At 62.5% G+C, this 54,571-nt stretch carries 52 protein-coding genes, 1 pseudogene and 1 riboswitch (1 of these 54 running past the window's edge); of the genes and pseudogenes, 23 read left to right on the top strand and 30 right to left on the bottom strand.

The features are described 5' to 3' along the window. The 6 genes and pseudogenes from BKX98_RS16910 to BKX98_RS15585 form a co-directional block, all read right to left on the bottom strand. Positions 1-146: pseudogene (locus tag BKX98_RS16910) on the bottom strand (serine hydroxymethyltransferase); the annotation flags it as partial. Further along, on the bottom strand, positions 146-526 hold the full coding sequence (gene gcvH, locus BKX98_RS15605) for a glycine cleavage system protein GcvH (protein WP_038993761.1): 381 nt from the start codon (positions 524-526) through the stop codon (positions 146-148). The pseudogene BKX98_RS16910 and the gene gcvH, both read right to left, overlap by 1 nt. Positions 527-586: 60 nt before the next feature. Continuing rightward, positions 587-1,714, bottom strand: coding sequence for a glycine cleavage system aminomethyltransferase GcvT (gene gcvT, locus BKX98_RS15600; RefSeq protein ID WP_073707939.1), 1,128 nt, complete (start codon positions 1,712-1,714; stop codon positions 587-589). 13 nt (positions 1,715-1,727) lie between these two features. After that, positions 1,728-4,574, bottom strand: coding sequence for an aminomethyl-transferring glycine dehydrogenase (gcvP, locus tag BKX98_RS15595; protein WP_073707938.1), 2,847 nt, complete (start codon positions 4,572-4,574; stop codon positions 1,728-1,730). A 164-nt stretch (positions 4,575-4,738) separates the two neighbouring features. Next, a riboswitch (glycine riboswitch) is annotated at positions 4,739-4,836 on the bottom strand. A gap of 102 nt (positions 4,837-4,938) precedes the next feature. Further along, positions 4,939-5,727: an SGNH/GDSL hydrolase family protein gene (locus tag BKX98_RS15590; protein ID WP_223308767.1), complete on the bottom strand. Its 789-nt coding sequence runs from the start codon at positions 5,725-5,727 to the stop codon at positions 4,939-4,941. Between the two features lie 35 nt (positions 5,728-5,762). Then, positions 5,763-6,935, bottom strand: a complete 1,173-nt coding sequence (locus BKX98_RS15585; protein WP_052254106.1) for a serine hydrolase domain-containing protein — start codon at positions 6,933-6,935, stop codon at positions 5,763-5,765. 263 nt (positions 6,936-7,198) lie between these two features. Between BKX98_RS15585 and BKX98_RS15580 the strand changes: the two genes are divergently transcribed. Beyond that, positions 7,199-8,647: an APC family permease gene (locus BKX98_RS15580; RefSeq protein ID WP_073707937.1), complete on the top strand. Its 1,449-nt coding sequence runs from the start codon at positions 7,199-7,201 to the stop codon at positions 8,645-8,647. A gap of 70 nt (positions 8,648-8,717) precedes the next feature. Here BKX98_RS15580 and BKX98_RS15575 read toward each other — a convergent pair whose 3' ends face one another. Next, complete coding sequence (locus BKX98_RS15575) at positions 8,718-9,626, bottom strand: RNase H family protein (RefSeq protein ID WP_038993753.1); 909 nt, start codon at positions 9,624-9,626, stop codon at positions 8,718-8,720. Positions 9,627-9,743: 117 nt separating this feature from the next. Between BKX98_RS15575 and BKX98_RS15570 the strand changes: the two genes are divergently transcribed. Continuing rightward, positions 9,744-10,052: a hypothetical protein gene (locus BKX98_RS15570; RefSeq protein ID WP_143181158.1), complete on the top strand. Its 309-nt coding sequence runs from the start codon at positions 9,744-9,746 to the stop codon at positions 10,050-10,052. A gap of 71 nt (positions 10,053-10,123) precedes the next feature. Here BKX98_RS15570 and BKX98_RS15565 read toward each other — a convergent pair whose 3' ends face one another. Together BKX98_RS15565 and BKX98_RS15560 are read right to left on the bottom strand one after the other, a co-directional pair. Further along, on the bottom strand, positions 10,124-11,233 hold the full coding sequence (locus BKX98_RS15565; RefSeq protein WP_083586981.1) for a glutathione S-transferase C-terminal domain-containing protein: 1,110 nt from the start codon (positions 11,231-11,233) through the stop codon (positions 10,124-10,126). Positions 11,234-11,357: 124 nt separating this feature from the next. After that, a complete protein-coding gene (locus tag BKX98_RS15560; RefSeq protein WP_073707934.1) occupies positions 11,358-11,933 on the bottom strand; it encodes an NADPH-dependent FMN reductase in 576 nt (191 codons plus the stop codon). A 141-nt stretch (positions 11,934-12,074) separates the two neighbouring features. Here BKX98_RS15560 and BKX98_RS15555 point away from each other — a divergent pair, with 141 nt between their 5' ends. Next, positions 12,075-12,560: a MarR family winged helix-turn-helix transcriptional regulator gene (locus tag BKX98_RS15555; RefSeq protein WP_038993747.1), complete on the top strand. Its 486-nt coding sequence runs from the start codon at positions 12,075-12,077 to the stop codon at positions 12,558-12,560. Here the strand turns inward: BKX98_RS15555 and BKX98_RS15550 are convergent. Then, a complete protein-coding gene (locus BKX98_RS15550; protein WP_073707933.1) occupies positions 12,557-14,401 on the bottom strand; it encodes an ABC transporter ATP-binding protein in 1,845 nt (614 codons plus the stop codon). The genes BKX98_RS15555 and BKX98_RS15550 overlap by 4 nt on opposite strands. A 106-nt stretch (positions 14,402-14,507) precedes the next feature. Between BKX98_RS15550 and BKX98_RS15545 the strand changes: the two genes are divergently transcribed. After that, entirely contained in the window at positions 14,508-14,984 is a 477-nt protein-coding gene (locus BKX98_RS15545; RefSeq protein ID WP_073707932.1) for a MarR family winged helix-turn-helix transcriptional regulator, read from the top strand. A 72-nt stretch (positions 14,985-15,056) separates the two neighbouring features. Here BKX98_RS15545 and BKX98_RS15540 read toward each other — a convergent pair whose 3' ends face one another. From BKX98_RS15540 to BKX98_RS15530, 3 genes are read right to left on the bottom strand one after another with little or no spacing between them, the layout of a single operon-like run. Next, a complete protein-coding gene (locus tag BKX98_RS15540) occupies positions 15,057-16,964 on the bottom strand; it encodes an SIP domain-containing protein (protein ID WP_073707931.1) in 1,908 nt (635 codons plus the stop codon). Between the two features lie 3 nt (positions 16,965-16,967). After that, on the bottom strand, positions 16,968-18,077 hold the full coding sequence (locus BKX98_RS15535) for an iron chelate uptake ABC transporter family permease subunit (RefSeq protein WP_223308768.1): 1,110 nt from the start codon (positions 18,075-18,077) through the stop codon (positions 16,968-16,970). Beyond that, positions 18,074-19,123, bottom strand: coding sequence for an iron ABC transporter permease (locus BKX98_RS15530; protein WP_073707930.1), 1,050 nt, complete (start codon positions 19,121-19,123; stop codon positions 18,074-18,076). The genes BKX98_RS15535 and BKX98_RS15530 overlap by 4 nt, the downstream gene beginning before the upstream one ends. A gap of 92 nt (positions 19,124-19,215) precedes the next feature. Between BKX98_RS15530 and BKX98_RS15525 the strand changes: the two genes are divergently transcribed. Continuing rightward, positions 19,216-19,944, top strand: a complete 729-nt coding sequence (locus tag BKX98_RS15525) for an MBL fold metallo-hydrolase (RefSeq protein WP_233125402.1) — start codon at positions 19,216-19,218, stop codon at positions 19,942-19,944. A 7-nt stretch (positions 19,945-19,951) separates the two neighbouring features. On the opposite strand, the gene BKX98_RS15520 is transcribed toward BKX98_RS15525, so the two are convergent. The 3 genes from BKX98_RS15520 to BKX98_RS15510 all read right to left on the bottom strand — a co-directional run bounded on the left by BKX98_RS15520 (position 19,952) and on the right by BKX98_RS15510 (position 23,266). Beyond that, positions 19,952-21,010, bottom strand: a complete 1,059-nt coding sequence (locus BKX98_RS15520; RefSeq protein ID WP_073707928.1) for an ABC transporter substrate-binding protein — start codon at positions 21,008-21,010, stop codon at positions 19,952-19,954. Between the two features lie 190 nt (positions 21,011-21,200). Then, positions 21,201-22,526 carry an FtsX-like permease family protein gene (locus BKX98_RS15515; RefSeq protein ID WP_083586979.1) on the bottom strand — a complete coding sequence of 442 codons (1,326 nt, stop codon included), beginning with the start codon at positions 22,524-22,526 and terminating at the stop codon, positions 21,201-21,203. After that, entirely contained in the window at positions 22,523-23,266 is a 744-nt protein-coding gene (locus BKX98_RS15510) for an ABC transporter ATP-binding protein (protein ID WP_073707927.1), read from the bottom strand. The genes BKX98_RS15515 and BKX98_RS15510 overlap by 4 nt, the downstream gene beginning before the upstream one ends. A gap of 132 nt (positions 23,267-23,398) precedes the next feature. On the opposite strand from BKX98_RS15510, the gene BKX98_RS15505 reads away from it, so the two are divergent. Both BKX98_RS15505 and BKX98_RS15500 read left to right on the top strand, forming a co-directional pair. After that, a complete protein-coding gene (locus tag BKX98_RS15505) occupies positions 23,399-23,659 on the top strand; it encodes a thioredoxin family protein (RefSeq protein WP_052254101.1) in 261 nt (86 codons plus the stop codon). 64 nt (positions 23,660-23,723) lie between these two features. After that, on the top strand, positions 23,724-24,368 hold the full coding sequence (locus BKX98_RS15500; RefSeq protein WP_233125401.1) for a YqaJ viral recombinase family protein: 645 nt from the start codon (positions 23,724-23,726) through the stop codon (positions 24,366-24,368). A gap of 71 nt (positions 24,369-24,439) precedes the next feature. On the opposite strand, the gene BKX98_RS15495 is transcribed toward BKX98_RS15500, so the two are convergent. Continuing rightward, positions 24,440-25,534 carry a mechanosensitive ion channel family protein gene (locus BKX98_RS15495; RefSeq protein ID WP_052254100.1) on the bottom strand — a complete coding sequence of 365 codons (1,095 nt, stop codon included), beginning with the start codon at positions 25,532-25,534 and terminating at the stop codon, positions 24,440-24,442. Positions 25,535-25,745: 211 nt separating this feature from the next. Between BKX98_RS15495 and BKX98_RS15490 the strand changes: the two genes are divergently transcribed. The 3 genes from BKX98_RS15490 (at position 25,746) to BKX98_RS15480 (ending at position 28,897) form a co-directional block, all read left to right on the top strand. Beyond that, entirely contained in the window at positions 25,746-26,291 is a 546-nt protein-coding gene (locus BKX98_RS15490; RefSeq protein ID WP_038993738.1) for a hypothetical protein, read from the top strand. Between the two features lie 95 nt (positions 26,292-26,386). Then, positions 26,387-27,385: a PhzF family phenazine biosynthesis protein gene (locus BKX98_RS15485; RefSeq protein ID WP_233125400.1), complete on the top strand. Its 999-nt coding sequence runs from the start codon at positions 26,387-26,389 to the stop codon at positions 27,383-27,385. Between the two features lie 60 nt (positions 27,386-27,445). Continuing rightward, the gene (locus tag BKX98_RS15480) at positions 27,446-28,897 is read left to right on the top strand and encodes a DHA2 family efflux MFS transporter permease subunit (protein WP_073707926.1); all 1,452 of its coding nucleotides are present in this window, start codon (positions 27,446-27,448) and stop codon (positions 28,895-28,897) included. 71 nt (positions 28,898-28,968) lie between these two features. Here BKX98_RS15480 and BKX98_RS15475 read toward each other — a convergent pair whose 3' ends face one another. Continuing rightward, positions 28,969-29,151: a hypothetical protein gene (locus tag BKX98_RS15475; RefSeq protein ID WP_066141310.1), complete on the bottom strand. Its 183-nt coding sequence runs from the start codon at positions 29,149-29,151 to the stop codon at positions 28,969-28,971. A 94-nt stretch (positions 29,152-29,245) separates the two neighbouring features. Beyond that, positions 29,246-29,677, bottom strand: coding sequence for a DoxX family membrane protein (locus BKX98_RS15470; RefSeq protein WP_100339263.1), 432 nt, complete (start codon positions 29,675-29,677; stop codon positions 29,246-29,248). A 161-nt stretch (positions 29,678-29,838) separates the two neighbouring features. Here BKX98_RS15470 and BKX98_RS15465 point away from each other — a divergent pair, with 161 nt between their 5' ends. Both BKX98_RS15465 and BKX98_RS15460 read left to right on the top strand, forming a co-directional pair. Next, positions 29,839-30,528 (top strand): TetR/AcrR family transcriptional regulator, encoded by a 690-nt coding sequence (locus BKX98_RS15465; protein ID WP_073707925.1) that lies wholly within the window; start codon positions 29,839-29,841, stop codon positions 30,526-30,528. Between the two features lie 101 nt (positions 30,529-30,629). Next, positions 30,630-31,862: an acyl-CoA dehydrogenase family protein gene (locus tag BKX98_RS15460; RefSeq protein WP_038993732.1), complete on the top strand. Its 1,233-nt coding sequence runs from the start codon at positions 30,630-30,632 to the stop codon at positions 31,860-31,862. Between the two features lie 66 nt (positions 31,863-31,928). Here the strand turns inward: BKX98_RS15460 and hrpB are convergent, their stop codons facing one another. Then, a complete protein-coding gene (hrpB, locus tag BKX98_RS15455; RefSeq protein WP_073707924.1) occupies positions 31,929-34,487 on the bottom strand; it encodes an ATP-dependent helicase HrpB in 2,559 nt (852 codons plus the stop codon). Next, positions 34,484-35,269 carry an alpha/beta fold hydrolase gene (locus tag BKX98_RS15450; protein ID WP_083586986.1) on the bottom strand — a complete coding sequence of 262 codons (786 nt, stop codon included), beginning with the start codon at positions 35,267-35,269 and terminating at the stop codon, positions 34,484-34,486. The genes hrpB and BKX98_RS15450 overlap by 4 nt, the downstream gene beginning before the upstream one ends. A gap of 150 nt (positions 35,270-35,419) precedes the next feature. Between BKX98_RS15450 and BKX98_RS17155 the strand changes: the two genes are divergently transcribed. The 3 genes from BKX98_RS17155 (at position 35,420) to BKX98_RS15440 (ending at position 38,592) form a co-directional block, all read left to right on the top strand. Continuing rightward, complete coding sequence (locus BKX98_RS17155; RefSeq protein WP_162989337.1) at positions 35,420-35,581, top strand: hypothetical protein; 162 nt, start codon at positions 35,420-35,422, stop codon at positions 35,579-35,581. A 294-nt stretch (positions 35,582-35,875) separates the two neighbouring features. After that, a complete protein-coding gene (gene mgrA, locus BKX98_RS15445; protein WP_073707922.1) occupies positions 35,876-36,937 on the top strand; it encodes an L-glyceraldehyde 3-phosphate reductase in 1,062 nt (353 codons plus the stop codon). A 272-nt stretch (positions 36,938-37,209) separates the two neighbouring features. After that, a complete protein-coding gene (locus tag BKX98_RS15440) occupies positions 37,210-38,592 on the top strand; it encodes an NAD-dependent succinate-semialdehyde dehydrogenase (RefSeq protein WP_073707921.1) in 1,383 nt (460 codons plus the stop codon). Positions 38,593-38,660: 68 nt separating this feature from the next. On the opposite strand, the gene BKX98_RS15435 is transcribed toward BKX98_RS15440, so the two are convergent. Continuing rightward, a complete protein-coding gene (locus BKX98_RS15435) occupies positions 38,661-39,035 on the bottom strand; it encodes an HTTM domain-containing protein (protein WP_073707920.1) in 375 nt (124 codons plus the stop codon). 266 nt (positions 39,036-39,301) lie between these two features. Here BKX98_RS15435 and BKX98_RS15430 point away from each other — a divergent pair, with 266 nt between their 5' ends. Further along, on the top strand, positions 39,302-39,661 hold the full coding sequence (locus tag BKX98_RS15430; RefSeq protein WP_073707919.1) for a response regulator transcription factor: 360 nt from the start codon (positions 39,302-39,304) through the stop codon (positions 39,659-39,661). Between the two features lie 16 nt (positions 39,662-39,677). Here the strand turns inward: BKX98_RS15430 and BKX98_RS15425 are convergent, their stop codons facing one another. The 3 genes from BKX98_RS15425 to BKX98_RS15415 form a co-directional block, all read right to left on the bottom strand. Beyond that, entirely contained in the window at positions 39,678-40,391 is a 714-nt protein-coding gene (locus BKX98_RS15425; protein WP_143181157.1) for an SH3 domain-containing protein, read from the bottom strand. A 99-nt stretch (positions 40,392-40,490) separates the two neighbouring features. Beyond that, positions 40,491-40,991, bottom strand: a complete 501-nt coding sequence (locus BKX98_RS15420) for a ferritin (RefSeq protein ID WP_038991642.1) — start codon at positions 40,989-40,991, stop codon at positions 40,491-40,493. Between the two features lie 145 nt (positions 40,992-41,136). Continuing rightward, a complete protein-coding gene (locus BKX98_RS15415) occupies positions 41,137-43,569 on the bottom strand; it encodes a Tex family protein (protein ID WP_073707945.1) in 2,433 nt (810 codons plus the stop codon). A gap of 75 nt (positions 43,570-43,644) precedes the next feature. On the opposite strand from BKX98_RS15415, the gene BKX98_RS15410 reads away from it, so the two are divergent. Next, positions 43,645-43,998, top strand: coding sequence for a hypothetical protein (locus tag BKX98_RS15410; RefSeq protein ID WP_073707917.1), 354 nt, complete (start codon positions 43,645-43,647; stop codon positions 43,996-43,998). A 44-nt stretch (positions 43,999-44,042) separates the two neighbouring features. Then, positions 44,043-44,453 (top strand): RNA-binding S4 domain-containing protein, encoded by a 411-nt coding sequence (locus tag BKX98_RS15405; RefSeq protein WP_073707916.1) that lies wholly within the window; start codon positions 44,043-44,045, stop codon positions 44,451-44,453. Here BKX98_RS15405 and BKX98_RS15400 read toward each other — a convergent pair. Further along, on the bottom strand, positions 44,450-46,399 hold the full coding sequence (locus tag BKX98_RS15400) for a prolyl oligopeptidase family serine peptidase (RefSeq protein ID WP_073707915.1): 1,950 nt from the start codon (positions 46,397-46,399) through the stop codon (positions 44,450-44,452). The two genes, BKX98_RS15405 and BKX98_RS15400, sit on opposite strands and share 4 nt — an antisense overlap. Positions 46,400-46,474: 75 nt before the next feature. Between BKX98_RS15400 and BKX98_RS15395 the strand changes: the two genes are divergently transcribed. Both BKX98_RS15395 and BKX98_RS15390 read left to right on the top strand, forming a co-directional pair. Next, on the top strand, positions 46,475-47,014 hold the full coding sequence (locus BKX98_RS15395; protein ID WP_073707914.1) for a DUF1697 domain-containing protein: 540 nt from the start codon (positions 46,475-46,477) through the stop codon (positions 47,012-47,014). A 60-nt stretch (positions 47,015-47,074) separates the two neighbouring features. Next, a complete protein-coding gene (locus BKX98_RS15390; RefSeq protein ID WP_038991632.1) occupies positions 47,075-47,731 on the top strand; it encodes a trimeric intracellular cation channel family protein in 657 nt (218 codons plus the stop codon). Here BKX98_RS15390 and BKX98_RS15385 read toward each other — a convergent pair. Then, positions 47,728-48,984 carry a CynX/NimT family MFS transporter gene (locus BKX98_RS15385; protein ID WP_073707913.1) on the bottom strand — a complete coding sequence of 419 codons (1,257 nt, stop codon included), beginning with the start codon at positions 48,982-48,984 and terminating at the stop codon, positions 47,728-47,730. The two genes, BKX98_RS15390 and BKX98_RS15385, sit on opposite strands and share 4 nt — an antisense overlap. A gap of 17 nt (positions 48,985-49,001) precedes the next feature. Next, positions 49,002-49,556, bottom strand: coding sequence for a TetR/AcrR family transcriptional regulator (locus BKX98_RS15380; protein WP_038991629.1), 555 nt, complete (start codon positions 49,554-49,556; stop codon positions 49,002-49,004). Between the two features lie 134 nt (positions 49,557-49,690). On the opposite strand from BKX98_RS15380, the gene BKX98_RS15375 reads away from it, so the two are divergent. From BKX98_RS15375 to BKX98_RS15365, 3 genes are all read left to right on the top strand, one after another. Beyond that, positions 49,691-51,208, top strand: a complete 1,518-nt coding sequence (locus tag BKX98_RS15375; protein ID WP_038991628.1) for an MFS transporter — start codon at positions 49,691-49,693, stop codon at positions 51,206-51,208. Between the two features lie 292 nt (positions 51,209-51,500). Further along, a complete protein-coding gene (locus BKX98_RS15370) occupies positions 51,501-51,704 on the top strand; it encodes a cold-shock protein (RefSeq protein WP_013349999.1) in 204 nt (67 codons plus the stop codon). 127 nt (positions 51,705-51,831) lie between these two features. Beyond that, positions 51,832-52,824, top strand: coding sequence for an LLM class flavin-dependent oxidoreductase (locus tag BKX98_RS15365; protein ID WP_073707912.1), 993 nt, complete (start codon positions 51,832-51,834; stop codon positions 52,822-52,824). Here BKX98_RS15365 and BKX98_RS15360 read toward each other — a convergent pair. Both BKX98_RS15360 and BKX98_RS15355 read right to left on the bottom strand, forming a co-directional pair. Then, a complete protein-coding gene (locus tag BKX98_RS15360) occupies positions 52,811-53,290 on the bottom strand; it encodes a hypothetical protein (RefSeq protein WP_073707911.1) in 480 nt (159 codons plus the stop codon). The two genes, BKX98_RS15365 and BKX98_RS15360, sit on opposite strands and share 14 nt — an antisense overlap. A 21-nt stretch (positions 53,291-53,311) precedes the next feature. Further along, positions 53,312-54,571 carry the 3' portion of an MFS transporter gene (locus BKX98_RS15355; protein WP_369826805.1) on the bottom strand. 6 nt of this gene lie beyond the right edge of the window, so only the last 1,260 of its 1,266 coding nucleotides appear in the window; the start codon falls outside the window, past its right edge; the stop codon is at positions 53,312-53,314.

Raw genomic sequence — 54,571 nt, 5'->3', positions numbered from 1 at the left:
GTGTGGTTCTCCGAGGCGATCATTTCCAGGCCGCGCTGCTGGCGAGCCAGCTCAGCGTCAATGCGCTGCGCCACCTCCGGGTCCAGCGATGCCAGCGACTGGGTCAGCGAGCTCGAGGCAACGGTTTCAAAAGTCTGGTTGCTCATTACTCGACGTTTCCACCGTTCGCGCTTGCGTAATCTGCTGCCGAGAGCAGCGGTCCTTCTTCGGTGACCTCAACGGTGAACAGCCAGCCGGCACCGTATGGATCCTCGTTCAGGATGGCCGGGTTGTCCACGGCTTCCTGGTTGACCTCAACGATGGTGCCGGTCACTGGCGAGTACAGGTCGGAGACCGACTTGGTGGACTCGACCTCGCCGCAGGTCTCGCCTGCGGTCACGGTGTCGCCAACCTCTGGCAGGTCGACGTAGACCACGTCGCCCAGGGCGTCAGCGGCAACCTGGGTGATGCCGATCTTTGCTGGGGACGATGCATCGATCCACTCGTGCTCAGCCGAGTAGCGCAATGACGAAAGAACTTTACTCACGGTATTTCCTCTCCCAAGGGAATTAGCGGGCGCTTAGCTTAGCCCTACTGATGTTTAACGTTACTTGGCTCGGGTGTAGAACGGCAGTTCGACTACGACAAATGGCAAAGTCTTACCGCGCAGATCGACCTCCAGCTCGGTTCCGGTTGCGCTGAATTCGGCATCCACGTAGCCCAGCGCCACCGGATAGCCCAGCGTTGGCGATGGCTGGCCGGAGGTGATTTCGCCAATGGCGGTGCCGTCCTTGACGATGGAGTAGCCTCCGCGGCCGGCGCGCTTGCCCAGGCCCTTGAGGCCCACGAGCTTGCGTGGCGGGGTGGTGCCGCGCAGCGCTTCAAGTGCCTCGCGGCCCACGAAGTTCTCTTCCTTTTTGAAGGAAACCACCGGGCCGAAGCCCGCGTCGAACGGGTTGCGTTCCAGGGACAGCTCGTTGCCGTACAGCGGCATGCCGGCTTCCAGGCGCAGCGAGTCGCGGGCGGCCAGGCCGCAAGGAACCAGCTCGTGGTCCTTGCCGGCTTCAACGGTCTTCTCCCAGAGGGCTGACGCATCCTCGTTCTCGATGATCAGCTCGAAGCCGTCCTCGCCGGTGTAGCCGGTGCGGGCCAGCAGCACGTCGATACCGCCGAGCACCAGCTTCACAGCCGCGTAATACTTCAGCTCTGCGACGGCCTGGGCGGTTGCCTCGTCGGCGGCCAGCTTGCTCACGATCGCCTCGGCGTTCGGGCCCTGGACCGCGATCAGCGACTGGCGGCCCGATGCGTCATCTACGACTACATCGAAATCAGCGGCGCGGGCTGCCAGCTCGGCGGCGACCACCGGGGCATTGCCGGCGTTCGGCACGACGAGGAACTTCTCCTCTTCCAGGCGGTAGACGATCAGGTCGTCGATGATCTTGCCCTCGGCGTTCAGGATCAGCGAGTACTTCGCCTTGCCGACCTTCATGATGCTCAAGTTGCCTGCCAGCGCGGTGTTCAGCGCGACGCCGGCCTCCGGTCCGGTGAGGTAGACCTCGCCCATGTGGGACAGGTCGAACAGGCCGGCGGTGGAGCGCACGGCCTTGTGCTCTGCCAGTTCCGAGCCGTACTTCAGCGGCATGTCCCAGCCGCCGAAGTCGGTGAAGTTCGCGCCCAAAGCTTCATGCTGGGCGTGCAGTGCGGTGCGCTTGAGTGCTTGGGTAGTCTCAGTCATCTCTAACTCTTCCTTAGTCTTCGAAGGCTTCAGGAGCCGGGCAGGAGCAGATCAGGTTGCGGTCGCCGCCGGCGCCGTCGATGCGGCCCACGGTTGGGAAGTACTTGTCGAACTTCAGGCTGGCTACCGGGAAGGCTGCCTGCTCCACCGAGTACTTGCGGTCCCAGTTGCTGTTGACCACTGCCGAGACCGTGTGCGGAGCGTTGCGCAGCGGGGATTCCTCGATGCTGTACGCACCGGAGAGCACCTCGTCCATTTCCTGGCGGATGGTGATCATGGCTTCGATGAAGCGCTCGATCTCGGCCAGGTCCTCGGACTCGGTCGGCTCCACCATCAGGGTGCCGGCGACCGGGAAGGACAGGGTTGGCGCGTGGAAGCCGAAGTCGATCAGGCGCTTGGCCACGTCCTCGGCGGTGACCCCGGTCTTGGCGGTCAGTTCGCGCAGGTCCAGGATGCATTCGTGGGCGACCAGGTCCTGGTTGCCGGTGAACAGGATCGGGAAGTGCTCGCCCAGGCGCTTGGCGATGTAGTTCGCGTTCAGGATCGCGTGCTTGGTGGCTTCGGTCAGTCCGTCGCCGCCCATCATCGCGATGTAGGCCCAGGAGATCGGCAGCACGCCGGCCGAGCCGAAGGCGGTTGCCACGACCGGCACGCCGTCGCGCTCCGAGTAGGTGCCCGAGGCGTCGCCTGGCAGGAACGGCAGCAGGTGCTCGCCCACGCCGATCGGGCCAACGCCCGGACCGCCGCCGCCGTGCGGGATGCAGAAGGTCTTGTGCAGGTTCAGGTGCGACACGTCGCCGCCGAACTTGCCCGGCTGGGCCAGGCCCACCATGGCGTTCATGTTCGCGCCGTCGATGTACACCTGGCCGCCGGCGGCGTGGACCTTGTCGCAGACCTCGCGCACGTCGGCGTCGTAGACACCGTGCGTGGATGGGTAGGTGATCATGATGGCGGCAAGGACGTCCTTGTTGGCCTCGATCTTGGCATCCAGGTCATTGGCGTCGATGGTGCCATCGGCCGCGGTCTTCACGACGACCACGCGCATGCCTGCCAGCACCGCCGAAGCGGCATTGGTGCCGTGTGCCGATGCAGGGATCAGGCACAGGTCGCGCTGGCTTTCGCCGCGCGAACGGTGGTAGTCCGAGATGGCCAGAAGGCCGGCGTACTCGCCCTGCGAGCCGGCGTTCGGCTGGATGGAGACGCCTGCGTAGCCGGTGATGGCGGTCAGGCGGCCTTCCAGGTCGGTGATCAGCTCGCGCCAGCCGGCGGTCTGCGCGGCAGGTGCGTAGGGGTGGATGGACGCGAATTCAGGCCAGGTGATGGATTCCATCTCGGCGGCCGAGTTCAGCTTCATGGTGCACGAGCCCAGCGGGATCATGGTGCGGTCCAGCGCCAGGTCGCGATCCGAGAGGCGGCGCAGGTAGCGCATCATCTGGGTCTCGGAGGAGATCGAGTTGAAGATCGGGTGGGTCATGAAGTCGCTGGTGCGCACCATGGCCTCGGGCAGCTCGAAGCCTTCCGGAGCCGACAGCTGCACGCCGAAGACCTCAAGCAGGGTCTTGACCACTGCGGAGGTGGTGGTTTCGTCGGTGGAGATGCCCACCTGGGTTTCGCCCACCTTGCGCAGGTTGATGCCTGCCTCGACGGCCTTGGAAATGATGGCATCGGCGTTCTCGACGTTCACCACAACGGTGTCGAAGAAGGTATCCGAGGCCAGGGTGAAGCCGCCTGCGACCAGCGAGCTGGCGATCACGCGGGCGTGGTTGTTGGCACGGGTTGCGATCTGCTTCAGCCCGGCCGGGCCGTGGTAGACGGCGTACATCGATGCGCAGATGGCCAGCAGGGCCTGCGCGGTGCAGATGTTGGAAGTGGCCTTCTCGCGGCGGATGTGCTGCTCGCGGGTCTGCAGCGCCAGGCGGTAGGCGGGAACGCCAGCGTCATCGGCCGAGACGCCCACCAGGCGGCCTGGCATCGAGCGGGTCAGGCCATCGGCAACAGCCATGTAGGCTGCGTGCGGTCCGCCGAAGAACAGCGGCACGCCGAAGCGCTGGGTGTTGCCCACGGCGATGTCGGCGCCCTGCTCGCCCGGAGGGGTGATCATGGTCAGCGACAGCAGGTCGGCGATCACGGTCACCATGGCGCCGGCTTCCTTGGCGGCGGCGATGATCGAGGCGTGGTCGGCGATCGAGCCGTCATTGCCCGGCTGCTGCAGCACGATGCCGGAAATGTCGCCCTCGGGCAGGCCTGCGGAGAGGTCGGCGACCTCGATCTCGAAGCCCAGCGCGTCGGCGCGGCCCTGCACGACCTTCAAGGTCTGCGGGAAGATGTTGGAGTCCAGGACGGTCTTGCCCTTGGCCTTCTTCTTGTTGGCACGGCGCATCATCAGCACTGCTTCGGCGGCGGCCGAGGATTCGTCCAGCAGCGAAGCGTTGGCGATCGGCAGGCCGGTCAGGTCCATGACCATGGTCTGGAAGTTCAGCAGGGCTTCGAGGCGGCCCTGGGAGATTTCCGGCTGGTACGGGGTGTAGGCGGTGTACCAGGCAGGGTTTTCCACGATGTTGCGGCGGATTACGGCTGGGGTGATGGTGTCGTAGAAGCCCTGGCCGATCATCTGGGTCTTCATGACGTTCTTCGAGGCAAGCGCACGCAGGTGGGCCAAGGCTTCGGTTTCGCTCAGCGCATCAGGGATATCCAGTGCGGAGTCCTGGCGGATATCTGCCGGAACGGCGGTGTCGATCAGTGCTTCCAGGCTGTCGTAGCCCAGGCTCTGAAGCATGGTGGCAACGTCGGAAGGACGCGGGCCGATATGGCGGGAGACGAATTCAGTATTCGCTGGTGCCGAAGTCTGCGTGGTGGTCATGGTGCGGGTATCTCCATGGGATCTGTCTTGGCGCATGCCAAAGGAAGGTCTTTTTACCTCCCCATCCCTGTTGCATAACCTGAGAGTTTTACGCATCCAGCAAACCAAGCCGGGTACTTGCACCTTCGGTGAACCGGAACGGGCCGGTTTCTTTCCAGAGTTGCCTCATGATGGCGGTACGGGTGCCTGAGAGTTTCCTGGGGAGGAATTGCTCCTACGGCGCCCGTCCATGGTGTGAACGGGACTCTCCCGCCATCCGTCTATGGCGTGTGCTGCCGGCCGGAGGCCTGCAGCACACCACCATGTTACCCGCCTCGCCCCCAACGTCAAACAGGAACGGTGGCAGGAAAAGTCATAAACGCGTTCAGTTTGCGCCTGCAGTTAAACGGATGTAATCGGGATACTTCGCTGATAAGGAATCTCCCGATGAGGTGCCGGTGAGCCGTCGCTTGATCCACGGAGCCAAATGCTCCCTGGCCCAGCCCAATTCCTGCTTCAGTTTCTCGCCGCGCGAGTTCACCGCCAGCTCCGGCAGCGACGGCTGCTGGATCTTCGCAGACCAGTTCTCCTTGGTGATCTGCCCGGCGCCGAGCACGTCCAGGACCTTGGAGGCCATCAGCGTGTGGCCCAGCTCGTTCATGTGCAGCCGGTCCGGCGCCCAGTAGCGCAGGTCAGAGAATTCGCGCCATCGCCAGTAGTCGGCGATCAGCGCACCGTATTCGTCCGCGATTTCGCGGACCTTCTCGTTGTAGATGGCAGTGCGCGGACGGGTCTTGGAGAACAGCGGCGAGTCCACGGTGTCGAAACCGGTGAACAGCAGCACCGTGCTTCCGGCTTCGGAAAAGCGGCGCACCATGCCGGCATAGCCGCGCATCAGCGCATCCAGGTCGGCCTTGGGCCGCAGGATGTCGTTGCCGCCGGCGTAGATGGAGACCAGATCCGGGGCCAACGCAAGGGCCTGGTCCAGCTGCTGGTTGATCACCTGGCCGATCTTCTTGCCGCGCACGGCCAGATTGGCGTATTCCCATTCTCCTTCGGCGCAGAGCACCTCGGCCACCCGGTCCGCCCAGCCGCGCACCTGGTTAGGGCGGACCGGATCCGCGTCGCCAACGCCTTCGGTGAACGAGTCACCCAGTGCCACAAACTTCTTCACTTCGCTCCTGCTTCGTTCCTTGCCCGGTGGGGCGGCTATGCGTTGTTGCCGGCAGCCTGGGCCGCCATGTTCTTCTGCATGATCAGCTGGCGCGCCAGCTGGCTGAGCTTCACCCCGGTGGAGGTCTCCTTGAGACCTTCATTGCGCGAGGGGATGAATCCGAAGCCCAGCTGGTGGGCCGGATCGGCGAAGGCCAGCGAGGAGTTCGCACCGTCATGGCCGTAGGCGAAAATCGAGCCGTAATTGTTGCGCGCGGTGGCCTTCATGAATCCCAGGGCGAAGGCCTGCAGCAGTCCATTGGTCCGGTCATGGCCGTAGACCAGTTCGGTGGATACCTGGGACCAGGTGTCGGCGGAAAGGAATCCGCGCGTGGTTCCCAGTGCCGGAACTGCACCGAAGGAGGCGGCATAGATGGCGGCCAGGCCCTGGGCGTTGGCCACCGCTCCCATGGATGCCGGGCCCAGTTCGCGCACCTGCGGCGCATTGGCCAGTTCGTGCCAGTTGTAGACCGGGCCAGTTTCCAGCGCGAACCCGGAGGCCGAATTCACCGCCAGTCCGGCCGGGGAAAACGGGTCGAAGAATTCGGTGGCAGCTTCGGCAGCTGGCAGCACATCGCGGTAGCGCGATTCCAGCGCTGGGTCCTGGCCGATGTAGGCCTCGGCGCCCAGCGGCTTGCGGATGCGCTCCTCGAAGACCTCCTTGAGCTCCTTGCCGGTGACCCGGCGGACCAGTTCTTCCATGAGCACGCCCATGGTGATCGCGTGGTAGCCGACGATATTCTGCCCCAGCGGCCAGACACTGGGCATGGAAGCGAGCACCTTGGCGTACTCGGCGGAGTCCAGGAGGATCTTGCTGGGCACGCCCCCGGGAACGCCCAGCACGCCGGCCTGGTGGCTGAGCACCTCGCCGACGGTGAGCCTGGATTTCCCGTTCTCGCCGAATTCAGGCCAGTAGGTGGCCATGGGCGCATTCGGATCAATCAGGCCATCTTGCACGAGCAGTGCCACGACCAGCGCGCCCAGGCCCTTGGTACAGGAGAAAACACAGGTCAACGCGTCGCCCGAGAGGTGCTCTCCGACGGTGTGGCTGAGCACCAGTTCTCCGCGGTGGTATACGGCCAGCTGCGCCGAGTAGCCTTCTTCCTCAGCGGCACGCGCTTCCAAAGCCTGGGCCAGGGGCGCGAAATCCTCAGTGATCACCGATTGCATCTAAATCCTTAAAGTGCTTGTTCCTCAACAACCAACCCTAACCGCAGTGCTCCCATTTCCCGAAGGTTCCACATGCTGTCCACCACCCAGCATATAGGTAGGTCAGCTCACACCTTTGAAGCGATTAAGCCACTCGCCGACGTAATAATGCCGTTCGTCCCGCGATTCTGCGAGCCAGCTCAGAGCCCGGTTTGCCCACTTCATGCGCTGACCCTAAAGTTGTAACGTTTGCCTACAAATTTGAAGGAGATGATCTCGATCGCATGACTGTGAACAGTGACACGGCCGTTACCGACGGCAAAGAAACAGAACTCCACCGGGTGATTGGCCCGAAGCTGCTGCTATTCCTCATCATGGGCGATATCATCGGCGCCGGCATTTTCGCAATTACCGGCAAGGTTGCCGGCCAGGTGGGTGGAGCCGCGTGGCTGCCGTTCCTGATCGCCTTCGCGATCGCGACCCTCACCGCCTTCAGCTACCTCGAACTGGTCACCAAGTACCCGCACGCAGCAGGTGCCGCCCTGTACATCCACAAGGCGTTCGGCATCCACTTCGTGACCTTCCTGGTGGCCTTCACCGTTGCCTGCTCCGGCATTACCAGCGCCGCCACCTCGGCCACCCTGGTCGGGCGGAACCTGCTGATTGGCATCGGCCAGTTCATCGAGGGCGTGCCCAACACGCCTGAAGCGGGCATGTGGGCGGCTATTGCGGTGATCGTCATCCTCGCGATCATCAACTTCCGCGGCGTCGGCGAGAGCGTGAAGTTCAACCTCTTCCTGACCGTCGTGTCGCTGGCCATCATGGCCGCGATCGTCGGCATCGGCTTCGCCGTGATCGCTTCGGGCCACGGAGACATCTCCCGCCTGGTGGTCTTCGAGACCCCGACCGACCGCAGCGTCTTCGCCGCCGTGACCATGGGCACCGCCATTGCATTCTTCGCCATGGTGGGCTTCGAGGACTCGGTGAACCTGGTGGAGGAAACCAAGAACCCGAAGAAGGTCTTCCCGAAGATCATGCTCATCGGCCTGGGCATCTGCGCCGTGATCTACATGCTGGTGGCCGTCACCGTCATCATGGTGATCCCCACCGGTGACCTGCTGAATCCGAAGAACCCGGATGCCGGCATCCTGCTGGATGTGGTGCGCATTGGCCTGCCGAATCTGCCGGTGGACGCGATCTTCCCGTTCCTGACCGTCTTCGCGGTGGTCAACACGGCGCTGATGAACATGCTGATGGCCAGCCGCCTGCTCTACGGCATGGCCCGCCAGGGCGTGCTTCCGCAGTTCCTGGGCAAGGTGCACTCGACCCGGCGCTCCCCATGGGTTGCGATCCTGTTCAGCACCGCGCTGGCCATCGCACTGGTTGCCTACGTGAACCTGGATACCGGCAGCAGCATCGTCGGCTCGCTGGGCGGCACCACCGCACTGCTGCTGCTGTGCGTATTCGCCGTCGTGAACGTCGCCCTGCTGGTGCTGCGCCGCGACAAGCCGGAGCCCGGCGCGTTCCGCGCGCCAACGATCATCCCGATCCTCGGCGTGGTCTTCTGCCTGTTCCTTGCCGGCCCTTGGGCTCGTTCCCGCGAGGACTGGGTACAGTACGAGATTGCCGGCCTGCTGCTGGTGATCGGCATCGTGCTGTGGGCAGTCACCTGGCTGATCAACCGGATCAATTACAAGAAGGGCGTCATTGAAACCCGCCCGGGCCAGTACTGATCCCTAGTTCTTAATGCAGCAATGCCCGCCGATTGATTCGGCGGGCATTGCTGCATTAAGCGCGCGTTTTCTACGCCGCCTGCTCGACGGTTTCCTGGCGGAAACGAAGCTTCAGGCCGCGTTCGGTGCGTTGCCACCACGACGAGACCACGAGCACCGGGGAATCCGCGGGCTTCATGCGGTAGGCGAGCAGCACCATCTGCGCATCCACTTCGCGCGCCGCAAGCACCTGCACCGCACCGGTGCTTGGCAGTGCCGCCCCGGATTCCAGCATGGATCGGACCGTGGCCACGTCCAGCAGGCCCCCATGCCGGGTCACTTCCTGATAGCCGGGGTGCAGGAAGTCGTTCAGCTCGGCGAAGCTGGCGCGGATCTGCGGGTCGAGAAAACCCTGCTCCAGCTCATAGGCGGCGGCCGCGATGTCCATGCCGGGTTCTGGCGTGGCAGCGGTTTCTTCCGCCGGTGCTGGTGCCGCCTCCGTCTCAGCCGGAGAGCCGGACGAGGCTGATCCACCGGCAGTGTAGCCGGGTCCAGCCTCTACTGCCGTGCCCTGCTGGTGCGCGGTGGCAGCCGCGCGGGCGTGTCCGTCTGCTGCCTCGTTCAGCTCATGGCCGGCATGGCCCTTGACCCATTCAAAAGTGTATTTGCGCCCGGAAATGGCCTGATCCAGTTCCTTGAGGATGTCCTGGTTCAGTACCGGTTTGCCGTCGGCCTTCTTCCAGCCCTTTTTCTTCCACCCTGGCATCCATTTGCTGATGCAGTTGATCGCGTACTGCGAGTCGCACAGGATCTTCAGTTCTTCGTCTGGCAGGTGCTCGGTAGCCCGGAAGAGCTCGAGCACCGCCTGGAGCTCGCCCATGTTGTTGGTTCCGTGGTCCCAACCGCCAGCGGCCCAGTTGTCCTGGTCCACGTACCAGGCCCAACCTGCTGGTCCGGGATTCCCTAGGGCTGATCCATCCGCCGCTGCAATGATTGTCATGGTTTAATCCTGCCACGTTCACCGCACCGCAGGGTTCCAGGCATAGGGCCATGTCGCCAGCGAATTCCTGCAGAGCGGAACACAGCATCCCAGCGGATCCATGCCTAGTATTGGGTTGTGAAGAAAATTATGCCTGTACTGGCCACCCTAGCCTTGGCGCTCACCGCTTGCGGCGGCCCGTCGATCGAAGAGTTGCGCGAGCAGGATCCGCAGGGCCATACCGCGTGCGTGCACTTTGGCGGGGGCATGGTTGACCCCGAGGGCATGGGCGCGACGAACATGGCGAAAGCCGCTGAACACGGGGCGAAGGCAACCACCGGAGAAATCAGCGCTGCCGTGGCCACCGATGATGCCGGCACGCCGAAGATCACCGACTTGGAAGCATTCCAGGAGGCGTGCGAGGGCCAGGGCTTCGACTTCGAATAAAGCGCAGCGGCCCGGGATCCGCTCCATGGGATGGAGCTGCTCCTGGGCCGCCAGGCTGGTTCTTCCGGAGCCTAGGCAGGGTACAGCGGGTTGTGTCCCGCCTGGACACGTTCCTCGGCACGGACTTCGTCCGGTGCCGTGCCGTTCAGGAACGGGCCGTGCTCCGCCAGTTCTTCCCGGTCCGGGGCTTCGAGCCAGTTCGCCAGATCCGGTCCCTTCGGAATGATCCCGGTCGGGTTGATGTCTTCGTGGACCACATAGTAGTGGGCCTTGATCTGCTCGAAGTCGATGGTGTCGCCAAAGCCTGGGGTCTGGAACAGATCCCGGGCGTACCCCCAGAGGTTGGGCATGTCGATGAGCTTGTTGCGATTGGCCTTGAAGTGGCCGTGGTAGACCGGGTCGAATCGCGCCAAGGTGGTGAACAACCGCACGTCGGCCTCGGTGATGTAATCGCCCATGAGGAAGCGGCGGGTGGATAGCCGTTCTTCGAGGTAGTCCAACGTGGTGAATAGCCTGTCGTAGGCGTCGTCGTAGGACTTCTGGTCCCCCGCGAACCCGGCACGGTAGACGCCGTTATTCACCTCGGTGAAAATCCGCTTGATCAGCGGCAGCATCTCATCGAGCTGGTCATGGGCAATGAGATCCGGTGCGCCTTCACGATGGAATTCCTTCCACTGCGTGGACATGTCCCAGGTGATTTGCGGGTAGTCGTTGGTGACAACCGCGCCGGTGGGGATATCGACAATGGCCGGAACGGTGATCCCGCGTGGATAATCGGCAAAGCGCTTGAAGTAGTTTTCCTGGACCCGCTCGGTGCCCAGCACCGGATCCTTGCCCTCCGGATCCAGGTCGAAGGTCCAGCTGCGCGCATCGTGGGTGGGACCGGGCAGTCCGATGGACAGCGCGTCTTCCAGGCCCAGCAGGCGGCGGACTATCAGGGTCCGGTTGGCCCATGGGCACGCGCGGGCGGCCACCAGATGGTAGCGGCCGGCCTCCACCGGCCAGAGCTGGGCGCCTTCGGACAGCCCTGCGTCGGGATGCCCGATCTTGCTGTGGCTGTCCTTGTGCCCATAGTGCTCGGCGCTGGCATCAGCGACGATGCGGTCCTGGATGTAGTTGGTGTCCCGGGTGAATTCTCCGCCGGTGACGTAGGAGCCCTTGGTCGAGTATTCGTCGCTCATCGCATTCCTTCCAAAGAATTTTGCGGTCCCGTGCATAAACCATTCATGTCGAGACTATGGCAGTTGGACAGGTTTGGAAATGGCAGGGTGCCGATTGCCAGCACCCCGCCATATTCGACCTCCCTTAGGCGTTGACCGAGGCGCTGTCGCGCACGGTCGCCATGGCCTTGCTCCAGGCCAGAAGCTGCTCTAACATCGGCTGCACGCTGCCAGCGGACTGCTCGGTCGGTGCGAAGGTGGAGAAGTTCTCGAAGTCGGTGAACAGCGAGAACATGCCGGTCTTCTGCACATGGGCGATCTGCAGTTCGGAGAGGATTCCACGCAGGTGCTCCACCGCGCGCGAACCCATGGCGGAGCCGTAGCCGACCATGCCTGCGGCCTTGTTGTTCAGCTCGGCATTCAGGTAGCTCAGCGCGTTGGCCAAGGCAGGCTGGACAGAGTGGTTGTACTCGCCAACAATGAAAATGTAGCCGTCGAATTCACACATCTTGGCGGCGAAGGCCTTGGTGTGGTCGTTCTGGTAGTTCTGGTAGGCGGCCGGGAAGGGCTCATCGAGAATCGGCAGGTTGAAATCCACGATGTCCACCAGCTCATAGTCGGCACCGCCGAATTCCTCGGCCTTGGCCAGCACCCATTGCGCGACAGACTGGTTGACGCGGCCTGGACGGGTGGAACCGGTAACGATAGCGATCTTCGACAATTCAATCTCCTTGGAGCTCTGCGGCCAACCACTTTAGTTGACACGTCATCATCTCTTGCCAAATCCCACTATACAGGAGATAATTGATGCGTCAACAATATTTCAGTATCCCCGTTGGGCAGAACATGGTTAGGAAAGAGAATGAAGAGCGAAGAGACCCGCTGGCTCACCGATAGCGAGCAGGACCTCTGGCGTACCCTGCGCGAATTCCTCTGGCAGTTCCCCAGCGCCATGGACCGCCAGATGCTCCGCGATTCGAATATGCAGTCCGGCGAATACTCGGTGCTGGCCGTGCTCTCGGAAACGGCCGAGCCGAGCCTGCGCCCGGCCGACGTGGCCACCGCATTGCGCTGGGATCGCTCCCGCCTCTCCCACCTGCTGCGCCGCATGGAAGCCAAGGGCCTGATCAGCCGCTGCTCGGATGAAACCGACCGCCGCGGGCACCAGATCACGCTGACCGCCCAAGGGCGCCAAACCATCGAAGAGGCCGCGCCAAGCCACGTAAGCTTCGTGCGTGAAACCATCTTCGACTCGCTGGAGCCGTCCGAGCGCACCGCCTTCGAATCGGCACTGCCCAAGATCCTGGCCTCCCTGGAGCAGCAGGGCCTGAAACCGGACGGGTGCTAGCTGGTCCTCTGGGCTAGTTCGCTCTTGGCTACCAGCTGGGCGAACTGGCCCCCGCGCTGGACCAGTTCATCAAAGGTACCGAATTCGGCAATCCGTCCATCCTCCAGCACCACGATGCGGTCCGCCCGCATCACCGTGCTCAACCGGTGCGCGATGAGCAAGGTGGTGCGCCCCATCGCCAGCTCATCCAGCGCCCGCTGCACCAGTGCCTCGGTGACGGTATCCAGCGCACTGGTGGCTTCATCGAGCACCAGCACCTTCGGCTTGCGCAGCATGGTGCGGGCAATGGCCAGTCGCTGCTGCTCGCCACCGGAGAAGCGGTGCCCGCGCTGCCCTACCTGGGTTTCCAGGCCGTGCGGCAGGCTGCGGATCAGTGGCGCAATCTGCGCGGCTTCCAATGCATCCCAGAGCTCTTCTTCCGTTGCCTCCGGCGCCGCCCACAAGAGGTTCTCGCGAATCGAGGCATGCAGCAGGTAGCTTTCCTGAGCCACCACGGAGACCGCCTGCGCGATCCCCTCGGGTTCGAATTCCTTCAGGTCAATGCCGTCGAGCAGCACCTGGCCCTCGGTGGGATCAAGCAACCGGGGCAGCAAGGATCCCAGGGTGGATTTGCCCGAGCCGGTAGCGCCAACCACCGCGGTCATGGTCCCGGCTTCCAGCTCCAAATTCAGCTGATCCAGGGTGGCGCGATCAGCTTCGGGGTAGCGGAAACTGACATTGCGCAACTCCACTTCGCCGCGCAGCTTCGCGGGTTCAACCGCCCGCGGATGCTCGGCTACCGGCAGCGCCTGGTCGGTATCGAGGTATTCGAAGACGCGGCTGAACAGGGCCATGGCCGAGATCCACTGGACCGAAATCTGCATCAGGCCCATGACCGGGCGGAAGATCCCGGCCTGCAACCCGGTGAAGGCCACCAGGGTGCCGATGCTCATGCCCTGCCCGGTCACGGGCAGGCCTGCCACGATGTAGAGCACCGCGGGGATGGCAGCGAAGATGATGCTCATCGTGGCCATGCGCCATCGCCCGGCCAAGGCGCTTTTCATTTCCAGGTCGATGAGCTTGCGGCTGGAGTCTCCGAAAGCTTGGGCATCGGCGGTACCGGTGCCCATGATCTTGGAGAGCCGGACCCCGGAGATGCTCAGGCGTTCTTCGATCAGCGAGGTCAAGTTGGACATCTCGCGCTGGCGCTTTCCTGTCACGGCGCGGCGCAGCTTCGCGGTTTGCTTGGCCAGCAGCACTGCTGGCGGCAGGACGACCAGGGAGATCAGGCTCAGCTTCCACGAAATCGCCACCATCGCGCAGGCGGTGGCAACGACCGTAGTCAGGTTCGAGGCAATGCTCGTGGCCGAATTGGTGATCACCGATTGCATCTGCCCCACGTCGTTGACCAGGCGGGACTGCACGTCCCCGGAGCGGGAGTTGGTGAAGAAACCCAGGGATTGCTTCTGCAGGTGCGTGAACAGCCCGGTCCGCAGTCCATGCATCACGCGTTGGCCCATCAGGGTTGCCCGCCAGGTCTGGAGGACTTCCAGGATCGCGGTGGCCAAGGCGATCAGCACCAGTCCCCCGGCGCCCCAGAGCAGCAATCGGACGTTGCTGTGGGGAATGGCGTCGTCAATGAGTTCCCGGATGATGAACGGCTGGGCCAAGCCGATGATCGAGGATGCCACGATCAGCAGCATGACGGCAATCACCGATCCCAGATGAGGACGGAAGAGCCCGGCGATGCGTGCGAGCGACACCGGATGCTCGGAGAGCCACTGCTTGTCCCCTGCGGCATCCGCGGACGGGCCCCGTCCGCCACCGCCTGGATGCGGACCTGGCATTCCCATAGCGCTCATAAGCCCTCTCCTTGTCCTGGATTTCCCAAGTCCAGAATAACAGAGGGAACCTCACTATGTGGTTGCATCTTGAAAATGTCCGCAGAAACACACTATTCTTGAAAACATGCAGAACGACGAGTCCAAGCCTGACTTGGCAGATCTTTTCCTCCACGCTTCGCGCATGCTTCGCGGCAGGTGGAGGGACAGCTTGATTCCCCTGGGAATCACCCCGCACCAATCACGGGTGCTGACCCTGTTGGCCCGCGCCGAAGACGCAGGGCTGCGCAACTCGCAGCTTGCAGAACGATTGCATATTGCCGCCCGCTCGACCACTGAGGTGGTCGACCAGCTGGAGGCCAAGAAATTGGTCGTGCGCACCCCGGATCCAGCGGACCGCCGGGCCACGCTGATCGCGCTCAGCGCCACGGGCCGCGCCCAGCTCGGGGAGCTTGCCGAGCTGCGCCGTTCCAGCATGGATGGCTACTTCGACAAACTCGGCGACGAGGATCGCGCCGAACTCACCCGGCTTCTGGCAATCCTCGACCGCGAAAACCCGCGGCCTGCACGCGGCGCGTGCCAGAACCCGGCCAAAGAAAAATAGCGGACCGCTGCCAGAACGAACCAGGGCCCCGGCACAGTGTGCCGGGGCCCTGGTTCTGGTTGACGCTGCCGCCTAGTTCTCGGTCTTTCCGCGGCGCCAGTATCCCATGAAGGCCACCTGCTTGCGGTCCACACCGGCATCGCGCACCAGATAACGGCGCATTTCCTTGACCGTGCCGGCCTCGCCGGCAACCCATGCGTAGAACGGCGCGGTGTTCGCTTGGCCGGTCTCCCACAGGATGTCGGCATCCACATCGATATCTTCCGGCTCGGCATTGGTATGCACCACTCCGGCGGCCGGAATCGCGACCACCTGGCGCAAGGCGGCCTGCAGCAATTCTCCATGCTCGTGGCTGCCGCGGGTCAGCCACTGCACCGAGACGCCCGAGCGGGTGGAAGCACCGAGGATGTCGGTGGTCTCCGGAACCTCGATCAGCGCATGGCCGGTGACGTTCGACGGCAGCTCTTCGAGGATCGCGCAGATCGCCGGGGCGGCGGTTTCGTCGCCGGCCAGCACCACGCGGGTTGCCTCGCCGCGGCGGAACTCGATGCCGCCGTAGGTGGAGTCGTTCAGGGTCTTGTTCGGGCCCAGCAGCAAGAGCTGGTCGCCGACCTTGGCCCGGTCGCCGAATTCCGTCGCAGGTCCGCCCTGCAGCTGGCCGTCAACGATATGCCCGTGCATCACGAAGTCGATGTCCAGCTCCGCGGTGGCCCCGATATTGTCCCGGTGCCCTGCCTCGCGGAAGGCCCGCACCGTATAGGTGCGCATGTAGCCTCGGGTGTCCGGATCAATGGACAGCCAGCGCTTGTACCAGCCCTGCTGCTCGGCCGGGCTGGTCAGCGCCTCCGGGCGCATAGAGGCGATCTCGTCCGTCAGCGCGGTTCCGCCGGCCGGCGGCAGCAGCAGCTTGATGCGCATATCCAAAGGGTGGCTGTTGGTGCCGAAGTATTCCAGGTCCTCGCCGCTGACGGTGAGCCGGCGGAAGGACGGGGCCAGCTGCTGGCTCTTGACGACCGTGGTGTCGAAGGCCAGGGTCGGCACATGCTCATGGGCCGGGCGCATGGCCTGCGGATCGAGCTGGGCCGCAGCTTCGGCGGCTCCCTTCACGCTGGCGGCCTGCTTCGCCGCGGTGTCCCGCGCCGACGCTTCGCTGCGGTAGATGCCCTTGGTGGCCAGGACCTGTTCGGTGCGCAGCACGCGGTGCCGGCCAATGGGCAGCACCAGCGGGGTGCCGCCCACCGGGTCCGGGATCACGCGGCTTGGCATGCCGAAGACATCCTTGACAGTCTTTTCGGTGACCACGTCGTTGGGGTGGCCGGCGGCGTAGATCTTGCCGTGGCGCAGGGCCACCAGGTAGTCGGCGTAGCGGGCAGCCAGGTTCAGATCGTGCAGCACGATCACCACGGTGATCCCGCGGCTGCGGTTCAGCTCGCTGACCACATCCAGGACTTCGAGCTGGTGCGCCACGTCCAAGAAGGTGGTCGGCTCATCGAGCAGCAACAGGTCGGTCTCCTGGGCCAGGGCCATGGCGATCCAGACGCGCTGGCGCTGCCCGCCGGAGAGCTCGTCCACCGAGCGGTCGGCCAGCTCGGTGGTGCCGGTCAGTTCCATGGCGCGGTTCACCGCCGCCTCGTCCTCGGCGGAGAAGCGCTTGAACAGCCCCTGGTGCGGGTAGCGTCCGCGGCTGATCAACTCGCGGGCGGTAATGCCATCCGGGGCCGTCGGCGACTGCGGCAGCAAGCCCAGGGTCTTGGCGACCTCCTTGGCCGGCTTCGAGTGGATATCCGCGCCGTCCAGGAGCACCTGCCCCCCGGCCGGCTTCAGCAGCCTGGAGAGGGCGCGCAGCAGGGTGGACTTGCCGCAGCCGTTGGCTCCGACGACGATGCTCACCTGCCCGGTGGGGATATCCAGCGACAGCTCGTCGACGATGGTGACCTTGTCATAGGCCAAGGTCAGATCGCTAGCCTGCAAAGTGGCCATGGGTTATGCCCCGCTTCCAGTTGAGTTGGCGCGCACCAGAATCCAAATCAGGAAGGGTGCACCGAATGCGCCGGTGATAACGCCCACCGGCAGCGACAGGTCCGCGAACAAGTTCGCGGCAAAGAAATTGGCGATGGTCACCAGCGTGGCACCGGTCAGGCCGGCCAGCAGGATGTTGATCGGTCCGCGGGTCAGCGCGGCGGTAATCGGGCCGGCCAGGAAGGCGACGAACGCCATCGGCCCGGTGACGGCGATCGGCAGGGCGCCCATGGCCACGGCCACGAAGACCAGCAGGGCACGGGCCCAGCCGACATGCAGGCCCAGAGCCGCCGCGGCGTCCTCGCCCAGCTCCAGCATCTTCAGCTGGCGCAGCACCAGCGGCAGCAGCAAGATGCCGATGGCGCCGAGGGAGACCAGCAGCAGCAGCGCGTTCTCCCAGTTGCTGCTGGCCAGTGAACCGGTCAACCAGTGCATGACATCGCTGGCGGTGTTCACCTGCGCCTGGGTGAGCAGGTACTGGATCAGCGCCTGCAGCATTGCGCCGATGGCCAAGCCGGCCAGGATCAGCCGGGACCCGGTGCGCTTGCCCGCGGCCGAGAGCCAATAGATCAGCGCGGCGACCAGCAGCCCGCCGGCCAGCGAGAAGGCGTTGAGCTTCCAGTCGGTGTAGCCGAGGATGATCATGGCGAAGACGGCGGCCGCCGAGGCGCCGTAGCCCACGCCGATCACGTCGGGGCTGGCCAGCGGGTTGCCCAGCCAGCGCTGGAACAGCGCACCGGAAATGCCCAGGCCAGCACCGGCGAGCACGCCCACGGCGATGCGCGGCAGGCGGTCGGACATGATGATGAAGCTGGTGCCCGGCACCTTCTCGCCGCCAAGCACCTGGAACACCTCGGCCGCCGGAAGTCGGTCCCGTCCCCAGAACAGGTAGGCGGCGATGGCCAGCACCAGCGCCACGACCATCCACAGGGCGGTGCGGCGCACGCGGGAGCGGCGCCGGGCCGCCAGCGTCGTGCCGGACTGGGCGGCAGCCGGCGGCTTCGCCGGCAGGTCCGCGTCCCCGGTACTGGTCGGCTGGGCCATGGTGGTTGCTTCCATTTCGCTCGTGCTCACAGGCTCACCGACTTCATGCCGCTGCGCATCATGATGATGAAGATCGGTCCGCCGAGCATGGCGCACATGACGCCTACCTGGATCTCGCTGGGCGGGGCGATGATCCGTCCCACCGTATCAGCGACCAGCAGCAGGATCGGACCGGCGATCAGGCACGCCGGCATCAGCCAGCGGTAGTCGGAACCGACCAGCAGGCGCACCGCATGCGGGATCATCAGGCCGACGAAGGCGATGGGCCCGGCCACAGCGGTAGCTGTGCCGGCGAGAATGACCACGCCGATGGAGCCGATGAGCCGGGCGCGGTTCAGGTTGAAACCCAGGGCGATCGCGGTGTCATCGCCCATGGACACGGCATTGGAGGCCCTGGCGGTTGACAGCACGATCAGCGCGCCGGCCGCCACCACGGGAATCGCGCCGAGGAAGGTGTCGATGCCGCTGCTGGACAGCGTGCCCACCTGCCACATGCGGAAGCGGTCCACGGTGGCATCGGAAATCATCAGGATCGCATTGGTGATCGCCCCGACGCCCACGGCCATGGCGGCACCGCCGAGGGCCAGCTTGATCGGGGTGGCGCCGTCGCGGCCCACATTCGCCACGAGGTAGACCAGCGCCATCACCCCGGCGGCGCCGATGAAGGCGGTAACCATGATTCCGCCCAGCGAGCGGACGCCGAGGAAGGCGATCGCCAGCACCACTGCCACGGAGGATCCGGCGTTCAGTCCGAGGATGCCGGTATCGGCCAGCGGGTTGCGGGTCAGCCCCTGCAGGCCGGCGCCGGCCAACCCCAGGGCGGCGCCCACCACGATGGCCCCGACGGTGCGGGCAAAGCGGGAGGCGACCACGCCCTGGTCGCCGTTGGACGGGTCGAAATTCCAGATGGCATCGATGACGGTGCCGATCGAGACGCTGCGCGCGCCCAATAGCAGCGAGGCGAACAGCGCCAGGGCGAGCAGCAGGATCAGCAGCAGCACGGCGCCGAGCTTCCGGGTGGTTTTTGCCGATGCGGCCCCCGGTGACTGGCGCGTCACGCTTTCAGTCGCGGTCATTGGTTCCTACACTCATTGCTATGGCTCTTCTTCCCTTGCCCACTATTATCGCCCCCGGTATTGGCGTGCTGTGCGCGCCGAATCCTTCTGAAATGACTTTGGACGGGACTAATTCGTATCTGCTGTTCGACCCGGCTGCGGGCGAACTTGCGCCGGGAACACCGGTGGTGCTGATCGATCCGGGCCCCGAGCTCGAAGAGCATCTGCAGGCCTTGGCGGTGTTCGACATCCAGCTGGTGCTCATTACCCATCGGCATGCCGATCACACCGGAGGCATCGATGCGCTGCGCCGGATGGCCGCGGCGCCGGTGCGCGCCAAGCTCCCCGAGTACTGCCGGGATGCGCCGGTCCTCGCCGATGGCGAGGTGATCCATGCGGCCGGGGCCAGCATCCAGGTGCTCTCCACCCCGGGACACACCTCGGACTCGGTGTGCTTCATCCGCCAGGGCGAACGCGCCCACCTGTTCACCGGGGATACCGTGCTGGGCCGCGGCACCACCATCCTGGAGCATCCCGATGGCACGCTGGCCGATTACCTGGACTCCCTGCAGCGGCTGCTGGCGCTGCCCGACATGGCATTGCATCCGGCGCACGGCGAACAGCACGAGTCCTCGCATCCGCTGCTGCAGATGTACATCGAGCACCGCCAGTCCCGGCTGGACCAGGTGCGTGCGGCGCTGCGGAAACTCGGCAAGGCCGGGGCCGACACGCAGCCAGCAGAATTGCTGGAGCACGTCTACCCCGACCTCGATGCGCGCCTGGTGGGCGCGGCTACCCATTCCCTGGAAGCGCAATTGCACTATCTGTCAGTGAATCCCTAGCCCGAAGCTACTTCGCGGCAGCCGCGTTTTCGGCAGCCTTCACGATGCCTGGAACCACGTTCTCCAGTGCCCATTCGATGGACAGCGGCGATGCCGCGGAGATGGCCAGGGTTGCCTCGTCGGTGCCTGGCAGTGCCACTGCATCGTTCTTCGCGGCAGGGATCTGGCCGTACAGCGGCTGGCCCTTGATGATGTCGTCCATGGTGTTGCCCGCAACTGCCGAGGCGAAGACGATGTCCGAATCCCACTCGTTGACCTTTTCAGGGGAAACGGTGAAGAAGAAGGTGTCCTTGGCGGCGTTCTCCTGCACGTACTCGGCCTGGGTCATGCCCAGCGCGCTCAGGAAGCGCGGGCGGGTGTCGCCCTCGGAGTAGACGTAGGCGGTGTCCGGAGCGGACAGGTCGGCGGCGATGAAGGTGGTGTCCTTCAGCACTGGGTTGTCTTCGCCGACCTTGGCCAGCTTGCCTTCGATCTCTTCGATCAGGGCGTCGGCTTCTTCTTCCTTGCCCAGCATCTGGCCGGCGGCCTCGGCTGCCTGCTCCCAGCTGGTCAGGTAGTTCGGCTCAATCGGGCCAACGACCGGGGCGATTTCCTGCAGCTTCTCGTACTGCTCCTTCTTCAGGCCCGAGTATGGGGCGAAGATGACATCCGGCTTGCTGGCGGCGATGCCGGTGTAGTCGATGTCGTCGCCCACCTTGTACTGCACGGGAGCGTTCTCGGAGCCGATGGCGGCGCCCTGCTCTTGAAGCGCGGCGTCCTTCCACGCGGTGGAGTTGTTCTCGTTCATGCCGTAGGTGTCGGTGTCCATGCCTACCGGCACGGTATCCAGTGCCAGCAGGGTGTCGGCGTTGACCCACGAGATGGTCGCAATGCGTTCTGGGACTTCTTCGATGGTGGTCTCGCCATAGATGTTCTCGATGGTGACCGGGGTGAAGTCTTCTGCAGCCTTGGCAGAGGTGTCAGCCGATGGATCCGCCGAGTTGCTCGACGCGCCGCAGGCGGTCAGGCCGAGGGCGAGGATGACGGATGATGCGGCGAAAATTCCGGCGCGACGTGAATTTTTCATGGGTCGGTAATTCCAGACTATGCGAGGTACTGTAAGCGTATCGGTCAGCAAGGTTAGGCAAGCCTATCCGGGCCGTATGCCACAATACGCGTTTTTATCGGCATTACGCAACACGAAACGTCTCTAATCACCGGCCCGGAAGTGACCCTAACCAAATCGGGCCATTATTTCGGCGTGCTGACCAGAGAATTTATTCTCTACTTGCTAGCAGCTTCTGCGGATCGGCAACCGAAATTGCCGTTCGCACCAGCAGCAATCCGAGCACGACGCAGGCGATGACGGTGATGACTGTCAGCGGCTGGAGCAGGACGGCGGCCCCGGCCAGGGGCAGCACGAGGATTGTGGAGGCGATGGCGAAACCGATCGAGGCAGTCAGCGCCGGGATCATGATCGACTTGGTGCGCGCGGCGTTCATTGTTGCGTAGGGCATGCCCAAACGATTCAGCCCGCGGTAGAGCGGCGCACGATCCAAGGTGCTGGCGCTTTGCGAAATCGCTGCCGAGGCGGCCACGCAGATGAAGCTGATGGCCAATGTCACCAGCACGCCGGTGACGATATCCGCCGGCACATGCTCCATCCACGTGCCCTGGCCGAATTCATTGCCGGGCGATGCCATCAGGGCGGCACCGCTGCCGCCCACCACCGCGACGAAGGAAGCCATGGCCACCCCGGAGACCTGGCGCCAGGACTCGGCAGGGCTTTCCAGGATCATGCGGGCGGCCAGCAGCTGCTGCGGAGTGCTGGCCTTGCGCAGCTTGCCCTTGCCCACCTTGGCCACCAGGTACGGGCCGAGAAGGTTCATCACCAGCAAGCCCAGGCCGAATCCGCCCGCTATCACTGCGATGATCGCGGCGATGGACTGCATGAACTGGCCCATGTTCGAGAACAGCGCGTACAGCAGCAGGATGCCGCCGATACAGATCACCGCGCGCAGCCAGCTGGGGGTGGGCACCGTGCTGCGGGTTGCCACTGCCAGCGGGGTGATAACCAGCTTGCGCAGGCCGGCAGCTGCACTGCCCGCCGAGAGGAGCACGATAGCGGCTACCGCTACCGCCAGCACCCACAGCGGCAAGTAGATGGCTGAGCCGATCGGCGCACCTTGGAACGGAATCAAGGAAGCCAACGGGGCTGCCAGGAAGTACAGCGCGATACCGGCGAGCGCACCGGCCAGTGCCGTGCCTGCTGCCTGGAGCACTGCCACGAGGCTGATCTGCGCACCGGTGGCGCCGAGCAAGCGCAAAGATGACAGGGCCCGGTCATTGGAGCGTGCGGAAAGCCGGGCCGCGGCCGAGCCGAGCACCAGCAGCGGGACCACCAGCAGCACCACGGCGAAGATGGCCAAGGGCAGATAGGTTCCCTGGGCTTCGAGCTCGAAACTGGTGAAGGAGTAGGCGCCGCCGAGCACGATCAGCAGGATCGCGCTGACCATGGCGTAGGCGCTGGCGGTCAGGATCTGCGGTGCCAGCCGGGATTTCGCCGGCCGGCCGAGCATCCATGAAAGGTGCAGGATATTCACTGCTGGGCACCGTCCTTCGCTGCATTCGACGGGTGCAGGCTGCCGCTGGTCAACTGGCCGTCCTGCAGCTGCACAATGCGGTCGCAGCGTGCGGCTACGTTGGGATCGTGGGTCACCATCACCAGTGATTTGCCGGCGCCGACGGTGCAGCGCAGCAAGGTATCGAGCACCTCGAATCCCGTGGTCGAGTCCAGTGCGCCGGTGGGTTCATCGGCGAAGACCACCATGGCCCCGGTGACCTGTGCGCGGGCTATGGCAACGCGTTGCTGCTGCCCGCCGGAGAGCTGGCCGATGCGGCGTTGCTCCATCCCCGCCAGGCCCAGTTCGGCCAACGCTGATCCGGCGCTGGCAATGGCGGCATTGCGTGGCACCCCGTTGATCATCAGGGCCATGGCCACGTTTTCCTCGGCGGTCAGCTCGGGAATCAGCAGTCCGGATTGGAAGACGAAGCCGAAGGATTCGCGGCGCAGCTTGGTGCGCGCCTTGTCCTTGAGCCCTTGGATATCCACCGGTGCCTGGCCCGGGAGGTTCAGCATGATGCTGCCGGCGTCTGGAAGTTCGATACCGGCCAGTGCGTGCAGCAGCGTGGATTTGCCGGACCCCGAGGGACCCATGATGGCCAGCGATTGGCCCAGCGTAATCTGCAGGTCGATGCCGTTCAGTGCGGTGGTGGAGCCGAAGCTGCGGTAGAGTCCGCGAGCGTCGAGGACGGGTGGATGGCCAAGGGAATTTTCAAGCATGCCCCAATGTTTTCAATCGTGTGCCCTTACGCGCATCGGCGCAGGGGGCCAAGTCGCTTCCGGCCGGGCTCATCCCCCGGTAGGAGTTGCCGGCGCCTTGTTCACAACTACAGCAGGAGCAGTCAACGGCAAATGAAGCTGGAATTGTATACGCAGCCATTTTGCGCGCCATGCGTCCGCACCCGGCAAACCGTGGCCCGAGTGCAGGAATTGCTGCCCGCGTTGGAGGTCGAAGAGATCAACGTCGTGGAGCAGGTGGCCCGTGGCGAGGAATTGGGAATCACCAGCACCCCGGTCATCCGGCTATTGCAGGACGGCACAGAGAAATTCCGTGCCAGTGAGACGCCGACTATCAATCAGCTGTTGACCGCTATCGCCGGAGCCAGCGACTAGTCTCACGCCGGCTGCGAGGCCAAGGTGCACGATTCTTGCCCCTTCATGGGGAAGAATAGATCAAGTGATTACTGTGCCCGGCGTCCACCATGAATGCTTCGAACGTGTTTTAGCTGACTCTTCCAACCGCATCGAGTGGCTGCGGGCACGAGCGCAGGGCATCACGGCAACGGACGTGGCCAAGCTGTCAACCGAGAAGTCCATCAAGAACGCCGCATGGGACAAGCTGTACGGCAATGGCTTCTCCGGCAATCCCTACACCGACCATGGACGCAAGCGCGAACCGGTCATTGCCGCCTGGGTCCAAGAGAATTTCAATATCTTCCCTTCCACCCAGCTCTTCCACTCGCAGCAATCGAAACTGCATCTGGCAACTCCCGATGGCCTTGGCTTTGACGCTTCGGGGGTTCCGGTATTGGCTGAAATCAAGACCACCAATAAGCCGTTCAAGAAAATCCCGAAGAACTATCTGCGCCAGATCCTGTGGCAGCAGCACGTGATCGGTGCCGAACGCACGCTGTTCGTCTGGGAAGAACACGACAATTTCGTGCCGGTGCGCGCGGTTCCCGAATACCTCTGGGTGGAACGGGACGATGATTTGATCAGCGATCTGATTGGCAAGGCCGAGTCGCTGATCGACGCATTGCGCGAGGCGACGGCCCGCCAGGAGCGCTACAACGACTACGGGCCTGCGGCGTTGCGGCTTTGATTTCACCGGGAAACGGAAATAGCCACTGAAACCAGTTCGAAGGACTGGAATCAGTGGCTATCTCTATGCCATCAGACTGGGTTGCTCGGGATCATCCGGGGATCTGGCAGGCAGTCAGGGTAGTTTTCCACCAGCTCGGCCAGCAGCTTCTCGCGCAGCATGTTGCGCAGGTTCCACAGGTCCCCGGCGTTGCGCGCAGATAAATAAATGGTCACTGTCTGCAAGCCATTTTGGGCATCCGTCACGAGTAGCTCATTATCCCGGCCGTCCCACCAGTCGGAGGACTCAAGCAGTTCGGTGCTGCGCTGGCGCAAGTAGGCAATGGGCGCATTGAGCTTCAGTTGCAGTGCGACATTTCCGGAAATCTCGGTGCTGCGCCGCGACCAGTTCTCGAACGGCGTGGTGGTGAAGTAGGTCGATGGCAGGATCATCCGGCGCCCATCGATCAGGTGCACGACGACGTAGGAGAGGGTGATTTCCTCGACGGTGCCGCGCTCCCCTTCGACCACCACCGTGTCATCCACGCGGATGGAGTCGGTGAAGGCGACCTGCAAGCCGGCGAAGACGTTGGCCAAGGTTGATTGCACGGCCAAGCCGACGACCACCGATGCCAGACCGGCCGAAGCCAACAGGCCGGCGCCCAGCGCCCTGACCTGTTCGATTGTCAGCAGCACCGCGGCGACGGCAAGGATGCACAGCACCGCGATCAGCACGCGGCGCATCAGGCCGACCTGCGTCTGGACCTTGGCAAGCCTGCGTCCTGGGCCGAATCTCGACTCGAAGCGTGCCATCATGCCGGCTTCAATCACGCGCACCAGCTTGATGATGAACCAGGTGAGGAAGAAGACCAAGACGATCAGGATGGCGAACTGCCAGGGGTTGTACCAGGGACGATCGCTATAGAAGACCGCGAAAGCCGACTTCGCGATGATCGATGTGACCATGCCGAAGAACGGGAATCTGGTGGCTTTCACATCGGCTTCATCCACGCCGATCCGGCGCAGCACGCGGCGTGCCACGCCGCTGAAAACGAATGCCAAGATTGCGGCTACGAGCGCACCGATCAGCAGCACAACCCAGAATTGCAACGATTCGGGGAGGAAGCTTGATGCTGTAATGACTTCCTCGACGGTTTCGTCTAGAGGTTCAACGGGGGTAGGAGACATGCTTTAAGCATGTCATATGGCGCTAAATAAATGCTGTGCGGAACCTTCGTCCCACCATATGGTTCGGGAGGTTTCCAGCACCATTGCAGAACCGTCTCAGTGTGGTTCCAATTCCTTTTTGCCCTTGTGCTTCACGTGCTCCAGGACTTTAGTAGATTCACTGGCAGTATGCTCTGCCAGCAGGCGCAAACCAAGAAAGACGGTGATCCCTATGCGCCACGGAAAAATCGGAATCGCGCTGGGCGCGGTGGCGGCGGCCTTGCTCGTGGTGACGCCGGCTTCCGCGGCGGCTCCGGCGCCGGCCGCGCAGGCATCCACTTCCTGTCCAACGGTCTATTGGGGTTCTTTGGCCAAAACCGGTTCCTTGTCCACGCATTCCACGGTTCAGGATCTGCGTACCGGACGCCATTTGTGCTTTGACCGGCTGGTCATTGATCTGGCAGGACCGGCTGCCAGCTACTCGGCAAGGTATGTCAGCGAACTGACTGGAATCGGTTCCGGACTGCCGGTGGCCACCACGGGTGGGGCCAACTTGGAAATCCTGGTGCAGGCACCAACAGCTCCGGGGTTCAATCCCGGAGCGAAGGTGAAGAATCTGGGCTATACGACGTTCCGCCAGTTGGTCTGGCTGGGCAGCTTTGAAGGCCAGACCAAGGTGGGGATCTCCACCAGGGCCCGGCTTCCGATGCGCGTGTTCACCCTGGCTGGACCTGGCGACGGTTCACGCTTGGTCATCGATGTTGCGCACCATTGGTAAGGAAGGTCCGCTTGCATGATGCGTTCGCAACTTTTTGCGTGACCTAACACGTAACACCGGGTCAACCTGCTGGTTAATGTGCCACCATGCTAAGTATGTCGCGCACATTCTCTTATCAGCAGGTTGACGTCTTTGCACCCACTGCTTTCAACGGCAATGGCCTGGGAGTCGTGTTCAATGCTGACAGCCTGAGCGATGACCAGATGCAGCACTTTGCGCAGTGGATGAATCTTGCTGAAACCGTATTCTTCGTCGAACCGAGCGACGAGGAAGCCGACTATGCCATCCGCATTTTCACCCCGAGCACCGAGCTTCCCTTTGCCGGCCATCCGACCCTTGGCGCTGCCCATGCCTGGTTGGAATCCGGTGGGGAAGCCGGCCCGTCCGGCCATCTGATCCAGCAGTGCGGCGCCGGCTTGATCCCGGTGCGCGTGGAGCGCGAGAGCAGCGACCGGCACTCGCGGCGATTGGCTTTCCTCGCTCCCCCGCTCACCCGCTCCGGTCCTTTGGAGCCGGATGTCCTGCAATGGGCGATTGCCGGTCTGGGCATTCGCGAGGAAGACGTGGTGGACCACCAGTGGCTGGTCAACGGTCCGCATCCTGCCGGCCTGGTGCTGCGTGACGCCGATATCGTGCTGGGTATCGAACCGGACTACGTGGCGCTCCAGGGGTTGGAAGTCGGCGTCATCGGCCCCTACACGGCCTCCAGCGTCTCGCAGAGCGTGTGGCAACCGCGCGGATCGGTCATCCCGCGGGTTTCCGGGACGCGTGAAGAACTGCGTCCCTTGGACTTTTCTGATTTCGAGCGTTCCGAGGAGCGTTTCCGCAATGTAGTGCTCCAGCCTCCCGCCGACTATGAGGTCCGTGCCTTCATCCCCGGCGAGGCCGTTCCTGAAGACCCAGCCACTGGTTCGCTGAACGCGGCGTTCGGCACCTGGCTGACGCAATCCGGGTATGCGCCGCAACGCTATACGGTACGCCAGGGTACCCGCCTGGGCCGTGAAGCGATCTTGCATATCGAAGCGACCGAACGTGGTGTTTGGGTCAGCGGTGATGTCGCCACCCGCATCTCCGGTGATGTGAGCTTCGACTGATTAACCTTCATAGGTTCGCTATCGGTTCCGCATCCGGCGAATAGGGAATAGCCTTGAGCGGTGCCTGATACTGCGAATCCCGAATCACACTTCGACAGAAAAGCCGCGTGGCGAGCCCTCTGGGCATTGGTCATCGGCTTCTTCATGATCCTGCTGGACACCACCATCGTGTCCACCGCGATGCCTGCCATCATGAAGTCGCTGGATGCCGACATCTCCAGCATCCTGTGGGTCAACAGCGCCTACCTGCTCACCTTCGCCGTGCCGCTGCTGGTCACCGGAAGGCTCGGCGACCGCTTTGGCCCGCGCAACATCTACCTCATCGGCATGGTGGTCTTCTCGCTGGCCTCGCTGTGGTGCGGCCTGTCCGATTCCCTCGGTTCCCTGGTGGCAGCACGCGCCGTCCAGGGCCTGGGCGCTTCGATGATTTCCCCGCAGGCCATGACGCTCATTACCCGGCTCTTCCCGTACCAGCACCGCGGCGCGGCCATGGGATTGTGGGGTGCGGTGGCGGGCATCGCCTCGCTGATCGGACCGATTGCCGGCGGCTTGCTGGTGGACTCTGTTGGTTGGGAGTGGATCTTCTTCATCAACCTGCCCATCTCGGTTCTCAGCCTGGCCATGGTCTTCAAGTTCGTTCCCGCGCTTGAAGCCCATGCGCATTCCTTCGACTGGTTCGGAGTCTTCCTCTCGGCGCTGGCCATGTTCTGCTTGGTCTTCGGCATCCAGGAAGGCGACGCCACCAATTGGGAACCATTTATTGGCCCGCTGAATTCGTGGCATCTGATCATCATCGGCATTGTGCTGATGGGTGCCTTCGTCTGGTGGCAGTCGAAGACCAAATCCGAGCCGCTGGTTCCACTGCGCTTGTTCACGGTGCGCAATTTCTCGCTGGCCAATGTGGCGATCACGTTCATGGGCCTGACGATCGCGACCATCGCCTTGCCTATGGTGTTCTTCCTGCAGAACGTGCGTGGTCTGAGTCCGACCGAGTCCGCATTGATGATTTCCCCGATGGCCCTGGTGGCGATCTTCATCGCTCCGCAGCTGGGCAAGAAGGTCAATCAGCTCAGTCCGCGGATCCTGGCTGTGCCCGGGTTCTTCCTGTTTGGCGGTGCCACGGTGGCCTATGCCTTCCTGATGCACGCCGATATCCCGCTGTGGGCCCTGCTGATCCCTTCGGCGGTCCAAGGCGTCGGTTCAGCCATGATATGGCCGTCCCTGTCGCTGGCGGCCACCAAGGACCTGACCGCGCGTGATGCCGGTGCCGGTTCGGGAATCTACAACACCACCCGGCAAATCGGTTCGGTCCTTGGGTCGGCGCTGATCGCGGTGATGATGGATGCCCGTGTTTCGGCGCAGATCGCGCAGGCGGACTCCAAGGATCCTGCGGTGATCATGGAAGCCATGTCTGTCGGCTTGGGGCAGGCGTTGATGCTGCCAGGCTTCATCGCCGTGGCCGCCGTGCTGGTTGTTGCGTTCCTCAGCGACGGCCAGAAGGCCCGGCGCTAGGCAACGCGTCAAAGGCAAACGCCTGATCCATGACGTGAACGTCGGTGGATCAGGCGCTTGCCTTATGGCCCTTAGACCTTGTCTTCAGGATCTTCTTCGTTGTCGCCGTGCTTGAACTCGTCGACCTTCTCGCCGATTTTCTCCTGGGCATCAGCTGCGAAGCTCTTGATGTTCTCGCTGGCGTCTCCGGCGAATTCCTTCGCGTTTTCGACTGCCTCGCCCAGCTTCTTCTTTGCATCATCTAAGAAACCCATTGGTTCTCCTCTTAGCTTGTGGTTCAAATATGGCCGCTGAAAACCGCAGTCTTCAAGATCAACTTAAGGCCAGCTGAGCGCTTTGCTCAAGCGTTTATTTCGCTTTCTTGATCTTCTTGGCTGCCTTGCGGCCAAAGATCAGGGCCACCGCAATACCTGCCAGCCAGACATCCTTGGCCAGGGCGGTGCCGTCTGCGGTGGGGCGGATGCCATCGGATTCCGTCATGCCCGGGGTGCGCAGGTAGGAAGCCAGCAGCACGCCGGAGAAGGCACCCAGGCCCAAGCCGGCAAGACGCGATGGAATCAGCGGAAGCAGCAGGGCGCTGCCCAGCGAGATCTCGCTGATGGAGACAGCCTTGCCGAAAACTGCTGGTTCCAGCTCGGCCAGCTGCGGCACGCCGTTGGCTGCCATCTGCTGCAGGCCGGCCGCGCTCGCTTCATCGATGCGCAACTTGTTGATGCCGCTGTTGAGAATGAACGCGCCACTGACCAAACGTAGCGCGGCGTTTGCAATCGAGATTCCCATGGGCCCTCACTTCTCTTTCTTTTCTTCCAGAAATGGCGATCTTCTATAGAACGCCCTGATGTTCAGCGTAGTCATGGGCGCAGTAGTTCACAATCATTTGGGCGGCGCGCAAAGCTGAACCCAAGAATCTCCCAGCTTGAATCATGCTAAATTCGTGAATCATGATCGCTTCTTCCGCAGTTCCCCCAGCAGCCTTAGATCTGCTCATTACGCAGGGCTTCGATGCCACCAGCGTCGACGAGCTGGCAGCTGCCGCCGGTATTTCCCGTTCCACCTTCTTCCGCCGTTTCGGTTCGAAAGAGAACATGGTCTTTGCCGACCAGGAAATGATCATTGCGCACGTCGAGACCACGCTGGCAGCCTCGTCGGTTGATGCGATCACTACGCTCATCGATGCAGCGCATGTAGTTTTCGACCAGTACACGGTCAATCCCGAAGGAGCAGCGCTGCGCCACAAGCTGCTCTCCTCGGTGCCATCGTTGCGCGAGCGCGAGCTGGTTTCCACCCACCGATACGAACGCGCATTCTATGGATTCTTGAAGCGCCGCGACTTGGCGAAGACCGCATCGGAGAAGTCGCTGTGCCTAGGCGTCAGCGCCGGTCTGGTGGCCATCCATAATGACCATCTGCGCAGCTGGCTGAAGGATGCGCACAGCACTGACCGCACCAAGCTGGCCAACGACGTACGCCAGTTCCTCAACCGCTTCGCAGATCTGCTCGACCCGGACCAGAAGGCAACCCCTGCCAAGCCCGCGGCCCCCAGCGTGGTGGTCTCGGTGCTGGACGCCGCCGCCGAGGAGAAGGATATTCTCCAAGCGGTCTCCCGCGCACTTAAAGAGCACGGAAAGTAATCTGTCCCCCACACCTTGAAACCTAGTTTCTTGACATGGCACTGCGTTCCACTAGTCTAGTGAGTGAAACTTTTTCACCCTAGCTATTAGGAGCACCCGAAATGTCCCAGCTGGAGACCGAATTCGAATTTCCCGCAGGCGTTGTTGAACCCGAATACGACCTGTGGTCGGAGGACGTCAACACCGACCCGACCGGAGTCTTTGCCGAAGTCGGCGAAGCGGACAATGCTTGGCGCGCCAAGGCCCGCAAGTTCATCCTCGAAGAGGTCAAGCACGACATCCACGAGTACTGGGACAAGGCCGACTACCCGCTGCACCTGATCAAGAAGCTTGGCGACGCAGATCTCCTGCGCGATGGCCTGAATCCCGAGGGCTACGCGGAAATGAGTCCGCTGGCTGCCGGTCTGGTCAACATGGAAATGGCCCGTGGCGATGGCTCCGTCTCCACCATTGTCGGCGTCCAGGGCGGCCTGGCCCTTCGCTCGGTGCTGTACTGCGGCAACGAAGAGCAGATCCAGAAGTACGCCATCCCCATGCTGCGCGGCGAGCTCCCAGGCTCCTTCGCGTTGACCGAGCCCACCCACGGTTCCGACTCGGTGTCGCTGGAAACCCGAGCAACCAAGGTCGAGGGCGGCTATCGCCTGAGCGGCGAGAAGAAATGGATCGGCAACGGCTCGATCGGCGGCGTGAGCATCGTCTGGGCTCGTGATGACGAGGGCAAGGTCCGCGGCTTCATCGTCCACCAGGATGCCGAGGGCTACAAGGCCACCACCATCGAGAACAAGCTGTCCCTTCGCGCCATCTGGCAGGCGCATATCCGCATGGACAACGTCTTCGTTCCGGATGAGGATGTGATGCCGGAAGCCAAGAGCTTCAAGGACACCTCCCGTGTCCTCTTCGCCACCCGCCTGGGCGTCGCCTGGTCTGCCGTAGGCCACGCGACCGCATGCTACGAGTCGGCAGTGAACTATGCCAAGCAGCGCGTGCAGTTCGGCCGCCCGCTGGCTGCCAGCCAGATCGTCCAGGAACGGCTGGCGCGCATGCAGTCCGAGCTGGCCACCATCCAGGTTCTGGTGATGCAGGCGGCCAAGCGCGAAACCTCCGGTGAGCTGACCGGGCCGCAGGCTTCGCTGGCCAAGTACACCGCCACCCGCACCGCACGCTCCATCGCGGCGAATGCCCGCGACCTGCTCGGCGGCAACGGCATCCTGACCAGCAACCGCGTGGCCCGCCACTTCGCCGATGTGGAAGCGATCCACACCTATGAAGGCACCGAAACCGTGCAGGCTTTGATCATGGGCCGCGACATCACCGGCTTCTCCGCCTTCGCTTAGTACCAGGACGCAGGAAAGCACGCCGGGACCTGGCTCAATCTGAGCCGCGGTCCGGGCGTGCTTTTTCTATTGCGCGCCCAAGCGCTTCTTCGTCTTTGCGGTGGCCACGTGATCCCACGGATTCTCCGGCCAGGGATGATTCGGGTAGCGCCCGCGCATTTCAGCACGCACCTGGGCATAGGGTCCATTGAAGAAACTCACCAAGTCATCGGTCACCGCCAGCGGCCTGCCACCTGGCGACAGCAGATGGAATTGCACCGGCAGCTTGCCATTGACCAGGCGGGGCGAGTCCTCCAGCCCGAAGCATTCCTGCAGTTTCACCGCGACAACCGCAGGACCAGATTCACCGACCTCGGGGTAGGCCACGGAAATTCTCGATCCCGAAGGAACCTGGAGCCGCTCGGGCACCAGGGAATCGAAATCATGGGCATGCTCCCAGGGCAGCAATGTCCGCAATGCCGAATACAGGTCGACCTTGGCCGCATTCGTGCCGGAAGCAATCTTCCGCAGTACCGGCTGCAGCCAATGATCTGCAGCGTCAACCAGGCTCTGGTCGTCAACCCGGACAAAAGGTTCCCCGAGCAAACGGCGGGCCACTGCCATGCGCCGACGCAAGGCATCGAATTTCTCGTGGGTACCGAAGAAGCGCATGCCCTGCGTGGCAAGGGCGCTGGCCACAGCCTGCATCCCCAGTTCCTCGGTGGCCTTGATCGGATGGGCTGCAAGCTCGATCTCGCCGAAGCTTTCGATCCGGCGGGCGGTGATCCTGCCGTCGGACATTTCTGCCACCTCACGCATCTGGTGCATCTGCGGCAGCAGGTCTATGGCCGTCTCCAAGTCAATGCCGATAGCCCGCCGGATCATGGCCTTGGATCCGGTGCGGGACACCTCGGCGACCGCGAGAAATTCTTCATGCATCAGCGCGCTGCCCCGAGGCAGCGTGGCCCGGGTTCCCGAGGCCAGGAGGTACTCGTCCGGCCCGGTCTTGCGAGCAATCCATTGCGGGTACGCCAACGCGCACACCCCTGCCAATGCCGTGGCTGCCGATCCAGCCTGCCTTCCGGTGCTCGGCCCCGCAGCTCCCACGAGCTTTTCCAGGCGCTGCGCTTCATGCTTCCAGGCGCGGTGCGCCGGATGCGAATTCCGGGCCACCGCGACCAGCAGCTCGTTCAGGTCCGCGCTAGCGATGCGCTCGGAGCTGGCCAGCAAGGCAACAGCATCCGCAGCAGCCCGGGCACCGAAGATCCGGCTTCCCTCCAGCAGCGCGCGGGCGGCACGCGGGTCCGCTGGAATCTTCATCATCTGCTCGCCCAGCGAGGTGATCTGGCCTGCCTCATCCACCGCGTCCAGGTTGTGCAGGACCTGTTCGTCGCTGGCCATGGCGCCAGTCGGCGGAGCCTCCCACATGGCAAGCCCCTCGCCACGCGGGGTCCCCCACGCCGCCAGCGACAAGCCCGCGGCCACCAGATCTCCGGTTCGGATTTCCGGCGTGGAGTGCGCTGGTGCGGCGGCGAAGGATTTCGGATCCAGGGTGCGCACCACCTTGCCCGGCCCAAGGCGCCCTGCACGGCCCGCCCGCTGGGTGGCTGCGGAACGGCTGGCCACCACGGTCATCAACCCGGAGAAGCCGCGCGAGCTGTCTCGGCGCGGCTCGCGGGCGTAGCCGGCATCGATGACCAGGTGCACCCGCGGCACCGTGACCGATGATTCGGCAATGGAGGTGGAGACGATGATCCGCGGGTCGCTGCCGGGTTCCGGTTCGCCCAGGATCCGGTCCTGTTCCTTGGAAGAAATCTGCGAGTGCAAGGCAAAGACCGGCACGCCTGCGGCCGCGATCTGCGAGCAGACGCGTTCGACTTCCCGAACGCCGGGCACGAAGACCAGCGTGTCCACCGGGGTGTCGCTGGCCGCATTAGCCTCCGCCGCATGGCGTACCGCGACGGACGCTACATGGCGCAAGTAGTCGTCGTTCAGCCCGCGTTCGGTATTCCTGATCCCCGCGAAACTGTCGAAGGCTTCTTCCACCTCGAACTGGGCGGTCTGCGCGCTGAGCACCGGTGCTGCCGTATCGCGCACCATCAGCTCCGAAAGCTCGCTGGCATGCAAGGTAGCACTCATCACGATCAGCGAGAAGTCATCGCGCAATTCACTGACCTGGTTGACCATGGCCAGCAGCAAATCGGTATCAATCGACCGCTCATGGACCTCATCAATGATCACCGCACTGACACCGTCAAGATCCGGATCCGCCAGCAGCCGGCGCAGCATGAGGCCGGCTGTCACGAATTCCACGCGGGTCTGCGCCGACGCTTTGCGTTCCCCTCGCACGGCGAAGCCGACGCGCTGCCCTACCGCCGATCCATCCAGCTGGGCGAGGCGGCGGGCTGCCGCGCGGGCGGCGACACGGCGCGGCTGGGTCACGATGACCTTGCCGCCCAACCCGGCCTGATGCAGCGCGTTGGCTACCGTGGGCGGAACGATGGTCGTCTTGCCGGATCCCGGCGGAGCCCGGATCACCAGCGGCTGCGCGGGATTGGCCGCCACGGATGCGAAGAGCTCTTCCCTGCTGGGCCCGAAGGCCAGACCGGAAGAGATCCGGTTCAGGTCGAAGGGGGCAAAACTCATGCCTGGCGACCTGACCAGAAGGACTTGATGGCGCTCACTACCGGTTCAATCGGGTACAGGGTGCTGCCGTGGGTCCGGCCTGGCAAGGCCACCATGCGCGCATTGGGCAAGGTGCGGACCATGATCTTGTTCTGGTCGAAGCGCGGCTGGTCCCTGGTGCCGATCAGCAGCAAGGTCGGGATCCGGATCTTCGCCAGCTCGGACACCTCGATGTTCTGCAAGGTCTCGGCAGCTTCGTAGTAGGCGGCCAGCGCCAGCGGATCATTGGATTTGAAGGCCAGTCGGGTGGCTGGATCCAGACGCCCATTCTTTTCCTGCCCGGTGACGAAACCTTCGATATCGCCGGTGCGCAGGACATCGAGATATCCGGGGAAGAAGAGCTTCCCGATTTCGCCGGGGGTGATTTCATAGGTGCCGCCGAGCATGATCAGCGAAATCACCTGCTCCGGGTGGTGCATGGCCATGTGCAATCCGGTGCGTGCGCCGAAGGAGTAGCCGACGATATGGATGCGTTCGATGCCCAGATGATCCATCACGGCGTGGATGTCGCTGACCACCTTGTCCATGGTGTAATCGGCTACGTCGTGGGATTTGGCTGATTTCCCATGTCCGCGCAGGTCCATGCGGATGGTGCGGTGGTTCTCGCCGAGCGCCTTGGTGTAGCCGAGCCCTCTCCAGATGGAGCGGGACAGGGCGGAGCCGTGGAGGAACAGAATCGGTTCCCCGGCGGCCCCGTCATCGTCAAAGAAGATTTCGGAACCGTCTGCGGGATTATTGATCATCGGCATGCCTCCGATTAAATCCTGTAGCGGCGGTGAAGTCGAAATCAGAGTTCCGTCCCGCCCTCGACAACCGCGCCGAATAGGTGAACACTGAAGACACAGGGTCAAGCCACCCGCTGGGGGTGGCCCACGGAAGTTGGGAGGAAGAGCATGCCTGAACAATCAGCTGCTGGGCAGCCCGATGGCGTTGAAGAGGAAAAGCTGCGACTTGCCGAAGAGGAAAAGAAGCACCATGACGAGCACGATGAAGCGCTCGTCGAAGAGTGGGAAGACGAATCATTCCCCGCTTCGGATCCGCCCTCGAATTACTAGCAACAACTTTTCCTGAGAGACCGCACACGTAGTGTTCAGCTTTTTACAAGAATCAGCTCCTAGTGTGGTTAATACCTTCTCAAGGTGCGAGTGATCTAGATGAACCGATCCGCACAGGCGTTACCTCCTTGGCCTGGCGGGTCGGTTCATCATTTAACGCGATCCGCTAATCCTTTACGCACACAGCGGATTCACCTGGGCTCTATTTGTTTAGTTCAGGCTCTGGCCTATTGTGGAAATTGACTTCACATCGATTTCCGCACGCCAGCGCTTGGCCTGGCAGAAAGGTGCCTCGTGGAATACGAACGCCTCCCGTCCATCCCTGAACTGCACCGCCCCTACACCGCTGCCGCAGACCGCTACGAGCACTTCGGCTACCGCCGCGTAGGCGACTCCGGCCTGCGCCTGCCGCCGCTATCCCTGGGTCTGTGGTGGAACTTCGGGGATAACCGCCCCTTCGACACGCAGCGCGAGATCCTGCGCCATGCCTTCGACCACGGCATCAACCACTTCGACCTGGCCAACAACTACGGCCCTCCGGCAGGCTCAGCCGAAGAGAACTTCGGCCGCATGATGCTCAAGGACTTCAAGCCCTACCGCAACGAGCTGGTCATCTCTTCCAAGGCCGGCTACGACATGTGGCCAGGCCCGCACGGCACCTTCGGCTCCCGCAAGTACCTGCTGGCCTCCTGCGAGGCCTCGCTGAAGAAGATGAATCTGGACTACGTGGACATCTTCTATTCGCACCGTTTCGATCCGAAGACTCCCCTGCACGAAACCATCGGCGCCCTGGATACCCTGGTCCGCCAAGGCAAGGCCACCTATGTGGGCATCTCCTCGTACTCGGCAGAACGCACTGCTGAAGCCGCCGCCATCGCCAAGGACCTGGGGACCCCGCTGGTGATCCACCAGCCGTCGTACAACATCCTGAACCCTTGGGTGGAGCACGGCCTGCTGCAGACCTTGGAAAAGGAACGCATGGGCACCATCGCCTTCACCCCGCTGGCCCAAGGCCTGCTCACCGACAAGTACCTGGAAACCACCGATGTGGTGCGCCAGGGCGGACGCCGTTCGCTCGAAGCCCAGCTGACCGATGAGAACCTCGCCAAGGTCCGCAACCTGAACGAGGTCGCCAAGAAGCGCGGGCAGTCGCTGGCACAGATGGCCTTGGCTTGGCTGCTGCGCGAAGGTGCGGCAACCTCGGTGCTGATTGGCGCTTCGTCCACCAAACAGCTGGACGAGAACCTTGGTGCGCTGGAGAACCTCGACTTCTCCGAGGCTGAATTGGCCCAGATTGCCACGATTGCCCAGGGCGATGCAGGAATCGATTGGTGGCGAACTTCCGCTATCAGCTAGCGATCCACTGATCACAGCGTAATTATCTGTGCTCTCAAGCCGTGGTTTCCAAGACATGACTTGGAAACCACGGCTTTTTCGCTCGCTTCTGTCTGCATCTTTTTCGCAATCGAAATTCCTGCTGTTCCTTAGTGGCTGAAACTTGTTTCTGCGGATAAGCTCGGAGTAGACGCAATATGAAGTGAATTACATTCATTTATTGTGTGGAGTCCGCTAACGTTAGATCCACGCGGCTTACGCTGGCCACTTTTGTGCAAACGACAGGAGCATTGATGAGCGCCCCAACCTACAAGGTCTTGAACCCGGCTACCGGTGAAGTTGTCGAGGAGTTCGACGCAGCAACCGACGAGCAAGTCGAGCAGGCATTGGCTGCAGCGCAGACCGCCTACGAATCATGGCAGGACGTCGACATCAACGAACGCGCCAAGATTGTCTCCAAGGTCGGAGCGCTCTTCGCCGAGCGCGCTGCCGAGCTCGGCAAGATCATGACCACCGAGATGGGCAAGCCGCTGTCCGAGGCCGTGGGCGAGGCAGAATTCTGCCAGGAGATCTTCGAGTACTTCGCCACCGAGGGCCCTGCATTGGCTGCGGACCAGGAGATCAAGTCCTTCTCCGGCGGCAAGGCCATCGTGCAGAAGCGCCCGGTGGGCCCATTGCTGGGCATCATGCCGTGGAACTTCCCGCTGTACCAGGTGGCCCGCTTCGCGGCGCCTAACCTGATGCTGGGCAACACCATCATCTTGAAGCATGCAGAGTCCTGCCCGCGCTCGGCTCTGGCCATCCAGGAAATCATGGATGAGGCCGGCGTGCCTGCAGGCGTCTACAACAACCTGTTCGCCACCCACGATCAGATCTCGACCATCATCGCTGATCCCCGCATCCAGGGCGTTTCGCTGACCGGTTCGGAACGCGCTGGCGCCATCATCGGCGAGCAGGCCGGCCGGAACCTGAAGAAGGCCGTGCTGGAGCTGGGCGGCTCGGATCCCTTCGTGGTTTTGGACTCCGATGACGTGCCAGGCATTGTCGATACCGCATGGGGTTACCGCATCGACAACACCGGACAGGCCTGCAACTCGAACAAACGCATGATCGTCATGGAAGACATCTATGACGAGTTCGTTGCCGAACTGGTCAAGCGTGCCGAAGGCCTGCAGCCTGGCGACCCGATGGCTGAAGCCGAGGGCACCTTCGCTCCGCTGTCTTCGCGCAAGGCCGCCGAGGATCTTCACGCACAGGTGCAGGATGCAGTCTCCAAGGGTGCTACGCTACACGCCGGCGGCGTGCTGCACGATGGCCCGTCGGCCTACTACTCCCCTGCGGTACTCACCGGAATCACCAAGGAGATGCGCGCCTACTACGAGGAGCTGTTCGGCCCGGTAGCCGTGGTCTACAAGGTATCCACCGATGAGGAAGCTACCGAGCTGGCTAACGACACCATCTACGGCCTGGGCGGTTCGGTGCACTCCACCGACGTCGAGCGCGCCTCCAAGGTGGCGCAGAAGCTGCAGTCCGGCATGACCAACGTGAATGTGGCCAGCGCGGAGGGTGCAGAAATGCCATTCGGCGGCGTGAAGCGTTCGGGCTTCGGCCGCGAACTTGGCCCGCTGGGCATGGATGAGTTCGTGAACAAGCGCCTGTTCTACGTAGGCGAGTAGTCCGCAAAGTGCAGTGAGGGGCTGTTTCCTGGTTATTTCAGGAAACAGCCCCTCAGCGTTGGCAAGTTCTAGACGCTGACTTTTTCGTGCAGTTCTTCATTCCGTTCGTCGTCCACAGTCCTCTTCCCCTCTGGAACGGCAACGCCAGCAGGAAAGTCTTTGGCTGCCTTCTTGAACCAATTCGCTAAGCGGCTCCAGGTAACATCACGGATGAAGATGGCATCTACGCCAACCATTGCCAAGGAGAACCACGGAAGACCCATCAAGATGGCAATACCGATATGGAACGACACCATCGCGAAAAGCACCGGTATTCGTGTCCACCGGAATAGCAGTGCCCCTGGGAAGCTGACTTGCAGAACGATTGATCCAATACTCGCGATGGCCACAGACCATCCCATCGTGGTGCCAATAAGCGTATTAATCTGGCCGATAGTGACCATTTTTCACGAGCCGGGATTGCTGGCGTCTTGGCTGCTGCCAATGACATGGATATCGAGTATGGTTCGGATTGCATGTCAGAAGCTGTTCAGGCGGCGAGCGAGTTGAAGCCTGACGTTGTCATCTTGGAATCGTCGCTCAACGGGACAGACCTGCTCTGCTCGATCAGAGAAATATCCGAAAAACCCCAACTACCAAGATCGTTGTACTGGCTACCCGATACCGTCGCGACGAGATCACACAGGCGTACGATGCTGGCAGCTTTGCTTTGCTGTCGAAAAGCTCCATCAGCACTGAATTGCCCAGCGCGTTGCGGATGCTCATCGCCGGGTACCAACTTTTCGCCCAACCCGAAGATGGCCGGGAGCCGACAACAAGTATTGCCCGCCGGTCAAATCAGCAAACTGCCGTACGCAAGCTCAGCGAACGCGATCGCGGCTTTACGCGCTTGGTCGCGGCGGGGATGACGAACTCGCAGATCGCGCGTATCGCGCACATCTCCGAGGGATCGGTTAAGCTCCACTTGGCACGCATCATGGAGGAACTTGATGTGGCCAACAGGGTGCAGCTTGCGGTCATTGCCACGGAATGCGGACTAGTTTCTTCAGCAGATCTGCAGATCGCCTAGCGAAAGGGCACGGCCGTTAGTACACCGTGCGTAGTTGGCTAGCGGGGATCCACATTTCTTCGCCGTCACGGTCGATCCGCCGCCACGCGCCCTGACGGGCCACGATGACAACTGCAGTATCTGCAGGCAGAATTCGCGCCAACGAATAGTGGTCGCCAGGACCGCGACGCGCGTTCAAGCCAATGGTGGTCAGTGCACGCTGGTTGGGAACGGCAATCAATCCGCCTTTGGCTGGACGCGATGGAATCTCCTGCAAGTACATGCTTGGAACCCAGCCGAGCAATTTGCCGCACTGCACTTGGGACCATAGCCCCTGCTGGAGCATCGACCGGACCTTGGAACCCTGGTCAATGACCTTGAGTACCGGATAACCGGTGCCGCTTCCCTTGCGCAGATTCAACGTAGCTGTCGTCACATGGGTGGCTTCGATCAATGAATAACGTGAAAGAACCGGCTCGGCCAATTCGTCATCGTCTTCTGCAACTGCCGGCTCGTCGAATACCGCTGGAATCGGTTCAAGATAGATATTCGGCAACCAACCATACGTATGGTGCACGAGAACGTGCGCCCACGAGCCCTTGACCTCGATCAGCACCAGCTCGGTGCCTTGCTCCAAATGGCTTTGCACTACATAGTGGCGGCCGGCGCCCTTGCGCAGCTTGAGCGAGGCAGTCGTCCGGTGGGTATTGGCAACGGACGACGTCCGCGCCGACTGATGTGGAAAGCCCACCTGGTTCACGACCACCTCAACTGAAAAACTTAGGGAAGCAACCACCGGTTGCTTCCCTAAGTTTATTCCATATTTAGAAGATGCGTGCTTCGCAGCCTCTTAGGATGCGGAAGAGCGCGAGCCGAGTTCTGCGTCCAGTCGCAGCAGGCCGCTTCCGTCGTTGCCGATCATCTTGACGCGGTCCAGGATTTCACTAACGGTGGCTTCCTCTTCCACCTGCTCGTCGATGAACCAGTGCAGCAACGGCATGGAGTCGATGTCTCCCTCGGTCTGTGCCAAGCGGTACAGCTCGCGGATTGCTTCGGAGACCTTCTGCTCGTGCGCCAACGAGGCAGCGAACGCGTCGGCAACGCTGTTCACGTTCACGGTCGGTGCAGGCTGCTCGCCAATCTTCGGGTGGGCCGAGCGGTCGGTCATGTGGGTCATGAACTTTTCCGCGTGCACGATTTCCTCGCCAGCCTGGGCGCGGAACCAGCCAGCAATGCCTGGGAGGCTCAAAACGTCCATTTCAACTGCCAGCTGACGGTAAACCGTGGCTGCGGTTAGTTCGAGAGTTACCTGGGTGCTGAAGGCTTCTGCCAGTTTTCCTGTAAGTTCCATGCCACCAGAATAACCCTGCACAAGCGCCTTGTCACCGAAGTTTGGACTCACTTAGTCCAACCTGAATTAGGGAATCATCCCAAGTTGGGATCAAGTTAACCTAGCCGATACTAACCTAGGTTAGGTCAACCGAACCGCTCGCAATCTACTTGCCCAACCCTGCCCGACGCAGTGCCTCAGCCATCGCGGTGTTGCCCGGTGCAGCAGGTTTTCCCTGGGCGGACCGGGCATTGCGATTCTGCCCATTCCGATTCTGGCTTGGTCGTGCCGAACCGCCAGCCCCCGGCCCCTTCCGCTCGCGCGGCCCGGAATTCTTGCCCACTTCTCCGGCAACGGGCAGTTCATCGTCCAGGCGCAGGGTCAGCGAGATGCGCTTGCGCACAACGTCTACGTCCAGCACCTTGACCTTGACAATCTGGCCGGAGCTGACCACCTCGCGAGGATCCGAAATGAACTTGTTGCTCATGGCCGACACGTGAATCAGGCCGTCCTGATGGACACCGAGATCCACGAATGCACCGAAAGCCGCAACATTGGAGACTGTGCCTTCCATGATCATCCCCGGCTTCACATCCTTGATGGTCTCCACGCCTTCCTTCAGCGTAGCCGTCACGAACTCACCGCGCGGGTCACGGGCAGGCCGCCGCAGCTCGGCGATCACGTCGCGAATGGTTGGCTCGCCAAACTGCTCAGTGGCGAAGTCCTGCGGGTTCAGCTCCTCAAGCCGGCGGCCCTGGGCCTCGGCGCTGGCCTGCAGGGTCTTGGCCAACGCGTAGGCTTCAGGATGCACCGAGGACGCGTCGAGCTTCTCCTTGCCTCCGGTGATGCGCAGGAATCCCGCGCACTGCTCGAAAGCCTTGGCTCCCAGACGCGGTACCTTCAGCAAATCCTTGCGGGTGGCGAACGGTCCGTTGGCGTTGCGGTGATCCACGATGTTGCGGCTGAGCAGCGGTCCCACGCCGGCCACACGGGCCAGCAGCGACGGAGATGCGGTATTCACATCGACGCCCACGGCATTCACGCAGTCCTCGACCACCGCATCCAGCGCGCGGTCCAGCTTCGAGGCAGTGACATCATGCTGGTATTGCCCCACGCCGATGGACTTCGGATCGATCTTCACCAGCTCGGCCAGCGGGTCCTGCAAGCGGCGGGCAATCGATACCGCGCCACGCAGCGACACATCCATATCCGGCAGTTCCTGGCTGGCCAGTTCCGAGGCCGAGTACACCGAAGCGCCAGCTTCCGAAACGATGACCTTGCTGATGCCCTCGCCGCCCAGCGCCTTGATGACTTCAGCCGCCAGTCGGTCCGTTTCACGCCCGGCCGTGCCATTGCCCACCGCAATCAGCGTCGTGCCGTGCTTCTTTGCCAGATTAGCCAGCACTGCGATGGATTCATTCCACTTATTGGCTGGTGCGTGCGGATAGATCGTCGCGGTTTCCACCGACTTGCCGGTCAGGTCCACCACGGCAACCTTCACACCGGTGCGCAGGCCTGGGTCCAAGCCCAGCACGGCCTTGTTGCCAGCCGGCGCAGCCAGCAAGACGTCGCGCAGGTTCGCCGCGAAGATCTTCACCGATTCATCTTCGGCGGCTTCGAACAATCGCGAACGCAGGTCGGATTCGAAACGGGTCAGCAGGCGGGCCTTCCACGCCAACCGCACGGTCTGCGCAATCCATTTGGCGGCAGGTGCATCGCTGGGAACGTTCAGCCCCAGGGACGCGGCAATGGCGTTCTCATAATTGCCGCGGGCGTCGGCCAAAGCCTGTTCATCCCGTGGGTCAGCTTCGGCAAGCTGCAGATTCAGCACCCCTTCACGTTCGCCGCGCAACAGGGCAAGGACCCGGTGCGAGGGCAAGCGATCAAGATCTGCCACGTAGTCCAGGTAATCGGAGTACTTTCCCTGTCCTTCTGCGGTCGCGCCGGCAGCGACGCTGGCACCGATTTTTCCGGTCTTCCACAGGCGTTCGCGCAATTCCCCAGCGAGAACAACGTCTTGGGATACCCGCTCGGTCACGATGGAACGCGCGCCAGACAGCACATCGGCATCGGTGGCAAAACCTGCCTCCGGGTTCAGGTAGCCGGCAGCTGCCTGCACCGGATCCGTCGATGGATCAGAGAGCAGCAGATCAGCCAGGGGTTCCAATCCGGCTTCGCGGGCAATCTGGGCTTTGGTGCGGCGCTTTGACTTGAATGGCAGGTAAAGGTCTTCGAGCTCCGCCTTGGTGCTGGCCGCACGAATGGCCTGGGCCAGCTGGTCTGTCAGCTTTCCGGCTTCGGCAATGGCTTCAAGGACAGCCGCTCGGCGGTCCTCCAGCTCGCGCAGGTACCGCAGACGTTCTTCGAGCAAACGCAACTGGCTATCGCTGAGCATGCCTGTGACTTCCTTGCGGTAGCGGGCAATAAAGGGAACCGTTGATCCGGAGTCCAAGAGCTCGATCGCTGCCTTGATCTGCCATGGTGCCACAGCGGATTCGCTGGAAAGTTCCCTGGCCAGTTGGGCAATGATGTGCTGCCCGGTCGCGCTGTCTTTTGCGGTGTTCTTCTGCTCGCTAGTCACCGATCCATTGTGCATCATGCGGTCCGATCTTCTGATGATCGACTCGGTTGGCATTCAGCAGAAACTCAATCTCCGTAGCTATGATTTGTTGTTATGGGGATTGTGAAAGTTCGAAAGTCAGCGGCGCTAATTGCTATTTCAAGCATGGCGCTTTTGAGCAGCGGATGCGCATTTGTCGAGGACACTGCGGCCGATGCAGCCAACCAGCTGACTGATGCAGCGTCCAAGGAAATCGTGCGTCAGGCCTGCGCTCCCGTCCAGGACGGCACGATCGACGCAAGCGAACTTCGCGTCCTCTCATCCATAGTGAAATCAGTTCAAGGCGGCGGCCTGCCACAGGAATTGGTTGATGTGCTCCAAGAGCTGGCGAACTCCGGAGACCAGGCACCTGAAGCCCTGCAGCAGCGCCTGGTCGAGATTTGCGACGAAGCGACAATTACCAACTAGTCGCCGTTGGCCGCACCAAGTATCGGCTGATCTAGACTTTTCTCATGGTCGAAATTCCAACAAGCGGCAAAGTACGTCTCGATGCATGGCTGTGGGCGGTGCGCATCTACAAGACCCGTTCGGCGGCGACCACCGCCTGCCGCGCCGGGCACGTCCGCTTGAACGGCGACCCGGTAAAGGCTTCTCAAGCTGTGGTTTCCGGTGATCGCATCCGTGTGCGCAAAGACGGTTTCGACCGCGATCTGGAAGTCAGCGGGCTGATCTCGAAGCGTGTTGGCGCGCCCGTTGCCGCCAAGTGCTACATCGACCACACCCCGCCCCGCGAGCGCCTGGTCATTCCCCAGGTACCGATTCGCGAGCGTGGCGCCGGCCGGCCCACCAAGAAAGACCGCCGCGAAATGGACCGCTTGCGGGATTCCTGGCAAGCCCCAGCGCCAGATGCTGATCTGTTCTAGGACAGCTCTATCGCCGGAACGTCGGTGGTGAATCCGAAGATCTGCGCGTAGAAAGCCAGGGAGCTTTCCAACGCCTTGATGATGTTCTCCGACTTCCTGAAACCGTGCTGTTCCCCTTCAAAGAGGATGTAGGCATGGTCGATGCCGCGTTCGGCGAGCGCGTCAGCCACCACCTGCGACTGCGCCGGCGGCACCACCTTGTCTTCATCGCCCTGCAGCAGCAGTACCGGGCAGGAAATCTTGGACACGTGGTTGATTGGCGCGCGTTTCTCATACAGTTCAGCGGCTTCCGGGTACGGTCCCACCAGCGAGAACATGTACTGCGATTCGAAGTCGTGGGTGTCCTGCACCAGGCCCACCAGATCCGAAACGCCATAGCGGCTAATGCCTGCGGTGAAGGCATCCGAGAAGGTCAGTGCGCACAGCACGGTCCACCCGCCAGCGCTGCCGCCTTCGATGCCGATGCGTGCGGGGTCGGCGATACCCTGCGCCACCAGCGCATTGACCGCGGCAACAGTATCGGCCACATCGACCACGCCCCAGGCACCGCGCAGGCGGTTTCGGTATTCACGGCCGTAGCCGGTGGAGCCGCCATAGTTCACGTCAACGACGCCGATTCCGCGCGAGGTGTAGTAGGCCACCGTGGCGCTGAGCGTCGGCGAAGCCTGGCTGGTCGGCCCGCCGTGCACGAAGGTGACGAATGGCGGCAATTCGCCCTCCATTCCTGCATAGCCTTCCTGGGATGGCCGGTAGAGCAAGGCATGGACGGATTGTCCCGCGAGGTTCTTGCACTGAAATTCCTCGACGTCTGGAAGCATCACTGGGTCCGGCAGCTGGGCGATCGCACGGGTCACCGCGTGATGCTCCAGCGTATCGAGGTTGATCAAGGTAATCTCTTCGCCCTGGGTCATCGATGACGTGCCGGCAAGCAGCCAGCCTTCACGCAGCTCGTAGGGGCGGATGCGGGTAAACGGCAGGTCGAAGTCCTCCAGTCCCCCGGTATCCGCGTGCAGACGTGCCAGTCTGGTGGTGCCGGTGCCGTAGGAGCAGAGCATGGTGCGGGCGCTTTCTGCCAGGTACCACCCGGTACCTACCTGCCAGAGCGGGCCAGCGAATTCTGCGGGACGGTCAACCAGCCGGGTGATGCGCGCCGAGCTGTCCTGGTAGAGGTAAGGGTTCCACCAGCCGCTGGCATCGGAGATGAAGGCCAACTGGTCATCATCAAGCCACTCTGGCTGCATGACCGAGATATCTGCTCCACCAGCAATGACAGTGTCCTTGAGTTCGCCTTCGCCAGCGAAATCGGCCAGGTGCAGTTCGGTGGAGTCCCACGGCATATTCGGGTGTTCCCAGCTGATCCAGGACAACCGCGTTCCAGCTGGATTCATCCGAGGCGCTGCGACAAATCGTGCCGGGGCGCTGAGCACGCGGATCTTGTCCAGGTCCTCGGCGGCGCTGCCGTCCAGCGGGATTTGCACGATATGGCGTACCGGTTCTGCTCGCAGGTCTTCCATGATGGCCAGGATGGAATCTTCCGGGCCTTCGGTGAATTCTGCGAATCTCAGCTGCGGATCGGCGCCGTTGCCGCTAGCCGGAGTCAGTGCCGTCGGGTTGTGCGTGCCTGCGGCTTGGGAGTACACCCGCTGGTCAGAGAAGTTCACGAAGACAATGGCCGGCGTGCTGCCTTCAATGAGCATCCAGCTGGCGCCGCCGTATTCGTGGACTCGGGAGCGCACGTTGTACGGGGACTGGATGAGTTCTGCGCCGGGCGTGCCGTCGGTGCCGTATTCCATAAGGGTGATGCGCCCGCCCTCGGCGGGACGGCCTTCTTGGACAATCAGCTTGTCCCCGTAGAAGCAGGCACCGCCCAGTGGCTTGGTTCCTGCTGCAACGTCATGCGCGGAAATCGATGATGGCCAGGATCCAAAGGGCAAGTGCTTAGGCATATTCTTGATCCTAGCGATCTTTGCGATTCATCACGACCCTCGACAAGCATCAATTCAGTGCGCTTGGATTGATCCATGACGAGATATGCAGTTTTCCTGCGTGGTGTGAACGTCGGCGGGGTCAAAGTCCTGATGAAAGACCTGGTCCATCTGCTAGAAGATGCTGGTTTCACCGACGTGAAAACACTACTGGCCAGTGGCAATGCCGTGCTCAGCGCACGCACCGACGACCCGCTGGCCGTCAAGGAAAAATGCGATGCGGTCCTGGCCGAGCACTACCAGCGACCGATTCCCACGATTGTCTGCACCGTCAAGGAGGTCCAGCGGCTGTCCCAGCCTTTCCCGCTGCCCCTGCCTGAACCGGCCAGCGAGCACCACGGGTATTTCACGCTCTGCGAATCAGCTGCGGATGCCCAGGCGTTGGGCGCTGCCATCCAGGACCTGGCTGAGCCCGCAACCCATCTGGTCCAGGACCGTGCCGTGGCATGGATTGTCCGCAAGGGGCAGAGCACCACGAATCCCATCGGGAAGCTCATGGACGCCCAGGCGAAGCACCGGCTGGTGACGACCCGGAACCACAACACCCTGGTCAAGGTCGCAAAGATTCTTGGCTGAGATCTCCGGTGAGCAATAATTGAGCCTTGTCCCCCTGATTGACCTGCAAAAGGCTCCGGAATGTACATCCTGATCGAACTCATCGGCATCTTCTTCTTCGCCGTCGCGGGTTCCTTGATGGCTGCGCGCCGCGGCTTCGACCTGCTCGGCTCGGCCTTCCTCGGCGGAGTCTGCGGCTTGGGCGGCGGAGTGGTGCGGGATTTGATTCTCAATCAATCACCAGCGACGTTCGAGCACCCGGTCTACTTTGTGCCTCCGGTGCTCGCTGCCCTTTGCGTTTATGCATTTACCCCCGCGGTGCAGAAGCTGCACCGGCTGGTCCAGCTCTTCGATGCGGCAGGATTGGGCCTATTCTGCGTCACCGGTACGCTCAAGGCCCTTGAAAACGACTTCAATCCGGTCACCGCGGTCCTGCTCGGTGTCATCACCAGCGTGGGCGGCGGCTTGATGCGCGATGTCATCTCCAATGTGACCCCGGATTTGTTCAACCCGCGCGACATCTATGCGCTGGCCGCAATGGTGGGTGCGGCGCTTACCGCCGTGGCATGGCATCTGGGTGTGATGAACGTTCCCGTCGGTGCGGGCATTGCCGCCTTGGCGTTTGCCATCCGCGTCGCGTCCATCCGCTTCAGCTGGTCGGTGCCGTTGGCCGCGGGCCATTGGCATCGATCCCATCCCGCGCCTGGGAGCAACGATGGCCCCCAGCGCCACTACTAGTCGATGCGCTCGAGCTTGCCCAGCTCTTCGGTGCCTGGCGAATCGTCTTCGATGGTGCGCGGAGGGTTGATGATGATCGCACCGATCAGCATCACCACGACGCAGCCGCCCAGCATGGAGAAGGCGGCTCCCCACGAATCGGTGGCCTTCTGCACCACGCCGAAGAGCATCGGAACCACCGCGGCACCGGCATAGCCCAGGCCCTGGGCGAAGCCCGAGAGCACCCCCGAGCCGTAGGTGGTGCGCGAACGCAGGTTCATCATCAGCAAGGCGATGGCGAAGGTGCCCTGCCCGAGCCCGGCCAGGCAGATCCACAGCGCCGTGTTCTGCGTTGGCGACAGGTAGATGCCCAGGTGCCCGGAGATCCAGCAGGCGGTGAAGACCAGCACTGCAATGATCGGGTGCTTCAGGCGTGGCACCCAGAGCGGGACCAGGAGGCTGACCGGCAGGCCGAGGATGGCGAAGAGCGCGAGCATGTTGCCGGCGGCCAGTTCGTCCAGGCCGCGGTCCTGCAGGTACGGCGGAAGCCAGGTGAAGTAGACGTAGGTCTGTGCCGAGTTTCCGGCCAGGAAAATTGCCAGGCCCCATGCCACCTTGGACTTCCAGGGGTTGATCTTGGCGATCGGCTGCGCGATCCCGCTGGGGTGCACCGGGTTATCCGGGCGTTGCGTCCCGCGGTCGGCGACGAGCTGCACCAGCCAGGGCACCAGGACGATGCCAGACAGGGCGGCCCAGGAGCCGATGGACACCTTCCAGTCGCTGAGGTTGGCCAGCGGGACAGAGAACTGCGGGGCCATCCAGGTGCCGGCAGCCAGCATCGTGACATAGCCGCTGGTGACCATGCCGATGCGGTCCGGGAAGTACTTCTTGACCAATGGCGGCAGCACCACGTTGCCCATGCCGTAGCCGGCCAAGGTGATGATCGACAGGGCGAGGAAGGAGTAGACCTCGGGCATGAAGACCCGGGCGACCTGGCCGATGACTGCCAATGCCAGCGAGATCATCAGGGTTTTTTCCAGACCGAACGCCTTGATCAGCCGCGGGGTGAGCAACCCGAAGACCGCGAACGCAATGGGTGCGAGCATGGCCAGCAGGCCGGTGGTGAACTCCGTGAATTCGACGTCCGACTCAATGCGGGAGAGCAGTGGGGATACGGAGACCACTGCGGCGCGGAGCGAGAGCGCCAGCAGCAGGATGCCAAGCAGCGCTCCAACTCGTCCACTGATTGGAGAAGCAACGCTCTGGTTCTTCATTGTTTTCTACCTGCTCGCTATTCGTTGAGGTTTCCCAACTTTTTTATTTTCGAAACCAACTCTAGTAAGCGATCGAGCTCACCATCAAAATTACGCTCGTACCAAGTCCCGGGCAGGGCCAGGTTTGCGTAGAGCCCCTCGCCGGCAAGCATCACCAGATGCGCGATGTCCTTGCTGCCGACTTCATCCAGAATGCACCGGTACCACCGCTCATTGGTGCTCTCGATTTTCTCCGTCGCCGCCTTGACCCCGGCCTGGGCCAGGCGCTGCAGGGCCACCAGATGCCGGTCCAGTTCGGTATCGACTTCCGCGCTGGTGCGCACGTAATAAACCGACGCGCCCTCCGCCGCGGTGCGCATCGACTCTGCATCCCGGGCAACATGCTCCTCCGCGGCTTCGATGACTGCGTCGGCCAAGGCTTCCTTGGATGCGAAGTGGTACAGCAGCCCTCCCTTGGAGACTCCAGCGCGTGCGGCCGTGGCGTCCAGCGTGGCAGCCCGCTCCCCTTCTTCGCACAATAGTGCGATGTAGGCGTCAAGCACTTTGCCGCGGGCAGCGGGTGGGCGAGCCATAGTTCTCCTTTTCCAGGGCATAGTTCGTGATCGATCTGACTTTACCAACAATTGTAACTATACCGTCTAGACGGTACAGTTATTAATTGCGGCAGAGAACCGCGCATTCCACTTCCTACCCAAGGGCGAACGTCATGACCTCGAATATCTCCGAACGCGCACTCATGCTCAGCAAGCCGCGCCGTTGGGCGGCGCTGGTTGTCCTGCTGTTCCCCGTCCTGCTGATTTCCGTCGACAACACCGTGCTTTCCTTCGCGGTGCCGGCAATCACCGAAGCGCTGTCCCCAACCGGAAACCAGCTGCTGTGGATCATCGACATCTACCCGCTGATCCTGGCCGGATTGCTGGTGCCGATGGGTTCGCTGGGCGACCGCATCGGCCGGCGCAAGCTGCTGCTGATCGGCGCTACCGGCTTCGCGCTGGTCTCGGCACTGGCAGCCTTCGCCACGGACGCCACACAGCTGGTCGCAGCCCGCGCCCTGCTGGGCATCTTCGGCGCCATGCTGATGCCGGCCACGCTGTCGCTGATCCGAAACATCTTCCCGGATGATGTTGAACGCCGCACCGCCATTGCGGTCTGGGCGGCTGCATTCTCCGGCGGCGCAGTGCTGGGCCCAATTGTCGGCGGCGTGCTGCTGGAGCACTTCTGGTGGGGCTCGGTCTTCCTGATGGCCGTGCCAATGCTTCTTCCCCTGCTGATCGGCGGCATGATCCTTGTTCCCGAATCCAAGGACCCGAACCCTGGCCGCGTGGATCCATTCTCGATCCTGCTGGTCGTCTTCACCCTGCTTCCTTTCGTTTACGCGATCAAGACCGCGGTCAGCGCGCCGTGGTACTTCTCAGCCGCGGCCATCGTCCTCGCCATTGTGTGCGGCGTTGCTTTCGTGCGCCGCCAGCTCAAGTCCCAGCAGCCGATGCTCGATGTCCGCCTATTCAGCAACGCGCTGTTCTCGGGCGCGCTGATGGTCAACCTGATCGGCATCTTCTCGCTGGTGGGCTTCATCTACTTCGTCTCCCAGCATCTGCAGCTCATTGCAGGGTTCTCCCCGCTCCAGGCCGGGCTCTGGATGACACCCGGCCTGGTGCTGACCATGGGCTTCGGATTGCTCTCGGTGGCACTGTCCCGCCGTTTCGGCACGCCGAATGTCATGGCCATTGGCCTGATCCTCTCCGCGGTCGCCTACCTCATGGTGATCATGGCAGGAGAAGGCTCCAACACCTTCTTGCTGCTGGCCGCATTCGCTGTCCTGGGCACGGGCATCGGCATGACCGAGACCTTGTCCAATGACATGGTGCTCGCCGCGGTTCCAGCCTCCAAGGCCGGCGCGGCCTCGGCCATCTCGGAAACCGCCTACGAGGTGGGATCGGTGCTGGGTGTCGCGGTACTGGGAACCATCTTGAATACCGTCTATACCTCTCGGCTGCTGGTTCCAGGCTCGCTCACCGACACCCAGGCGCAGCTGGCAGGTGAGACATTGGGTGGTGCACATCAGGTGGCCGCTTCGCTGCAGCCTGCCGACGCGCAAGCCCTGCTGGACGCCGCCGCGCTGGCCTTCGACCACGGCGTGGTGCTCACCTCAGGCATTGCCGCCGTCTTGTCGCTGATCGCCGCCGCAGTGGTGTTCCGCGTTATCAAACCGGCATTTCGATGAACTCGGCGAACCAGTTACCCAAATTTTTGATTAATTGGTTCAAAGTTGTTCATTTGTCGCCAGCAAACACGTAGGCTAGGCAATGTAGTTCCAAAGTAATTCGCGAAGTACCCGTTAGAAGTTTGTGAATGTCTTACCACCTCGGTTGACGCGAGCCCCTTCTAGACGTGAAGTGAATGACTTGGCTGCTTCGCATCATTCGTCATCCTTCCCGGATGCCGAACGGTGCGTAGATTACAACCAAGCTCGCCAGCTAAACGGCGAGAAACGTCTGAAAGGACCAAATAAGAATATGGCAACCGGAATCGTCAAGTGGTTCAACGCTGAAAAGGGCTTCGGCTTCATCGCTCCAGACAGCGGCGATCCAGACGTCTTCGCACATTTCTCCGCAATCCAGACCCAGGGCTTCCGCACCCTGGACGAGGGCCAGAAGGTGGAGTTCGAAGTCGTTGAGGGTCCAAAGGGTCTGCAGGCTGCAGACATTCGCGCTCTCTAAAGCAGGGCTTTGGCACTTACGCCAGACTTAGCCCAGGAAACGGCTATCCGCACAGCGGGTAGCCGTTTCCTGCGTCTGCGGCAGTAATTGCAGGAATACTTCCTAGCTATCGGCGGTTGTACCGGATGTGAAGCTTTCTATTCTGGATCTGGCACCGGTTGCACCCGGGTCAACGATTTCCGATTCTTTCAAGTCCTCCGTCCGACTGGCGCAAACCGCAGAACGCCATGGGTATGAACGCGTCTGGTACGCGGAACATCACAATATGCCCACCATCGCTTCCAGCGCGACCTCGCTGCTGATCAGCCACATTGCCCACCACACCGAAACCATCCGGCTGGGCTCGGGCGGCATCATGCTGCCAAACCACTCCCCGCTGGTGATCGCCGAGCAGTTCGGCACGCTAGCCGAAATCTACGGCGACCGCATCGACCTGGGCTTGGGCCGCGCCCCGGGAACCGACATGACCACCTTGCGCGCCTTGCGCCGTGATCCTTCGGCCGCAGATTCCTTCCCGCATGACGTGCTGGAACTGCAGGCTTACCTTGCTGGCGATTCCCGGGTTCCCACCGTGGCGGCAACCCCGGGTGCAGGGACCAACGTCCCGCTGTACATTTTGGGCTCGTCGCTCTTCGGCGCAAAGCTCGCAGCCCAGCTCGGTCTGCCATATTCCTTCGCTTCGCATTTCGCACCTGCGGCGTTGCATGAGGCAATCCGCATCTACCGCGAGGAATTCACCCCATCAGAGCAGCTAGCTGAACCGTATGTCATTGCCGGCGTAGGCGTCCTGGCCGCGGAAACTGCCGAGCGCGCGCATGAACTGCTGGAAGTTGCCCAGCGCCATCGGGTCGCCAGCTTCATCGGCCGCTCGGCGAAGAAGGAGTTCACCGAAGCGGAGATCGATATGCTCATGGATACTCCGCAGGCGCAGCAGATCCTGGACATGATGCGCTACACGGCAGTGGGCACCGGGCGGCAGGTAGCTGAGTACTTGCGCCACTTCGCTTCGGCAGCGCAGGCGGATGAGCTCATCACCATCCATTACCCCACCGAGGAGCAGGCCCGGCTGGATTCGGTGATGATTACCGCCGAGGCCTGCCAGCTGGCTATCGCCCAGTAATTCCGATCCAGCGCTTTGCTGCCATCACCAGCAGCGCAATCAGGGCGAGGGTCAAGCAGAGCTCGACGCCTATATAGGCATAGTGCCATAGCGATCCGCCATCGGAGTTTCCAGCAAGTACCGCATCGGTACGCGCCGAAAGTCCAGGGCGGATCGCTGCGGTTTTAAGCAGCAGCATCAGTCCGACCAGCCCTACGCCCCAACTCCATGCCTTGCCGGTACCACGCTTGAGCGAACCGGCCAGCAGGGCGATGAAGAACAGGATCTCGACCATGTTCATGGCGAAAAAGACCCGGCGGCCAATGCCCAAACCCAAGGGAATGGTAATCCCGGGTGCGGTGAATTTAAGTGGCGCCTCAATGAACGAGATGCCGATAATCAGCCCGAGCCACAGTGCAGGAATGTAGATCCGTGCGACTACAGCCCACTTGGCGCCCGTGGAGGGGGTCTGCAGAGAACTAGTCATGCCTCCACAGTACGCCGGATCCTAGCTTGCTCGGCGCAGTCCCATCCATGCCCAGAGCGTGAGCGCAGCGGCCACCGCGGAGCAGAAGAGGGAGAAGACCAAGATGCTTTGCTGCTGTCCGAAGGCTCCCACGGCCCAGCCCAGCGCGATGACCGGAACAGCGCTGCCAAGGTAGGTCACCAGGTAGATGGTGGACACCGTCTGGGCGTGCTGCTGGTCGCTGACCGCATCAACAGCGGAGGCGAATGCGGTGCGGAAAGCAATGCCCTGGCCCAGGCCAAGGAGCACCAAGGCAGCGATCGCCCAGGCCAGCTGGCGATGCTCGGCGGCCACCGCCAACCCTACGGTGGAGGTCGCCATCAGCCCCAGTCCAATCGGCAGGAGCCTCTTCCCGCCACGCACCACCAGCTGCGACAGGGCGGAGATGCCCAAGGGCAGGCCGGCGATCAGGCCAATGGCCAACAGCGACTCCAAGCCGAAGGCACCGGCAAAATAGCCCGGGGCCAACGACAGCACGAACCCGAAGATGGCAAAGCTCAAGAAGCCGACCAGGGCAGCGAGCCAGAATTGCTCCCGCGCCGAGCTGGGGATGCCCAAGCGGCGTGGGGCCAGTGCTTTGCTCCGCTGACCGCGTTCGGCCAGTGCGATTGCGGGACGTGCCTGCAGGATGCTCAAGGGAATCAAGACCAGCAGCAGCAAGAATGCCTGCACCACGAACACTGTGTGGCGTCCACCGGGCAGATCCGCTAGCGCGCCGCCGAGAACCGGACCGAAGGCGACACCTCCAGAAGATGCCAGCAACGTGAAGCGCGAGGCCCACTCTGGCCGGGATGGAAGCAGCTCGCGAAGCGCTGCTGCGCTGGCGCCGGTAGCCAAGGCGACCCCGGTGCCCTGCAGACCACGGCCAAGGCACAGTTCCAGCAGATTGCTGGCCGAAGCGAACACGAGCGTACCGGCGATCGAGACGACGACTGCTACCACCAGAGCTGCACGGCGGCCGATATGATCCGACCAGTGCCCCACCGTGGAAAGGAAGACCATCAGCGAACAGACATAGCTTGCGAAGGCCACTGTGGTTCCCATGGCGCCCAGGTGCAATTCGGCCTGCAGCGCCGGGTATAACGGTGTGGCCAGGTTGGCCCCGACCAGCAGCAGGAAGCTGACTGCCACGGTGATCACCAGCCGGGCGGTGAGCCCCGGGTTCCAGGAGATGACGCGATGGTTCATGGGCTGCATGCGCAGCTCGCTGATGACCGACAAATTCACTCCCAGAATCAAAGT

Source organism: Glutamicibacter sp. 0426, from assembly GCF_001906485.1.
Taxonomy (GTDB): Bacteria; Actinomycetota; Actinomycetes; order Actinomycetales; family Micrococcaceae; genus Glutamicibacter; species Glutamicibacter nicotianae.
The sequence above is the reverse complement of the archived record's forward strand: the minus strand, read 5'-3'. Positions and strand labels throughout refer to the sequence as shown.

Excerpts from the sequence above, each read along its gene's own strand:
- BKX98_RS15440 (WP_073707921.1), top strand. The coding sequence starts at position 37,210 with ATGAGCGCCCCAACCTACAAGGTCTTGAACCCGGCTACCGGTGAAGTT.
- BKX98_RS15575 (WP_038993753.1), bottom strand. The coding sequence starts at position 9,626 with ATGACAATCATTGCAGCGGCGGATGGATCAGCCCTAGGGAATCCCGGA.
- gcvP (WP_073707938.1), bottom strand. The coding sequence starts at position 4,574 with ATGACCACCACGCAGACTTCGGCACCAGCGAATACTGAATTCGTCTCC.
- BKX98_RS15460 (WP_038993732.1), top strand. The coding sequence starts at position 30,630 with ATGTCCCAGCTGGAGACCGAATTCGAATTTCCCGCAGGCGTTGTTGAA.
- BKX98_RS15540 (WP_073707931.1), bottom strand. The coding sequence starts at position 16,964 with ATGGCCACTTTGCAGGCTAGCGATCTGACCTTGGCCTATGACAAGGTC.
- BKX98_RS15380 (WP_038991629.1), bottom strand. The coding sequence starts at position 49,556 with ATGGCTCGCCCACCCGCTGCCCGCGGCAAAGTGCTTGACGCCTACATC.
- BKX98_RS15510 (WP_073707927.1), bottom strand. The coding sequence starts at position 23,266 with ATGCTTGAAAATTCCCTTGGCCATCCACCCGTCCTCGACGCTCGCGGA.
- BKX98_RS15580 (WP_073707937.1), top strand. The coding sequence starts at position 7,199 with ATGACTGTGAACAGTGACACGGCCGTTACCGACGGCAAAGAAACAGAA.
- BKX98_RS15395 (WP_073707914.1), top strand. The coding sequence starts at position 46,475 with ATGACGAGATATGCAGTTTTCCTGCGTGGTGTGAACGTCGGCGGGGTC.
- BKX98_RS15465 (WP_073707925.1), top strand. The coding sequence starts at position 29,839 with ATGATCGCTTCTTCCGCAGTTCCCCCAGCAGCCTTAGATCTGCTCATT.
- BKX98_RS15585 (WP_052254106.1), bottom strand. The coding sequence starts at position 6,935 with ATGCAATCGGTGATCACTGAGGATTTCGCGCCCCTGGCCCAGGCTTTG.
- BKX98_RS15550 (WP_073707933.1), bottom strand. The coding sequence starts at position 14,401 with ATGAGCGCTATGGGAATGCCAGGTCCGCATCCAGGCGGTGGCGGACGG.
- BKX98_RS15420 (WP_038991642.1), bottom strand. The coding sequence starts at position 40,991 with ATGGAACTTACAGGAAAACTGGCAGAAGCCTTCAGCACCCAGGTAACT.
- BKX98_RS15520 (WP_073707928.1), bottom strand. The coding sequence starts at position 21,010 with ATGAAAAATTCACGTCGCGCCGGAATTTTCGCCGCATCATCCGTCATC.
- hrpB (WP_073707924.1), bottom strand. The coding sequence starts at position 34,487 with ATGAGTTTTGCCCCCTTCGACCTGAACCGGATCTCTTCCGGTCTGGCC.
- BKX98_RS17155 (WP_162989337.1), top strand. The coding sequence starts at position 35,420 with ATGCCTGAACAATCAGCTGCTGGGCAGCCCGATGGCGTTGAAGAGGAA.
- BKX98_RS15490 (WP_038993738.1), top strand. The coding sequence starts at position 25,746 with ATGCGCCACGGAAAAATCGGAATCGCGCTGGGCGCGGTGGCGGCGGCC.
- BKX98_RS15390 (WP_038991632.1), top strand. The coding sequence starts at position 47,075 with ATGTACATCCTGATCGAACTCATCGGCATCTTCTTCTTCGCCGTCGCG.
- BKX98_RS15525 (WP_233125402.1), top strand. The coding sequence starts at position 19,216 with ATGACTTTGGACGGGACTAATTCGTATCTGCTGTTCGACCCGGCTGCG.
- BKX98_RS15495 (WP_052254100.1), bottom strand. The coding sequence starts at position 25,534 with ATGTCTCCTACCCCCGTTGAACCTCTAGACGAAACCGTCGAGGAAGTC.
- BKX98_RS15415 (WP_073707945.1), bottom strand. The coding sequence starts at position 43,569 with ATGATGCACAATGGATCGGTGACTAGCGAGCAGAAGAACACCGCAAAA.
- BKX98_RS15475 (WP_066141310.1), bottom strand. The coding sequence starts at position 29,151 with ATGGGTTTCTTAGATGATGCAAAGAAGAAGCTGGGCGAGGCAGTCGAA.
- BKX98_RS15360 (WP_073707911.1), bottom strand. The coding sequence starts at position 53,290 with ATGACTAGTTCTCTGCAGACCCCCTCCACGGGCGCCAAGTGGGCTGTA.
- BKX98_RS15410 (WP_073707917.1), top strand. The coding sequence starts at position 43,645 with ATGGGGATTGTGAAAGTTCGAAAGTCAGCGGCGCTAATTGCTATTTCA.
- BKX98_RS15375 (WP_038991628.1), top strand. The coding sequence starts at position 49,691 with ATGACCTCGAATATCTCCGAACGCGCACTCATGCTCAGCAAGCCGCGC.
- BKX98_RS15530 (WP_073707930.1), bottom strand. The coding sequence starts at position 19,123 with ATGACCGCGACTGAAAGCGTGACGCGCCAGTCACCGGGGGCCGCATCG.
- BKX98_RS15485 (WP_233125400.1), top strand. The coding sequence starts at position 26,387 with ATGTCGCGCACATTCTCTTATCAGCAGGTTGACGTCTTTGCACCCACT.
- BKX98_RS15565 (WP_083586981.1), bottom strand. The coding sequence starts at position 11,233 with ATGAGCGACGAATACTCGACCAAGGGCTCCTACGTCACCGGCGGAGAA.
- BKX98_RS15545 (WP_073707932.1), top strand. The coding sequence starts at position 14,508 with ATGCAGAACGACGAGTCCAAGCCTGACTTGGCAGATCTTTTCCTCCAC.
- BKX98_RS15400 (WP_073707915.1), bottom strand. The coding sequence starts at position 46,399 with ATGCCTAAGCACTTGCCCTTTGGATCCTGGCCATCATCGATTTCCGCG.
- BKX98_RS15450 (WP_083586986.1), bottom strand. The coding sequence starts at position 35,269 with ATGATCAATAATCCCGCAGACGGTTCCGAAATCTTCTTTGACGATGAC.
- BKX98_RS15385 (WP_073707913.1), bottom strand. The coding sequence starts at position 48,984 with ATGAAGAACCAGAGCGTTGCTTCTCCAATCAGTGGACGAGTTGGAGCG.
- BKX98_RS15470 (WP_100339263.1), bottom strand. The coding sequence starts at position 29,677 with ATGGGAATCTCGATTGCAAACGCCGCGCTACGTTTGGTCAGTGGCGCG.
- BKX98_RS15435 (WP_073707920.1), bottom strand. The coding sequence starts at position 39,035 with ATGGTCACTATCGGCCAGATTAATACGCTTATTGGCACCACGATGGGA.
- gcvT (WP_073707939.1), bottom strand. The coding sequence starts at position 1,714 with ATGACTGAGACTACCCAAGCACTCAAGCGCACCGCACTGCACGCCCAG.
- BKX98_RS15405 (WP_073707916.1), top strand. The coding sequence starts at position 44,043 with ATGGTCGAAATTCCAACAAGCGGCAAAGTACGTCTCGATGCATGGCTG.
- BKX98_RS15555 (WP_038993747.1), top strand. The coding sequence starts at position 12,075 with ATGAAGAGCGAAGAGACCCGCTGGCTCACCGATAGCGAGCAGGACCTC.
- BKX98_RS15505 (WP_052254101.1), top strand. The coding sequence starts at position 23,399 with ATGAAGCTGGAATTGTATACGCAGCCATTTTGCGCGCCATGCGTCCGC.
- BKX98_RS15370 (WP_013349999.1), top strand. The coding sequence starts at position 51,501 with ATGGCAACCGGAATCGTCAAGTGGTTCAACGCTGAAAAGGGCTTCGGC.